We start from the raw sequence: 57,671 nt of genomic DNA on the forward strand, positions 1-57,671 counted from the left end.
ATCCGTCGTCACGAAGGAAAAAAGCCTGCTCAGCAGGTTGCTGAATTTAAAATAGTCTTTAAGAGACGGAAGAACTGGCGGATGTTCTGTTGAATGATAAGTTAGATATCCCTAGAGTACACGACTGGATAAATTGGGAAGGTAAAATCATGAAAACAATCCATATTTTGCTTTTTGTTAGCGCAGGTGGCAGAATATGGATTGTTTGTGGATGAATTCGAATTATTCCAGTGTCAGCGGTATTCCTTTATAGAAGTCCAGGATTTTGCTCCTGAACAGATAGTCATATTTGGATTGCACCATGTCTGATGTGGCTTTCATCCAATTGGTACGCATCTCATTATATTCTGTGGCAGTTGCTTTTCCATTGGCATATTTCTCGCTCATCAGTCGGAAAGAGGCTTCGGCTGATTCGGTTGCCGTGCGGCTACTTTTGAATTTGCTTTCGGCGGCTACGGCATTGTAATAGGCCTGCTGGATTTCTTTGAATAATAATTTCTTGCTTTCTTCCAGTTTCCATGACAGGGCAGTGCGCTGGATGCGTGCCATCTTTACTCGGTTGCGGGTCTCAAAGCGGTTGAACAACGGGATACTGAGTGAGAACTGGAAATATTTATTGAAGTTTTGGTGCCATTGACTGTTGAAAGAGACATTCTCTTCTCCGGCAATCTTATAGTAGCTGGTACCCAGTCCGGCTCCGAAACTTAATTGCGGATACCAGTTGCTTTGGGCAATGCGTATATTCTTGGATGCACCTTGCAAACGATATTGTGCAGCTTTTATCCCGGGTTTGGTGAGGACGGCATCGGCATAAATGTCTTCGGGCAGAGAAAGCGAATTGAAATTATCATCTACCTTGGGCGATACAATGCGGAAACCGTCCGGTGTGGGAAGTTCCAATAGTTGGCTTAAATCCAGAAGGGCTAACCGGTAATTGTTGTCGGCTTGTACGGCAGACATCTCGTCTTGCGCCACACGTGAGCGTGCCTCATATACTTCCGCTTCGGATGCTTTGCCATTTTCAAAAAAAGCGGTTTTCAGTTTTAATTGTTTACGGCTCAGTTCTACTTGGCTGTGTGCAATCTTTGCCAGTTCTTTATCAAAGAGCACTTGAAGATAAGAGGAAGTAACCTGTATGCTGATATCTTCCTTGGCTTTATTCAAGTCTTCAATGGCGGCTTTCAGGTTAAGCTTGCAGAGGGCTATGTTGTTGGGTATCTGCAAGCCGGTGAATAACGGTACATTGGTTCCCAATGAGAAATTGGTGTTTTGTGTATTGCGGTTTCCATAAGTGTTGTCTGCCTGTAGAGCGCGGCCGAAGTTGAATGATTGTCCCACATTTCCGTTCAGGTTTGGCAGACGGCTCCATCGGGCTGTATTCAGTTCCACTGTATTTTGGTCGCGTGTGGCTTCCTGTTGTTTAATGCTTAAATTGTGTTCGATAGCATAGTCAATGCATTTTCGTAAGTCCCATTCCTCTTGTGCGAAAGAGGGGAGGCAAGATGCGGTTGCCACTATCAGGGTTAATATTTTAGCTTTCATTCTTATTTGTCTTTTTTAGTTCCACGTACAATATCATTGGCCTGCAAGCCGTTTTTAATTTCTATTTTTATTCCGTCACTCATTCCGGCAGTCACCTGCTTGCGGATGAATGTTTGTTGCGGAACGCTGTCGGTCAGTACATACACGAACGTAGAGTCTCCACTGAATTCGATGGTACTTTCGGGTACCGCCAGAACTTTGTCGGCATGCTGTAATACGATTTCGGCATTGGCGCTATAGCCTGAACGGATGGTAACACTGTCGGGGACGGTGATAGCTGCTTTTATTTCAAACTGGTTGGCGCCGTTTTCCTCTACACCTTTGGGAGAAATATATTCCAGTTGTGCATCAAAAATCATATTCTGCAAGGCACCTAGCGTAATCTTGACAGGAATTCCTTCGCGTAGGCGACCTACTTCTGTTTCGTCTATATTCCCGCGGAAAATTAAGTCGTTCATGTTGGCGACGGTGGCAATTGTTGTACCGTCATTGAACGTATTACTCATGATAACAGAGTTTCCTGCTTTTACGGGTACATCCAGAATCAGTCCGTCGATGGTGGAACGGATGAGTGTGCTGCTGAATGAAGCACTGTTTTTAGTGATGCCTTCCTTGATGATTTCAAGATTATCTTTGGCCGTTTGAAGTTCTTCGCGCACTTGTTTGACTGCCACTTCGCTCTTTTCAAATTCTTCGCTGCTTATCAGCTTGTCAGCATATAGTTTCTGCATACGGGCAAAGTCTGTTTCTCCTTGTTTGGCATTAATTTCTGCCAGACGCACCCGGCTTTCGGCAGAGTTAAGTTGTCCCAGTTCGGGAATAACTTTTACTTTAGCTATCACTTCGCCTTTTTTTACTGTCTGTCCGGCTTCTTTATATACTTCGTCGATGATTCCCGAAATCTGTGGCTTAATCAAGATTTCATCTCTCGGTTCTATCTTGCCGGTGGCAACGGTAGTTCTTTTTAAGTCTGCTATTTCGGCTTTTTCTGTGTTGTACACCGTTTCTTTGGGCTGTGATTTCTGATAAAGGAAGACGAAAGTTCCCAAGAAAATGAGGGCTACGATGACTAGTAACGCAATCTTTACATACTTTTTCATATTTGTTTGTTTTATTGTTTTTACTTCATTGAATTGATTATGTGTCAAGTGGTCGGGAGGATTATTCGTCCCGGATAGCTTCTATCGGTTTGATGGCCATGGCGCGGTAGGCTGGGGCCAGTCCTGCCAGTGTGCCGAGAATCATCAATAGAATGCAGGCTCCGATGGCCATCCAGAAACTAATCTGAAAATGAGCCGGGGTATCCGAATGGGCGGTTCCTATTTCCATCATTTGCAAGATAAAAACAGAGAAACAGATGCCCGACATTCCGGCAATGATAGTCAGCACCATACTTTCGGAGAGAATTTGGTTCATAATGTCTCTGGGCTTGGCACCGATGGCACGCCGGATGCCTATTTCGGTGGTACGTTCTTTGACTGTCACCATCATAATATTGCTTACACCGATGGCGCCTGCCAGTAATGTTCCCAATCCGACCATCCAACTCAAAATCTTGATGCCTTTAAACAGGTTGTCTATCATGCTGAACATTGCTTCCGCATTTACAGTCACCAAAGCCTGCTTGTCGTCGGGATGGATGAGGTGTGCCTGTTTGATAACTTTGTCTACTTTCTTCTCTATCTCGGAAATGGAATATCCCGGTTTGGCCGTATAGCACAGTAATTGGATTTTCTGTCCGAAATTATAGTTCTGTTGTATGGTGGTGAAAGGAATGGTGATATTGGTAAGTGCATTGCCCTGCAGACTCATATTGCCGGCAGTGGTACTGATACCGATAATCTGATAGTAAATTCCGTTAATGCTCAGAAATTTGCCGCATGGGTTATCGCCATTCGGAAATAAAGTCTCGTGGATGCGTTTGCCGATGACACAAACTTTTCTACGCTCTTTCACGTCTACCATATTGATAAAACGTCCTTGCACGATGACCGGTTCCTCTATATTTGTATACTCAGGATATACGCCCTTGAGGGTACAATTAATCTTGTTTTCTTTGTAGAGGGCTGTCATGCCCCATTTGGCTATGGTAGGTGTCACCACTTCTATTTCGGGGATGGCTTGGCGAACACGTTCCACATCCTTATTCTCTAAATCCCACCAGCGTCCTTTTCGGAAGCCTTTGTAAGCTTTGCTGGTTTGATTGGTTCCCATAAAGCCGGAGTTGGTGGCGAATCCGTCGAACTGGGCTGCCAGCATGTCCTGCATACCTTGACTGCCGCCCATCAGGGCTACCAGCATAAAAATGCCCCAAAATACACCGAAGGCAGTCAGCAGGCTTCGTGTTTTGTTTCTTGTGATGGTAATGAGTATCTCCTCCCATCTGTCTATATCTATTCTTATCATATTAATCTGCTCTAAGTGCTTCAATAGGACGAATCATAACGGCTTTGCGGGCCGGGAAGAATCCTGCCAGTGTGCCGGCTATTATCAGGGTAAGGGTGGACTGGATGGCAATATTCAGACCTACGGTGGGGTTCAGGAATACGGTAGCCGAAGCTACACCGATATCCATCACCTGTTCTCCTGCTACTGCATTCATATATTCGGTAGCAGCGATGCCTGCCACCATACCTATATATCCAAAGAAAGTGGTGATGGCTACGCTTTCTGCAATAATCAACCAAAGAATAGAGATTGGTTTGGCTCCCAATGCTTTGCGTATGCCGAACTCGCGAGTACGTTCCTTGACCGTAATCAGCATGATATTACTTACGCCCACAATGCCGCTTAACAGGGTGAAGATGCCGATAACCCAAATGGCTGTGTGCAAAATGTCGTTACCCTTTTGTTGCTGTAAGTATTGAGTGAACCGGTTGGAAATCCATATCGCTCCACGGTCTGTCGGGTCGAAACGCTGATGGTTGCCGATGGCTTGTCGATATTGTTTCTCGAAATCTTCGTTGGCTTTTTCTGTAGATAGGTTTTGTGTAAGGAATACTAAAGTCTCTAATTTATCGCCTTTATTGTATATCAGTTGCAAAGTCGTGAACGGAATGTAGGCCGAGGGAGAGTAGTTGCCCATATCTGTATAGACTCCTACCACTTGGTAGGCCAGTCCGCTGGCATTTACATATTTTCCGATGACATTCGCGTCTTTCTTGCCGAATAGCATTTCTACGGTCTTTTCATGCAAAAGGATGACTTTCCGTTTTTCTTTGATATCGGGCTTGTTGATGAAGCGTCCTGTCTTTATCGAGATGGCGTCAATATGCAGATATTCGGGGGTAACCCCTTCCAGCATAAGAGAAACGTAATCTTCTCCGTAACTCAAATTGACGCTACTTTGCTCTATGGTAGCACCGACGGCAGTGACATTGTCTGTAAATCCACTTGTAATTTCCATATCCTTTTCCGTCAGTTTGATGCTTCTGCCTTCTTTCAGTCCGTCGAAAGGCTTGTTGGTCCATCCCGGATAGATTTTCATGGAGTTCAACGCCCGTCCTCCGGCATTGCTTTCAAAAGCATTGATTAGTCCATTGCCGGCTCCCAGAAGCACGATGAGCATAAAGATACCCCATGCCACAGCAAAACCGGTGAGGAATGTGCGCAATTTATTGCGTTTTATGGTTCCGTATATTTCCTGAATAAGGTCTATCATATCTGTTGCTGTTATTTCATGAAACCATTTTTTCCGAAAGGAGAAGAATCATGGTCGAGATTTTCTTCGATGCGTTCGATAAGACCGTCTTTGATATGGATAATCTTGTCGGTCTGGTTGGCAACGCCACTCTCGTGGGTGACTACTACGATGGTTAGGCCTTCTTTTTCATGCAAATCCTTTAATATCTGCATTACTTCTACCGATGTCTTGCTGTCTAGTGCCCCTGTGGGTTCGTCTGCCAGGATGATTTGCGGTTTCGAAATCAGCGCGCGGGCAATAGCTACACGCTGTTTTTGTCCTCCTGAAAGCTCGTTGGGCATGTGGTGTGCCCATTCTTTCAATCCGAGTTTTTCCAGATATTCCATAGCAAGCTGATTTCTTTTCTTTCGACTCACTCCTTGATAGAACAATGGGAGAGCTACGTTTTCCATTGCATTTTTAAAGGAGATGAGGTTGAAGGACTGGAAGATGAAACCAATCATGCGATTCCGGTATTCTGCGCTTTTTGTTTCACTGAGGTTCTTAATCAGTACATCATTCAGGTAATAATTGCCTGAATCATAGTTGTCCAGAATACCCAATATATTTAATAAGGTAGACTTACCGGAACCGGAGGCGCCCATAATAGACACAAACTCACCTCTTTTTATATTGAGGTTGATGCCTTTCAAAACGTGCAAAGGCGCTCCGTTGTGATAGGTTTTGTTGATATTCTCTAAATGTATCATAACCGATGAAATTTATTCGTGTTTGAATAGTTAGACGTGCCTGCTCTGTGAAAAGTTGCAGGGATACACGAAATAATTGAAAAAAAATTTGCTCTCTTTTTTCGCATTCAGTACATTTGTTCCCAATAACTAACCCTAAATTATAACATATCATGGTAACAGGCATGGAAAAACCCTACGTTGTAGGTATGGACATCGGCGGAACTAATACAGTTTTTGGTGTTGTAGATTCACGTGGTAACGTATTGGCTACCGATTCAGTTAAAACACAGTCATACTCCAAGATAGAAGATTATGTAGAAGCTGTATGCACAAAGTTACGCCCCTTAATCGAATCTTTTGGCGGAGTAGAGAAAATCAAAGGTATGGGTGTAGGTGCCCCTAATGGAAATTACTACAACGGTACTATTGAGTTTGCTCCCAACTTGCCTTGGAGGGGTGTGATACCTTTGGCTGCCTTATTTGAAGAAAAAATAGGTGTTCCCACAGCCCTGACCAATGATGCTAATGCCGCTGCTATCGGTGAAATGACTTATGGCGCTGCTCGTGGTATGAAAGATTTTATCATGATTACTTTGGGTACCGGTGTAGGTAGTGGTATTGTAGTAAATGGTCAGTTGGTGTATGGACATGATGGTTTTGCAGGCGAACTTGGACATGTTATCGTGCGTCGTGAAAATGGACGTCAGTGCGGTTGCGGTCGTAAAGGTTGTTTAGAAACTTATTGCTCGGCTACCGGGGTAGCACGCACAGCCCGTGAATTCTTGGTTGCACGTCCCGAGCCTTCTTTGTTAAGAGATATTCCGGCAGAGGAAATCGTATCGAAAGATGTATTTGATGCTGCTGTAAGAGGAGATAAATTAGCACAGGATATATTTGAGTATACCGGACGTATTTTGGGTGAGGCTTTGGCTGATTTCATTGCATTCTCCAGTCCTGAAGCAATTATTCTGTTTGGTGGTTTGGCTAAATCAGGTGATTATATCATGAAACCTATTCAAAAGGCAATTGATGACAACATCTTGAAGATTTATGCCGGAAAGACTAAACTGATGATTTCCGAATTGAAAGACGCCGATGCTGCTGTATTGGGAGCAAGTGCATTGGGTTGGGAAGTAAGAGATATCTGATGGAAAATAAAACGCAAGGATATAAAGTCCGTGAATATCACGGCCCGGTGAAGCGCTATTGTCAGATGTTGAGTCTGAAAGACGACCCGGCGCTGATTGCAGAATATCGGAAACGTCACTCTGAAGGAGAGGTGTGGCCGGAGACTTTGGCGGCAATTCGCGAAGTCGGTATTCTGGAAATGGAGATTTATATTCATGGCACTAATTTATTTATGATAGTGGAGACTCCGCTTGATTTTGATTGGGATACGGCCATGGCTAAAATGGCTACATTGCCTCGTCAGGAAGAATGGGAAAACTATATGTCTGTTTTTCAGCAAGCAGAGCCGGGAGCTTCTTCAGCTGAAAAATGGCAGTTGATGGACCGAATGTTCCATCTCTACATATAAGATTATATTCTAAGCGTGTGCTTTATGGAAAAGAGACTGTTCTGAATTCATATTCAGAACAGTCTCTTTTGTTTGTGCTTAATGGTTCGTCATTTATGCTTTATGATAGACTCTTGATAAAAAAAGAATGTTTCCCCGGAAATGAGGAAACATTCTTTTCGTTATTATAAATTATAAACTTGTGTTCTCAATGGTAAAGCCGTTAGGCATTGGCCTGTTGGCTCATTAACTTGTGAAGCTTGTATTGCAAAGACTGGCATGCAGCTCCCTTTCTCATTGCTTTGTATCTTTTCAACTGATACTGCAACATCTCGATTGTGTCATTTGTTCTTTTCATTTCCATAATTACATCTTTTTGTGTTCTCCCGTTTAGAGAACTGGTTAATCCTTAAAACCTTTTTCTTTTCTTTTATTGCTCTGCAAAGATAACACCAAATGAGTGAAATATGTTTTTCAACATGCTTTTTATGCCTTTGTTTTAACTTTTAATATTAAAAAGAGCGTTGGCTTAATATAAATTTGGAAATAAAACTGTAATATTGGCATCTGTTGTCTGACATAGAAATGTTCCTTAACAAAAATGACAGGACATATTAAAACGTGTTAGAAAACATACTTTTTTTCTTGTTTTATTTGCGTATTCCATTAAAGTCCGTACCTTTGCAGTGTGTTTTTCATAGTATTAGATTTAAGGTTAACAAAGGTTAGAGCAAGGCGTTGCTCCTTTTTTTATGCCTTGATGTTTCATGCACTGCTAAAGAGATTTAGTTATATGAAATAAAAAAGGAACGCTCCTGATGGAAACGTTCCTTTTTTATGTAGGGATAATAAGTCTTACGCGTTAACTCTTTTTTCTTGAATTCTAGCCTTCTTACCGGTAAGAGCACGTAAATAATACAATTTAGCGCGACGAACTTTACCAACTTTGTTAACAGTAATACTGTCAATAGCCGGAGATTCGATAGGGAAGATACGTTCAACACCTACAGTTCCAGACATTTTACGAACGGTGAAACGTTTTTTGTCACCATGTCCGGCAATTTTGATAACAACACCACGGTACAACTGTACACGTTCCTTGCTACCTTCAACGATACGGTATGCTACTGTAATAGTATCACCAGCTTTGAATGAAGGATGCTGTTTGCCAGTAGCAAATGCTTCTTCAGCAATTTTAATTAAATCCATTTTCTTTGATTTTAAATTGTTTATCGTTACAACGCAACATATCAAGTAACTCTTCTTTGACAGCGATTGCGCGAAAGCGGTGCAAAATTAGTGGTTTTCTATCACACAACCAAATATAATTTCATATATTTTCGTCTGATATAGTTGGCGGCTTTTCCTTTTTTGAGTACATTTGGGCAATAAACGCTTTAAAAGCGTGTGGAAAAAAGAAGGATTAAGCTGTAATAGAATGAAGAAAATCGTTTTACTATATATATTATGTGTATTCGGGCTTCCTTTGTATGCCCAACAGGTGCCTAACGTTTTGAAAAAAGGTGGGGCTGACAGTGCGGAATGTCGTGAATGGGTGGAGAAACAACTGTCTGAAATGAACTTGAAAGAGAAAATAGGACAATTATTCATACATACAGTCGCTCCTCTCAATACGCAGCCTAACCGGGCGAATATACACAATGCCGTTAAAGAATATAAGGTGGGAGGATTGTTGTTCTCAGGGGGGCAGGTGGAGAATCAGGCAGTATTGACGAACTATGCGCAAGAATTATCGAAAGTGCCCTTATTTATTACTTTTGACGGTGAATGGGGGCTGGCCATGAGGCTGAAGAATACTCCCCGTTTCCCCCGCAACAGGGTGTTGGGCTGTATTCAGGATAATCAATTGCTCTATGAATATGGCAAGGAGGTTGCCCGTCAATGCAAAGAGATAGGGGTGCAGATTAATTTTGCTCCTGTTGCCGATGTAGATATCAATCCGCGTAACCCTGTTATCAATACTCGCTCTTTTGGTGGCGATCCGAAGAATGTAGCCCAAAAAGTGGTTGCATATTCTCGCGGATTGGAGGATGGGGGAGTACTTTCCGTTGCCAAGCATTTTCCGGGACATGGCGATACGGAAGTGGATTCTCATAAAGCGTTGCCTGTGCTGAATTTTGACCGCACCCGTTTGGACAGTATTGAATTTTATCCGTTTAAGGAGGTGATTCATGCAGGATTGGGAGGAATTATGGTCGGCCATCTGGAAGTACCTGAATTGGGAAAGAATCCGGCTTCGTTGTCTGCTCATGTTATTGACAATCTGCTTTGTCGGGAGTTGGGCTTTCGGGGGTTGGTATTTACGGATGCACTCGAAATGAAAGGGGTTTCCCAAAATGAGAACTTGTGCGCCAAAGCGTTGAAGGCGGGCAATGATTTGTTGTTGGCTCCGCGCAATCTGAAACGAGAACTGAATGGAGTGTTGGAAGCGGTGAAGAATGGTCAGCTTTCTGAGGAGGAGATAACAGAGAAATGTCGCAAGGTGTTAACTTATAAGTATGCTTTAGGACTAAAGACGAAGCCTCATATTCAGGTGTCGGGACTTGATAAACGATTAAATCGTCCGGAAGCAAAAGAATTGATAAACCGTTTGCAGAAAGCGGCTATCACTGTTGTTGATAATGCCGGCGGTGTTTTGCCTTTGGATGCCAAATTGCGCGGCACCACCATACTGAATATCGGAAAACCTTCCTCCGGGCTTGAGTTTTACAATCGGTTGGGACAGTATTTACCTTTGAAGCGTATTGTGGCAACATCCGATTCGATGTCAGCCATCAGACAAGAGTTGATAAACAGTCAGCGTGTCATTGTGGTTATTAACTCTAATGATTATAATAGGTATAAGCCGATGCTGGAGAGCTTGCCCGGCAACTTGCCTGTTGTTTATGTGTATCTGATACCCTTGAAGTCTATGTCGGATATGGAGGCGTGTTGGAAAAAAGCGGCAGCGGTTGTGTTGGGGCATACGGATGAGCTTGATATTCAGCGTCAGGTGGCAGATATGATGGCGGGAAGAGCCGTGGCGGACGGACGTCTGTCTGTGGCCGTTGCCGGCTTGTTCAAACCGGGTGACGGAGTAACTATGACTCCTAAAACACCTCGCATTTACAAACCTGAAGATTATGGTATGAGTTCCGGCGTATTAAAGGAGATAGACGAGATAGCCCGTGAGGGAATCAAAGCGAAAGCTTATCCCGGCTGCCAGATTCTGATCTTGAAAGATGGCGCACCGGTATATGATAAATGCTTCGGAACCTTTACTTATGAAAAGTCTAAGGAAGTTGAGGCCGATAATTTGTATGATTTGGCTTCGCTGACCAAGACTACCGCTACTTTGCTGGCCGTTATGAAGCTGTATGATATCGGGAAATTCGGGCTGACTGACCGTATCTCAGATTATATTCCTATGCTGAAGGGGACGGATAAGGAACGCATCACTATTGAAGAACTGTTGATGCATCAGTCCGGATTGCCTGCCTTTTGGCCGTTCTATAAGAAAACGATAGATGAAGAAAGCTATACAGGAGCCTTTTATAAGGCAAGGCCGGATGCTAACCATCATAAGCAGATAGACACACGTTTGTTTGTGATTGATCATTTCGGGTATAAAAAAGAACTGGTGTCGAAAGTTTTTTCATCAGATTATCCTTTATTGGTGTCGGACAGCATGTATGTGCACCGTTCTTTCCGTGATTCGGTGTTACAACAAATAGCCAAGGTTCCTTTGAAAGACAGGCGGTATCGTTACAGTGATTTGAACTTCATGCTATTGAGAGAGATGGTGGAGAATATAACAAAGATACCGATGAATATTTTCCTTCAAAAAGAATTTTATAAACCGATGAAGATGGAGCATACCTTATTTCTGCCTTTGCGACGTTTCGATAAAGATGAAATAGTGCCTACCGTGAAAGCTGATTATCTGCGTAAGGGAGGTATGCTGCAGGGGTATGTGCACGATGAGTCGGCTGCATTCTTGGGTGGGGTGTCGGGCAATGCCGGACTGTTCTCTACGGCAGGTGATGTGGCTAAGGTGTATCAGATGTTGATAGATGGTGGAGTATATGAAGGAGTGCGTTATCTGAGTAAGGAGACTTGTGACTTGTTCCTTACCCACACCTCTAAGATAAGTCGCAGGGGACTTGGATTTGATAAGCCGGACAAGAAAAATGAGGCAAAAAGTCCTTGTGCTGCCGAAGCTCCGGCAGAAGTAGTAGGACATACCGGCTTTACGGGCACATGTGCATGGGCTGATCCGAAGAATAAATTAATCTTTGTTTTTCTGAGTAATCGTATTTATCCTCGTCCTTTTGATCATAAACAGTTGATGAGGTTAAATATTCGTCCGCGCATCCAACAAGTTATGTATCAGGCAATGACAAAGTAAACGTATTTAGATTAAATACAAATTAGTGTAATATTGTAATGCCGATATGACAACTAATGGATAAAAGCTGTATATTTGTTCCATCAATTAGTACTAATAATTTAATAATTAAAGAAAATGGCTTACGTAATTAGTGACGATTGTATCGCTTGCGGTACTTGTATCGATGAATGCCCGGTAGGAGCAATCTCTGAAGGTGATAAGTATTCTATCAATCCTGACATGTGTACAGAATGCGGAACTTGCGCTGATGTATGCCCTTCAGAAGCTATTAGCCAGGGATAATACAATCCGTCAGGTTTAAAAAGAAAAAATGGCTGTCCTCATTGAGAACAGCCATTTTATGTTGATGGGGGATATGAACGATTATTTTAGTTCTGCCAACGCTTCTTTGATGCGGCGCATTGCTTCGACAATATTTTCATCGGAAGTTGCATAGCTCATACGGATACATTCGGGAGCACCGAATGAAGTACCGCCTACACAAGCCACATGGCCCACTTCGAGCAAATACATGGCTAAATCATCTGAATTGTTGATTTTGCGGTCGCCTGCTGCTTTTCCAAAGAATGAATCGCATTTGGGGAACAGGTAGAAAGCACCTTGAGGATTGTTTACTTCAAATCCCGGCACTTCTTTTGCCAATTTTACAATCAGGTCACGACGACGCTCGAATGCTTTACGCATTTCCTCTACCGGAGCTTGTGTTCCTGTATATGCTGCTTCTGCCGCTTTCTGCGACACAGAGCAAGGGCCTGATGTATATTGTCCTTGCAGTTTGTTCACTGCTTTAACCAACCATTCCGGACCGGCAATGAAACCAATTCTCCATCCGGTCATTGCGTATGCTTTTGATACACCGTTCACAATAACCACGCGGTCATGGATTTCAGGGAATTGGGCAATGCTTTCGTGTTTGCCGATATAGTTGATGTGTTCGTAGATTTCATCTGCTATCACATATACCTGAGGATGCTTTGCCAATACTGCTGCCAGGCCAGCCAGTTCTTCTTTGCTGTAAACAGAACCTGTCGGATTAGACGGTGAACAAAGAATGATAGCTTTGGTCTTCGGAGTAATAGCTGCCTCGAGTTGAGCCGGAGTAATTTTAAAGTCTTGTTCAATGCCGGCGGTTACAATCACAGGAGTACCGTCTGCCAGTTTTACCATTTCAGGATAACTTACCCAATAAGGAGCCGGAACGATGACCTCGTCACCGCTGTTGACTAGAGCCATGATGGTGTTGCAAACCGATTGCTTGGCTCCGTTGGCACAAGAAATCTGCGTTGCAGTGTAGTCCAATCCGTTTTCGTTTTTCAACTTGGCCACAATAGCATTACGAAGTGCAGGATATCCCGGTACGGGAGAGTATCTTGAAAAGTTATCATCTACTGCTTTCTTCGCTGCTTCTTTGATATGGTCGGGGGTATTGAAATCCGGTTCACCCACGCTCAGGTTAATTACATCAACTCCTTGAGCTTTTAACTCACTACTTTTTTGTGACATTGCCAACGTTGCTGATGGAGACAAACGATTCAGGCGGTCTGATAATTGGTTCATTGCTATTGTTTTTTATGTGTTTAAGTTTACGTGCTGCAAAATAAGTTATTATATCTCAATTATGAAAGTGAATCGGGCGAAATCATATTAAAAAAGATATGATTTTGCCCGATATGCAGAAATATTATTTGCTAAAGTGTAAAGTATGTCCCATTCTGTCTTTCTTTGTCTTCAGGTAACGCTCATTGTATTCATTGGGCGTCGTTTCGATAGGGATGTTTTCTACGACGGATAAACCGTAAGACTCTAACCCGACTCGTTTTACAGGATTATTGGTGAGAAGGCGCATTTTGGTGATGCCGATACTGCGCAGAATTTCAGCTCCTACACCATAATCGCGTTCGTCGGCCTGGTGTCCGAGGCAGATATTGGCATCCACGGTGTCCATCCCGTCTTCTTGCAGTTTATAGGCTTTCATCTTTTCCATCAGTCCGATGCCTCTTCCTTCCTGGTTCAGATATACTATAGCTCCTTTACCTTCTTTGTCAATCATCTGAAGGGCTTTATGCAACTGCTCGCCACAATCGCAGCGCATGGAACCGAAAATGTCGCCGGTGGCGCATGAAGAGTGTACGCGTACCAATACCGGTTCGCCTTCTTTTATGTCGCCTTTAATAATGGCGATATGTTCCAAACCGTTGCTTTTCTGACGGAAAGGAATCAGACGGAAGTGGCCGTATTCGGTAGGCATGTCTACTTCTACACCTTTTTCTACAAGTGATTCGCTTTTCAAACGATAAGCAATGAGGTCACGGATGGCGATGATTTTCAGGTCAAACTTTTTGGCTTTTTCAATCAGTTGGGGCATACGTGCCATTGAGCCGTCTTCGTTCATGATTTCGATAAGGGCTGCAGCCGGCTGAAGTCCTGCCAAGCGTGCCATGTCGACAGCCGCTTCGGTGTGTCCCGCACGTCTCAACACACCTTTGTTTTGTGCATACAAAGGGTTGATATGTCCCGGGCGTCCGAAGGTGGCGGAAGTTGAACTGGGGTCTGCCAATGCTTGAATGGTAGCAGCACGGTCATGGGCCGATACACCTGTTGTACAGCCTTCCAGTTTGTCGATGGTCACTGTAAAGGGAGTTCCTAATATAGAGGTATTGTTACTAACTTGTTTATCAAGTTCCAACTCGGCGCAACGCTCCAACGTGATAGGGGCGCATAACACGCCACGACCTTCTTTCAGCATGAAGTTCACTTTTTCGGGAGTTATCTTTTCGGCAGCAATAATGAAGTCGCCTTCGTTTTCACGGTCTTCATCGTCTACTACAATGATAAATTTACCTTCACGGAAGTCAGCTATTGCTTCTTCAATGGTATTCAGTTTGAAATCTTCCATAGTCAAATTATAAATGATTCATTTTTTATTCTATCTTGAATTTCTCGGCTGGTCTTAATGATATTCTTCAAATCTTTGTCCAGTCTCAGGCTGAAACGCCAGATACGGAAATAGAAGAATATGCCTATCGGGAAAATAAGACCTGCCAGCAAGTTCAGCCATCGGCTGTCGAACGGACTCTTATGGGCCTTGGTAGACAGGATGGGGTATTTATTCATAAGGTTCAGCAATGTGCCGTCTTTACTGTTCGAAAGTTCCTCTATGAGATGCTCCATTTTTTCACTGATTCTGGCAATCTTGTCATCGTGTCCGCTATTGGTGAATATACGATAATAGTTGGGAGCACCTGAAAGTTTATGCTCAGTGTCATATATCCGGCATTCATTACACAAGTCGTCGAGTCGGCTCAGGATACTCGGGTAATCCGGGTCTTCTATGATAACTTCTTTCTTGAATACATGGCGTGACGGACGTAAGCCCAACAGCATACGGAAGAAGTTGATGTACACTTCGGCATTGAACACCACAGAGTCGTTATTGGACTTGTAGGTGAAGAAAGCACCTAATGGAGCCAAAACCAGCGTACTCATCCATACCCCCAATACCATATTCATCTCGCCACTTTTTGCTACACGCGTAGCACCGGAGTCAATGATGTAATAGATAACAAAAATCAATACAGAAATCACCACCGGCATACCCAATCCGCCTTTTCGGATAATAGCCCCTAACGGTGCGCCGATAAAGAAGAAAATCATGCAACTGAGTGAAAGGGTGATTTTCTTGTGCCAGTCTGCCTCGTGTTTGCGGATATTGTTGTCCACATCTGTGGTGGAGTAACTTTTCATGTTCCATTCCGAAGCAAGAGATTCGGCTCTTTCGGCAGCATTGCCCAGCGTCTTGTCCTTTTCGGATAAAGTATATGAATTGAATAAACTGTCTGCATTGATAATGGTCATGTGGTTTTCTACCATTTTAATAGAGTCCTTTTGAGTCAAATCAATGTCTCGGTAAGCAGACGATTTAATTTCCGAATAGAGGCTTCGCCCGATACTGTCTCCCCGAAAGGTCAGAGAGTCGATGGAATGACTGATTTCTGCCATATTCTTGCTGTCTGAACGGTCGCTAAGAAAACTTCCGTCAATCATGTTAAAGCCTCCGTCGAATTCAATGATAGTATGTTTTTCCCTGAAAGTTTCGCGTCGGTAGGGAACATTATTCGAAGAAATGCTTTGCGATTTCAGGTTCTCAAACTGTTCACCATTATATAAATGGAGATAAAGATGCTGTTTGTCGGCAGTCATCTCCATCTTGCCTTCTGAAGCCCAAATGATATGTGCATTCTCAAATCCGTCGGAAAAGTTGTAGATGAGCACATCTTTCAACATCCCTGTTTTGCGGTCTTTCTGCTTTACATATATATTATATCCTTCAATTTCATCATAAAAGACTCCTTCCGGAATATCGAGTTCAGGCGAAGTCTGTTTCATAGATACCAATAGTGTCCACAACTTCATCTGTGCTTTTGGTGCAACTACATTCTGAAAGTAGAAAGAGATACAACTGAGAAACAGACAGAAAAATACGAGGGGGCGGATAATTCGCAGCAGAGGGATGCCTGCTGCTTTCATGGATAACAATTCATATCGTTCTCCGAAGTTACCGAAGGTCATCAGTGCCGCCAACAAGATGGCCAAAGGCAATGACAAAGGTATCAATGTAAGGGCCGAGTAAAAAAAGAACTGAGCCAATACACTCATCTCCAAACCTTTTCCCACCAATTCATCTACATATCGCCACAAGAACTGCATCATGAAGATGAAGAGGCAAATGAAAAAAGTTCCAATAAAGAGCATTAAAAAGCTCTTAAGGATAAATATATCTAATTTTTTTATGCGTAGCATTATTTCATTTTGTGCAACTATCAAGGTACAAAATTAGCATAAAAAATGGAGAGCAGAGTTATGTTTTGAATATTTTTAAAGAATTACAGTCCACTAACTCGTTTCAGTTTCTCTATTTCAGAGTCCCACAGCTCCTTAACATCCTCTTTTTCATCAGGTTCCACCCAATCTGTAATTTCCAGCATATAGTCTCCGGTCAGTTCGTTATATACCATTTTCAGTTCGAAGTAAGCTTTCGGTTCTTCATCGTCCAACCAGTGAAACCGTATGAAACTGTTTGCCCTGAAGTTTATCACTTCCGCTTCACGGCTTTCTGTTTTACCCCATTTAAAGGTGAAGACTTTATCTTTGAATGTTACTTTGTCTGCAAACCAAGTTTCTAGGCCTGATGGGGTGCTTATTATGGACCAGACGACATTGCCGGAGCCGGCTTTTAACATATACTCTAAACGAATCTTTTCTTTTCCCATAGGTGTTAGCTTATTTAAAGTTTCTGCAGGCAAAATAAACCAAATTTTCTATATTCACATAATAAATGCATTGTTTTTTTGCTTTGTAGTTGTCAGAAACGTAGTATTTATTGAGATAAAAAACATTATTATGAAGAAAAAGTTTAGAATAGGCTTGTGAAATTCAAAATTAAGCTCTATCTTTGCACCCGCAAATCAGAAATGATGGCGGGATAGCTCAGCTGGTTAGAGCGCATGATTCATAATCATGAGGTCCCCGGTTCAATCCCGGGTCCCGCTACAAAGTAAAGATTTAGACTGTTGAGAGGCTTCCACTCTTGGCGGTCTTTTTTAAAGAAAATGATGGCGGGATAGCTCAGCTGGTTAGAGCGCATGATTCATAATCATGAGGTCCCCGGTTCAATCCCGGGTCCCGCTACAAAGAAGTTACCATTAAGTATTGATTACTTAATGGTATTTTTTTTGTTCCCCCGGGCACTCACTCCTTTTGGGAATCAAGCTCCACGATTTATGCATATACTTTTGCTAATCTGAAAAGGAAGAATTTCGTATCTATTACTTTCCGAAACGATGCCCTGAACGCGTGGTTCTGTTATTGTTCTTGGGGACTTAACCTATCATATCACTAACAAAGGGAAGAGTAAGCTGTTTCATAGGGTCAGCTAAGGCCTTTTGAACGGAAGATTACTACAGACTCCGGCAGTGGACTGTACGGTCCACTATAGCAGACTGTACGGTCCACTGCAACGGACTATACAGTCCGCTGCCGGAGACTGTAGTAATTCGACTTACGGACAGGCATAATCGAAAGGACGAAAACGCTTAGTCCGGCTAATGAAAGGGCTTAGGGAGTTTAAAACGTATGTAGAGTCTGAAAAACGGAGGAGACAACATCCGCTGACAGGTCTGTGGAGTTTGATAGAAGCTCCCCTCCCTTAAGGAGTAAGGACAAACTCTCCATTTAGCCGTATGTCGTTGGAAGCTGCGCCAATCATCACTTTAAACTCACCCGGTTCTACGACTTGTTTCATCTCCATATTATAAAGCGACAGTTCTTCTTTTCCTAAAACAAAGGTGACTTGTTTGCTTTCTCCTTTTTTTAAAAAAATGCGTTGGAATCCTTTCAGCAAGATAGGGGCTTGCGATACGGAAGCTACTTTGTCACAGATGTAGAGCTGAACTACCTCTTCACCATCTCTGTTGCCGGTATTGGTTATCGTGCAACTTGCTTTTTGCAAGACGTCCGGAGTATTCCCTTTTTCCAGTTTTAAGTGACTGTAATCAAATTGAGTATAGCTCAAGCCGTAACCGAATGCATAGAGTGGGCTCCCTGCTTCTTCCACATAGGCTCGTTGTTCTCCTTGTGAATAAAACAGAGGCAGTTGTCCTTCGCTACGGGGAATGGATACAGGCAAGCGTCCGGCAGGATTATAGTCTCCAAACAAAATATCGGCTATGGCTGCGCCTCCTTGTTCACCGGGATACCAAGCGGTTAATAAGGCTTGTGCTTTTTCTGCTGCCAGATTCATATTGAGCGGACGTCCTTGGATATAAATTACTACCACCGGCTTTCCTGTGGAGGTTATCGCTTCAATGAGTTTTTCCTGATGTCCCAATAGTTTCAATGTGCTGCGGTCATAACCTTCTCCACATTCCATATCGGATAATTGTTGGTCCTTTTCTTGAGCGACTGTGGCTGCTCCGGTTTCAATATATTTGGTTTTAAAGTCACGGGCGCTCGAACCTCCTACCACCATTATGACGGCATCTGCTTTTTGTGCGGTTTCTACAGCATCGGGAATATGATGGACTGTGACATCACGGATGGCACATCCTTTTATGTAAGTCACTTGTGTGGAAGAGGAGACTGCATTTCGTATACCGTCTAAAACGGTGGTGATTTCCTTACGTTCCTGAGGTGCCGTGTAATCTCCCAGCTGATTATACATATTGTCAGCGTTCGGACCGATAACTGCAATGTTTTTCAGTTGCTTGCTTAAAGGCAATATGCCTTCGTTCTTCAGTAATACCACTCCTTCGCGCGCTACTTGGCGTGCCAATTTCTTATGTGTCTGTGAACGTACTGTCCGGCCGGCCTTTTCTGGAGACACATATGGGTTTTCGAATAGTCCCATACGGAATTTAAGGCGGAGTACATTGGCAACGGCCCTGTCTATATCCTGCATGCCGATAAGTCCTTCTTTCAATGCTTGCCGAAGGTTTTTCCCATAAGCATTTCCTCCCAAGTCCATATCTACCCCGGCTTTTAAAGCCAATGCTGAGGCTTCTTTATGATTTCGTGCTACCCGGGCGCCGGTAATGCCTTCGATACTTGACAAATCGGAATATACGAAGCCGTTGAATCCCCACTCTTTACGCAGTATGTCACTTAGTAAGTATTTATTGGCCGTGCAGGGAATGCCGTCAATGGAATTGTAGGAAGTCATGATAGTTCCTACTCCGGCTTCTACAGCTTTCTTGAAAGGAGGCAGGTAGTCGGAAAATAATTGTCGCATACCGATATTGGCGCGCGCGCCGTTGTGTCCGGATTCGGGTATGCCGTAAGCGGCAAAATGTTTGAGGGTGGAGAAAAGGTGCTTTCCGTCATTTTGCGCTTCTCCCTGCATGCCCTTCATAAAAGCGACGCCTAGAGTAGAGGTCAGTACCGGATCTTCACCAAAGGTTTCCTCCATGCGCGACCATCGTGGCTCACGTGCAATGTCCAACACCGGACCGTATCCGATATTGGCTCCTTGTAAGCGTGCTTCCAATGCTATTGTTTCACCCATCGTGTACATTAACTCTTCATTCCAGGTGCTGGCTTGTGCCAATGAAGTAGGGAAGACAGTGGTGCCGATAGCCATATGGCCATGTGGACATTCTTCAGCAAAGAGAATGGGAATGCCCAAACGGGTGCTGTCGATGGCATATTTTTGTAATGCATTCAGCGCCTTTGCACCGGATTGGGGATTTAGCCCGGTTTCCAAAGTCTTTTGTGTCCATGGATCAGCGCGCAGCACTGCCCAGAAAGAACCGATGGGTGTAGTCCTCATCCGTTCTTTATATAGTTCGGAAGGTACTACACCCTTGGATGTCTTGGTATACATTTCCCATCCTAACGGGCAGCATAACTGGCCAATCTTTTCGTTTACAGTCATACGTCCCAGCAGATCTTTCACTCGGCTTTCGACGGATGCGGCGGGTTGTTTGTATAAAGGGGTTTGTGCCGGCACATGGACGGCACAAATCATAAAACAAGTTGTTAATACAGTCTTTATATTCATTGATTTAATAATTGTTTGATGGCAGCATTACTTTCTGTTCCTTTTTTATTTTTGGCAGGAAGTTCGAACAAGGCGTCCAATTGATACATTTTCAACTCTTGAGCGGGAGTAAATGCCTCTGATGCTACATAGTTTTTCACGGAATGGATTAATTGTCTCATCGCAGGACGTTTCTCTATGTCTTTATCCGGGTCGGCACATAAGACAAATAAGCTGCCTTTGCCTATGCGTGCTTCAAAGGCAATACCCAGTTTCTGGTTGTATTCATAAGTGTCGATACTTTGTATGACGGGAGTGATATCGGTCAGTTGGTTAAGTTCCATGGCTGTGGCATAGTTTAAGATATCCCACCATTGCCAGTCGGCATAAGAGGCGGTTGGGAATTCTCCAAAGGCCGGATGGACGCTGTCTATGAGTGTACCGACAATCATAGGATTCCAGTTGAACATAATCGGATTCCAGAAGTGGCTTGCAAATTTAGCTTTGCGTCCTTTTACATTTTCGGGGATAAGTAGTACTTTCTTTCCTTGTTGCAAAGCAGTCTTTACTTTTTCGTCATACGTGCGTGCATATACATATCCATCGGCTATTGTTGTTGGTTGGCCGGGATATACCCAAATGTCCCATTCGTTATGGTAGGTATCATTTAGAGTGGTGTGTAAGGTCAATTTCTCGGCACGGCCCACATTGTTGAGGCTTATATTTACTTTACCTAAAGAGTCGACAGTGGCACAGGGTATAGCCGGAGTTGATATACTTCCTTTTTTTACACTGTTACCTTTGCTGTCCCTCAGTTCCCAGTTCAGTTTTCCACGTTTTAACGGATGTTCTCCATAATGATAAACTTCCAGTTTGGCTGTGAAAGTTTCATTGTTCATGTAAGTACGTTTCGGCATACGTGCCAAAAGAACGGTAGGTGCACAGGATTCGCGGTATTTTTCAGGGCTGACTAATCCCTTGCTTTCCCAAAAGGCGTCAAGAATACCGACAAAAGCACTTCCTTGTCCCGGAAAATCTGCAAGTCCTAATAGTTGGAAACCACCTGAATTTGCGGTGCGGAGTAATGATTCGTTTACTTCTTTGTATTGTAAAACCGTATGAGCGCCGGTTGCGTGGAAGAAGTCGTCTGCTTGGTGTAACATTCCATTACGCGCCAATCTTTCTCTGAATACTTCAAAGTTGCGGGGAGATACGACTCCGGTATATTTTTCCATTTCTGCAAAGTTGGGATACATACAGCGTTGTCCGGTTTCATGTGCGATAACAGGGCAGTCAATATCCGATTCTTTTTTACGATCCCAGTCTGTAGACGGCTTTCCTTCGTATACGGTTATCCATCCTTTTTCAGTCACGTGTGATACATAATATTGGTCGGATGGAGTATGTGTACGGGCGGTAGATGCGGAGTATAGCCGGCGATTGTCATGCTTTTGAGCTTTCTTTACCAAGTCTTCCAAGACATCAAAGTTGCCTTCATTTTCATTTCCGTTGCACATTAAAATAAAGGAAGGATGATTTCCATATTCTTCCAATATGGCGTACATCTCTTTTTCAAAAAAATCACGTCGTGCGGGGTACTGACCGACATCTTTAATCCACATAGGCAATTCTGCCTGCAGGTATATTCCTACCTCGTCGGCAGCATAGAAAGCAGCTTCGGGTGGACACCATGAATGGAAACGGATATGGTTCATGCCATAATCTTTCACAGTCAAGAAGATGCGTTTCCAGTCTTCGATATTTGTTGACGGATATCCGGTCAAAGGAAAGACACAGCAATCCAATGCTCCTCTTAAGTGCACATTACGTCCGTTTACCTGAATATGATGTTTACCTTGCGTAACTTTGCGCATACCGAAAGTTATGTTTCTGCAGTCTCGTCGGTTGTCAGTGGTAAGCATTGCTTTTACTTCGTATAAATTAGGGGTAAACTCATTCCAGAGTTTTATATTTTTGCCTATGCTGATTTCTTTAACCAGCCGGTTTTCTCCTTTCTCTAAACGAATGGGAATGGATTGTTCACTGACGGTTTTACCACCTTTTTCATTGATAGTCAGTTGTAATGCTCCCTCGGCCGGTTGTCCGGTGGTATTATTTACAGTGATATCTAATGTTACGGTTTGTGCTTCTATATTGGGGTATGCTTTTAAGGCATATATGTTTGTTTTTTCGTATGCGGTTAATTCTATCTTTCCTACTATACCATTCCAATTGGTTTGTGTGTATTCTGTCGTTCCATGATTCCATTGATCCATTGGATATTTCAAGCGATTGTCTACACAAATCGTAAGAATGTGCATGCCCGGAGTCATTTCTTTGCTCAGCAAAAAGCGGTTGGGAGTACTAAGATGCTCTTTAGAACCAATTTCTTTTCCATCTACATAAACTGTTGTCTCCCAATGGCATCTTTCCAGATTGAGCATGATTTCTTTATCTTTCCACTCTTTGGGGATAACGACTTCACGCTGATACCACGCTTGTCCGCAATATTCAAATTTACGGGTAAGGCGATCTACATATCGGGCGGTTGTCAACATACCTTTTCCGCCCTCATCAGTACTGCCCGGCAACAGGATAGATTCGGTGAGTTTTGCTTGATAGAGTTCTGACCCCGGTGTCTTTCCGAATCCCATAGGGTCAGTTTGAAAACGCCATGTTCCCGATAAATCGATTCTTTCTTGTTGTGCAGACAGCAGTTGCGCACAGCACAGCATCACGGCGAGTAAGAAACTTTTTTTCATGATATAGTCTTTATTAAAAGAATTGGATTAAGATGTCATTGTGAATGCAAAGAAACATTTTTTTCCTTGATTAAAAGATAGATTAAATAAATAAGTGAATGGATTATTTTACGGCAGAGACAAGGTTTAGTTATTCCCATTATACACTTGTTCTATTTCACCTTTCAGCTTACGAGCTAATTGGGGATATGCAAATATTAAGTTGTGTAATTCCGAAGGATCATTCTCCAGATTATAAAGTTCGGCACTTTTGTTCTTTCTTTGCGGTAGAAACTTCCATTTTCCTTTTCGTATTGCTATTTCTCCTCCGTTGTTTTGAGTCATGATATATTCACGATATAAAGGAGCTTGGGCGCGCATGAATAAAGATGCTCCACTACGGCTGTCTTTTAGTTCTTCTTCTGTAATAGGAAGATTCAACATGTCAGCAAAAGTGGCAAGCATATCCAAGTAGATAAATGGTTGGGCTTGAATAAAAGGTTTCTTTATTTTTTGAGGCCAAGAAAATATAAATGGAACTTTGTTTCCTCCTTCATGCAAAGAATATTTTTCTCCTCTTAAGTTGCCATAGGGGTTATGTCCATTTATATTTTCCAAAGCACCGTCTTGATAACCTTCTTTTATCATTGGTGCATTATCACTTGACAGAACAATAATTGTATTTTCGTAAATACCTGTTTCTTTTAAAGTTTGGATGATTTTGTTTACATAATGATCGAATTCTTCAATCACATCCCCATAAATCCCTGCTTCTGATTTGCCTCTAAAGGCAGTGGATGGGACACGCGGTTCATGAGCATTATGCGGGGCATAATATAAAAAGAAAGGGGAATCGGCATGTTCTTTTATGTAAGAAATGGTTTTGTCCAACAGATGCTCTCCCATTTTATCGTCTTGCCATCGTGCTGAATTTCCACCGCTCATCCACCCAATGCGACTGATACCGTTTATAATTGTCCCATCGTGTCCCAAATGTGGTTTCATAATTAGTTTATCAGGATTTTCCTTACCTGTAGCATCACTTCCTATCTTTTGTTTATAAGATACATTTATGGGATCGTTAGGAGTGAGTCCATCTACTTTTTCATTGTCGATATAGATGCAAGGTACGCGGTCGTTTGTTGCCGGAAAATAGTAAGCATAGTCGAAGCCTATTGCCAATGGTCCTTCTTTGATTTCTTTATTGAAGTCTACTGGTCTGTTTTTTGTCCCCAATCCTAAATGCCATTTACCGACGATAGCAGTTTGATATCCGTTTTTTCGGAATATCTTTGGCAGTGTTGTGATGGTAGGACTAATTGTCAATGGAGCATCTGCAGGCAATATTCCTACATTTTTTCTCCATGCATATTCTCCGGTAAGAAGTGCATATCGAGAGGGAGAGGAGGTGGAAGCCGGTGCATAGGCATTAGTGAATATAATGCTTTGCCGGGCTAGTTGGTCGATAGCTGGAGTTTTGATTTTTTGTGCTCCAAAACATCCTAAGTCCGTGTAACCTATGTCGTCAGCTAATATAATAATGACGTTAGGATGTTGTTCTATCCTTTGAGCATGACTGGGAGGTATAGATAAAGCTGCTAATGTTCCTGTAAAAGCAATAATTTTAGTATTCATATAAGTAAAAGATAATTGGTTATTGTAATTAGAAAAGGGGGCTTTGTGATTTGGCTATTTCGCGGGGAGAGAGTCCTATCTGCTGCTTAAAAATACGTGAAAAATACTGTGGCGACTGAAAACCGCAAAGAAAGCAAACTTCTTTGACGGACTTTTCAGTATTCTTTAGCAGTTCAATCGATTTATTGATTCTAATCTGGTTCAGATAATCTAAGGGAGAAAGATTTAAGTTTTGAGAAAATAATTTCCTTAAATAACGTTCACTGATACTTGCATGTCCAGCTATATCATTGACGTTGATGTCCGTTTGATAGTTGTGTTGAATATAGCAAATTGCTTTCCTTAGCAAGTCATTTGTACAAATAGACAGATAGGTTTCATGCATATATCTGTAGAGAAAGATTAATAATTCTGCATAATACATTACTACTAAGTATTGATAATGTGACCCTTTATGCTCTAACTCGTTTATAATACACTGTACTGTTCGTATTACATTTATATTATTTACTATTTTAATCAATCTGTTTTCTTTGGAAAATAAAAAAGAAGGTGTGGGCATGGCTTCTGTATCAATTCTGATATTTGAATGAAGGTGGGAAAATATTTCGGGTAGGAATTCCAATTGCATCAATATCGTACCGTTTACTCCAGCCTCAAATAGATGTTCTACATTAGGAGAGATAATCATGATATCACCTTCATGGAAATTTATACTTTCTTTATCTATATGTAATATACAATTTCCTTTCTTTACATAATTAATTTCTATACGCATATGCTTATGGGGACCATAAGTTTCGGAAGGATAGAAAGAAGTAAAACGGAAGACATCTGCCAATCGTTTACTCTTTAGGCTTGACTTAATTTGTTCTAGCACTTCCCAAAGGGAATATTCCGTTATTTTATTCATAGTATTTAAATTTTGTGTAAAACAGAGTTTGCATGGACACTAGAGTCTGCCGGTTTTATTCGGTAGAATGCTAGTGTCCTATGCCCCAATAGTCGGGCCCTTATTTTAACTAAACCTATTAATAGACAGATTGGGGAGTCTCTTTCTTATCAGTTTTTGTATTTGGTGTCACTAATGAGCAAAGATCTTCAAATGAAATGGATTTGACAGGAACAAAAGCATCAGACTTCATATAGCTGATTAAACTATATAATAACTGTTTTTTTTCGGGAAATATATCCTGACGGTTTAGTAAATCCATGCTGCATACTATTAATTTTCCATTCAGACAATTGGTTTCAAAAAGAGTTGTTAATCGGCGGTTATTGGCAAAGTTATCAATACACTCCACCAATGGGGTGACGTGTTGATATATGCTGTCAATTACTAAAGTACGCGACTGGGTTGTTAGGCTCCACCATTGCCAGTTGGTATGTCCCTCTGTAGGGAAATGGGTGAAAGCTTGATGATCAGGATCTAACAGCAACCCCATTGTACCCGCTTGTTTGGGAAAGTGGACAGGACTCCAAAAAACCGGAATAAATTTACCTTGTAAGCCTGCACACATTTGATAAGGCGGATTGAATAATACAGTCTTACCGGCTGCAAGAGCTTTTTGTGTTTCGGTAAGTTTGTCTGTTACTATAATATCTTCTTTTTCTATTGTCAGAGTGGCCGGATATACCCAGATATTCCAAGTGTTTTTATAATTGGAGCCATCAATGGAAGCCGTTAATTTTAATTGCTCGGCTTTGGTCACTTCTGATAAGGAACAAGAAATCTCACCTATTATATTCCCCCCTCCGATCTTTATGTTTGCCAGAGGGAAAATACCCTCTTTTAAAGATTGACCGGATTGGCCAGTCAATGTCCATTTGATATTCTTGTTGTTGATTTCTTCGGAACTGTAATTAGCAACTTCAATGCTGGCTGTAAACAGTTCGTTGTTTTTGTATACAGCTTTTGGGAAGCGGGCTAATGGGACAACCGGAGCAGAGAATTGACGAAAGTCTGTAGCATTGGTTACGCCTTTACTTTCCCAAAAAGCATTTAGTAAACCGACTAATGCTGTTCCCTGACCGGGAAAATCATGTAAGTCTAAGAGTTGAAAACCACTGATGCCGCGAGTCTTCATAGCACGTTCTATTTCTTCTTTATATAAAATGGCAGCCAAACGACCGGATGCCGACAAGTAATCATCTGCTTTCTCTAGTAGATTTTTGTTTTCCAGTTCTTGTTTGATTCCTTTGAAATTGAGAGGTTCCAATACGCCTGTGTATTTTGCTATTTCTTTTAAATCGGGATATACGGCATACTGCCCTATCTCATGCGTGATGACCGGGACAGGCATACTATCTACAGAAGCAGAATAATCTTTATTGAAGTTTGGCATTTCTACATCAAAAACTCCTTGTCCGCGCACCCATCCTTTTTTAGTCCATTGAGTGATAAAGAAATCATCGTTCGGCTCAGGCCAATTGCCATGTCCTCTTTCGAAAGTAAAAGAAGTTGTTGTATACAAATGTCTGGAATCAAGGGATTTAACCGTATCCAATAAACCTCCCAAAAAAACAAAGTCCGGTTGCAATTCATTGCCAAGGCTCAAAAAGCAGAAAGAGGGATGGTTGCCATATTCCGATAAAATTCGTTTTGCCTCATCATACAAGAATTGGTTCATTGCAGGATTTTTGCCTACGTTCAAAGACCAAAGTGGTAATTCTACTTGCAGATAAAAACCGAGTGAATCCGCTACTTCAAATGCAGCTTTAGGAGGACACCAAGAGTGAAACCGAAGGTGGTTCAATCCCCATTCTTTAGCAGAACGAAAGACTTTTGACCATCCTTCTTTAGTGGTTGGGGGGTAACCTGTCAATGGGAAAATACAGCATTCTAATGTACCACGGAGGAACACTTTTTTACCATTGACTAATAAATCGGCTCCATTACGACCAATTTGGCGCATTCCGAATTCAATTTTCTCTTGCGCCAGACTCTCTTTGGTTTTCATCTTTATTTCCAGCTCATACATTATCGGAGTAAATTCACTCCAAAGCCGTACGTTCTCGCCCATGGGACAAACAAAGTCCAGCATTGTTTCGCCTGCCGAAAGGTCCATTTGCTGTTCTATTTCCGTAACAGATTTGCCTGTGTTTTTCTCTTTTACATGAACTGTCAATGTCCCCGAAGCTTTATTCCCTGTGTTTTGTAGTTTCCCTTTCACATGGATTTCCCGGGTTTGAATATCGGGATATATCTGTATATCTTTCATAAAGACAGCATCTTTCGCCCGCAAAGAGATTTCTCCCAAAATACCATTCCACATGATTTGTGTTTCATTGGTATATGCATGTGCCATATCACCAGCAGTGATGTCGTATTTTTTTCTGTTATCTACTCGAATGGCTATCCGATGTTTCCCCGGTGACAGATATTCTGTTAGGTCAAAGCAGTGAGGGCTTATCAAGCTTTCTTGCTCTCCATTCACTTCTTTACCGTCTATCCATACATTTGTTTGCCAAATTACACGCTCCAACTTCAGTTCTATGTTCTTTTCCTTCCAATCTGAAGGAATAGATATTTCGCGTATGTACCAAGCCGGACCTATATAGCTGTGTTTACGGGTGAGATGCAATATTTGTGGTTTACTTACTGAGGGTAACAGCTGATTTGGGGTACCGTATCCTGCATCATCCATAGTCCCGGGTAATTTTATTTTGTCAGGAAAAGATTGGGAATACCAGTGTTTTGCAATTCCTATATCCGTGCTGTCTATGGCAAATTCCCATTCTCCTGCCAAAGAAAGGACAGATGTACTTTCTCTGCATCCTGCTAAAAATATTGTCCCCAGTAGAGCAAGCAATAATTGATTCAATCGTTTCATATTGTATTCGTTTTATGCCATTATATCCAAACCTGGAAATTAGGATTCATTTCTTTTATATAGTTGAAGCATTTGGCAGCTTTTTCTTTATTGCCTAATCCTAAATGTCCCAACCCCATGAGATAGTGGCAGTGGATTTGATTTTTCTTGTTCATGTCATCTTCCCAAATCTGTAAGTCGGGTAAAGACACAGCAAAATAATCCATCACAAAAGTATCGTACAAATGTTTTTCACCATAAGAAATCAGACAATTGAATTTTCCGCGTGCTTCTGTCTCTTTTCCCAATTTTCGTAAGGCTAGGCCTTGATAATAGATTTTATCGGGCTTTTGGTCATTATAATACATGGCAGCTGTGGGTTGTCCATTGCCCGAAGCAGCTTTTATAAACAATAAATGTGCTTCGTCATGATTACCCATTGCTTCCAAAATGCATCCCTTATAATAAAAGAAATCATTTTCTTGTGCACCATATAGTTTTCCTTCTCCTAGATGATGAGGGTAGACAAAACAGTCTTCAATCAAGGCAAGTGCATGCTCGTATTCTCCTGCTTTTAAAGATTTCTTTGCCAATTGCATACGTGCATATTGATATTGGGCAGGTACTTTGCCTTCTCCTCCTTCCCAAGGATGGAATTGACGTCGGTCAATGAGTTGCATCGCTTGTTCGTATTTACCGGTCAGATTGAGTAACGTAGCGTATTCCAAATAGAGGTCATCACGAGTAACTACTATTTCTTTATGACTGTCTAATAAAAGCAAACGTTCTTTCGGAGAATAATCCATCCGTTTATATAATTGGTCTAATTCCATTAAGATACGTGCGTCTGTTCTGTCAAGCTGAAATGCCTGTTCCAGTAATTGCACTGCTTCTTTTTTCTTTCCGAGTTTGTTGAAATAAGCTAATGAGAGATTACGCAATACAGTAGGGAAGGAATGGTCCATTTCTTTAGAGCGTTCCCATGCGTTGACAGCTTCCTGATATTGACGCTTGTCATACCATATATTACCTAATAGATAAAAAGCTTTTGGTGCATGTACCGGTAAATTGGTTACGCACTGAAGAGCTAAAATGGCTTCCAGACTATTTGGGAAATATTCGTCTAACGGACTCTTCTCAGCTAGGGTCACTACACGGATAGCTTCATCCTGTTGGTTCATCTGACATAAGAACCATGCTTTATAATATAATAGCATTGTTGAAGGAACGGATATGTTGGCTAGTGCTGTATTTACCACAGTCAATGCATCTTTCCAGTTGCCGGCTTGGGCATAGTCTGTTGCTAATTCTTCATAATTGCGTGATTCATTGCGCATTAATATTCTTAAACTAGGTGACATTTCTTTTTCACCGGACTGAAGCCATGCTTCAAAACCACATCCGAAATTGAATTTATCTATATTAAGTGACTCTTCAATCAGTTTTATGGCTTCCTCCTCTCGTCCTAATTTGCGAAGTATCATTGCTTTTAAATGGCGTCCGCGATGATTATGCCAGTTACGTACCAATGACTGATTTATTTCGTTCAGTGCATCATCCCACTCTTCACGTGCAGCCGACAATTGGGCCAAAGAATAATAGCCTGAATCTTGCCAAGCAGCATTCCAGCATGCTTTATAGAATGCATCGTATGCCTCAACGGTCTTACCTTGATATTTCAATACAAGACCTAAATTATAATAAGGTTCTCCATCATAGGGATTCGGATTACGCTCGGTCAGGGTTTTAATAGCTTTACGTAAATAAGCTTCGGCTTTCTTGAATTGTCCTTTACGGAATAACCACAACCCCATAGCGTTGTTATTGCGTATGTCGCTATTGTCTCTATGTAAGGCTTCCAAATAATAATCAGTCGGATTGTAGGTAGCGTGCCTATATTGTTCCAAATGTAATCCAGTCAGGTAAAGTTGTTCTGTAGAGCGGACTTCTGAAGGAGGTAATGCAGGCTTTGCAGGTTCGGGAACCGGTTTGATTTCATTCGGTTCTGCTTCCCATGAAAGCAGTAGTTTGCCGGTTGAACGATAAATATAAATCTCCGCTTCATCAAGCGATATATTCTTAATGGTATGAGTAAATACTGCTTCAGGAGCCAGATTTGTAACATTTTCCCAAATAATCTCTCCTTGGCGTTTAACTACAATTCGCAAGCCCTTCTGTACGGATGTAGCAAAGAGCTTCAGCACTGCGTCCATAGTACCTTCCGGTTCTATGTTCATTAGCAAATCCGAACAGGCATTCTTTACCACTCCTAATTCACGGTAAGGAATAAAATACTGGGTAAAAATCTTCTCTTCATAAGGTTGCAACCAAGTAAAGTCAGGCTGATTATCGGTATAAACTCCGGTCATTAATTCGATATAGGGCCCATCTGTGTCTGTCAGATTACGATCCCATGCTTGTCCGAAATCCCCGTTTCCCCAAGTCCATTGTTTTTTCCCAGGAGAGATGTGATGGTTGGCTACATGTAACACTCCCGCTTGAGTATCGTTTTCATAGCCACCCACAAAGTTATATTTTGAACGGATAGCCATATATGAAGTGGGTACCGGTATATTCTTATAACGTGAGATATCTACACCGGCCGAATAATCCATTTTATAATAGACGCCGGTAGCAATAGGATATTTTGACACATCTCGCTTACCATGATCGAATACGGCATTGACATCAGCCGGAAAAACCGATTGATAGGCTTCATTGACTGCAACAGCCGGATTAGCCCACCATAAAAAGGTTTGCGGAACAGGAGTCGGGTTATATAGTTTTCCTTGAATTTCGAGTACAGCTTTGCCGGGACGCAGAGTGAAACCTGCCATTCCTTTCTGATGGAACATACGTTCTCGTTCGCTCACCCATACAGTGGCACTTCCATCTGCACTTTCTTCAATTGTAAAATCTATGGGTAGATAAGTGCTGGGACGGTGATGCTGAGGCCAATTGAATTCAATACCGCCGGAAATCCACGGTCCCGTCAGTCCCACCAAAGCAGGTTTTACTACATGATTATAATAAATGAAATGACGTTGTTTTATTTTATCATAAGCCATTTGTACACGCCCGCCTAATTCAGGAAGAATCATAATCTTAACATACTCATTCTCCAGATAAACAGCATGATACGTTTGATTTTGACAAGTATCTGAGATTTTTTCTATAACAGGATAAGGATAAACCACCCCGCTACTTCCTTGATAAACTCTATTTTCAAAAAACATCGGATTCTTTTCCGGTTTGCCAATACCATAGGTAGGAAGCTGAATGTCTTCTTCCCAAACTTTTACTTTGATGTCCATATCAGTTTTATTTTTTTGTTATTTCTTTTTCTATATCTTCCAGACTTTTTCCTTTTGTTTCCGGTAGTCGGGCACGAATAAAGAAGAATCCCGCTAAGCAAATACCTCCATACAGCCAAAACGTTCCGGCAGCCTGTAATGATTCATTCAAGAGAGGAAAACTATAAGTGAGGATGAAGCTGGCTATCCATAAGAAGAGGGTAGAGATAGCCATAGCTGTTCCACGGATTTGTTGTGGAAATATTTCGGATAACACAACCCATACAATGGGAGCTAATGACATGGCATAACAAGCAATTGCCATCATTACCAGTACCAGCATTATCCAACCGCTCATCCCTAGAAAGTAACAACATCCCATCAGCAGATAGATAGCGGCAAGTCCTGCCGAGCCTACTAACATCAATGATCTTCTTCCCCAACGGTCAACAGTGTAAATGGCAACAAAAGTAAAAATTACATTCGTTACTCCTGTTATCACGATATTCATCAAGACATCCGATACTTCATAACCGGCAGCCGAAAAGACTTCGTGAGCATAATTGAATATAACATTGATACCACACCACTGTTGGAAAACAGCCAAAACGATTCCTAATATTAATACCCGACACACGCCCGGTTGTGACAAAGCCCGCCAATCATATTTTTCTTTCACCTCTTTGGTGGCTAACCAACGTGGACTTTCAGGGATAATGAAAGCCAATGTGAAAAATAAGGCAGCCGGTAATGCTTCCGCCCATAACATCCATCGCCATGCCTGTTCTATTCCTTCTGCAGAGAGTTGTGAACTCCCTTCTGTAAATATGTTTGCTATCATCCAGTTGACCAGTTGCGCAGACAATATGCCTAATACAATGGTCAGTTGGTTTAAAGATACCAGTTTTCCGCGTATTTCAGTCGGTGATACTTCAGCTATATATATAGGTGAAACATTTGAAGCGATTCCAATACCCAATCCACCTACAATACGATAAAAAATGAACCAGGAAAAATTATCGACAGCTCCTGTACCGACAGCAGACACTAAAAATAGCAAAGCGGATAATATTAACAGCCTTTTGCGACCATATTTATCACTCCAACTGCCGGAGAATCCTGCTCCGACCAAACAGCCTAACAAGGCACTACTCATTGCCCAACCACGCAACGTTGCTGAATCTTCGATAATGAAGAATGGTTCATAAAAAATTTTGGCTCCGCCAATGACTACCCAGTCATAACCAAACAAGTAGCCGCCCATTGCAGAAATAAAGCAGATAAATAGTAAATTCTTTGAATTAATGTTTTTCATTGTGTATTGTTATATAAATCATATCGCAAAGGAATTGTATTTTTCTTGAATAGGGAATAGATAAACTTTTGAATTGGATGGATAATCTTATGATAATAACTTTGCTGTCTGCATGAAAGCCATTATCTTTGCTACCGTTAACTGTAACTTCTGCAACGATGATTAAACGCAAAGATGGATTTTCGGGTGAAAGAGCTTTGGTACTTCCTGCATCAATCATACATGCGATGGAAAATAATCCTTTGGCCAATGCGTTGCATATTACGGATATAGGATATTATCCACGGGCAGAACATCATTTCAGAAAACGTGAAACTCCCATTTCACAATATGTGTTTATTTATTGCGTGGAGGGGAGAGGATGGTTTGACGTGAATAATGAGCGTTATGAAATAAAAAGTAATCAATGCTTTATTTTGCCTGCTAATGTATCCCATAGTTATGGAGCCGATGATACAGATCCATGGACAATCTATTGGATACATTTCAAAGGAGACTTATCAGAGTATTACGCTTCACGTCTATTGACTCCTATTGATATCAAACCTACCATTTATTCACGTATCAATGGACGGTTGAATTTATTTGAAGAAATATATCATACATTAGAATTGGGATACAGTAAAGAAAATCTGTTGTATGCTTGTTCGGCTTTCCATCATTTTCTTGGTACCATTTGTTATTTGCAAGAATATAGAAATGCTACAGTCAATGATATTTCAAATGATTTAGTAGATGCGGCTATTCACTTTATGAAAGAAAATATAGGAAAAAAACTCAGTATCTCTGAAATAGCCGGGCATACGGGATATTCTGTCTCTCATTTTTCTACCATTTTTAATAACCGTACAGGACACTCACCTGTCAATTACTTCAATTTGTTGAAGATACAGCATGCCTGCTATCTGATAGACTGTACAGATATCAAGATAAATCAGGTTTGCCATAAAATAGGAATAGAGGACTGCTATTATTTTTCCCGTTTGTTTTCCAAGATAATGGGAATGTCTCCCAGCGAGTATAGAAAACATAAGAAAGGATGAAACAAGATGTTATTTTGTGAATATTTACTTCATAATACTTCCTGCAAATAGGCTTTTACTTTGTCGATTGAATACTTTTACTGTATAAAAGCCATCGGGTAATGATGCTAGAGACAGTTTATTGACATAATCGGTTTTCCATACTTCTTCGTTGGTGACATTATAGATAATGATAGTTTGCGCATCCTCTATTTCTGGCAGGTAGAGCATATCTCCTTTATTTAATAATGGTATATCCATATCCGAAACAGTATTCAGAGCCAATGGAGCACTTTCATTACCGAAACGGTCGGCTGCGGTGACGGCAAAGTATTGTTTTTGCAACCAAGGGAAAATGGCTGCGTATTCATATTCATTGGCAATAAGATGTGTAGCCACTAAATTTTGGGATTGGTTAATGTCCACAGGGTATGTATTGGAACCATATAAATGGTAAACAACAGCTTGGTTGCTATTGTCGGTTGATGCTTGCCAACTCATGCGAAGTTTACCATTGGGCAGTTGTTGTACCGAAGGAGTAGACGGAACAGAAGGTGGAATACTGTCTGCCCATCTCATAGGAGGTATCAGTGCAGGAGTCGTATAAAAGTTTTCTTTTAGTTCATCCAGTACTCCTTTGGTGTTATCAAGTAAAAAGCGATTGCGGAAATAAGCTTGTCCGTTTAGCTTTATCTGACGGGTGAAATGAATTTGGCGAACTATTTCGTCCAATGGCCAATCTTGTTCACGAGGAGAGAGGAAATAGATTCCTAGTCCGGGAATAATCCAACGGTTGCCGTTATTTTCTTTCCAGTCTAATGCAAAAGGATAGAAATTGTTTCCTTGGAAATACATCATTGGGAACAAAGCATCATGAATTCCTTCTTTTAACCACTTTTGTGCATCTTGGTAGACTACATGATAAGCATTCCAACCGCGGGATGGGTAACGGTTTGTGTCACGGTATTTACCAATGGGTGAACTGCTTACCTTTACCCATGGCTTGATAGACTTGATATCAGTATAAAGGCGGCGTACAATGTCGGTAATGTTATCCCGACGCCATTGTCTCAACTCTTTTCCTTTTCCATATCTGCGGTAGCTATCTTTATCCGGAAAGTTATCAGCCTGTTCGGGATAACGGATATAGTCAAAATGGATGCCATCTATGTCATATTGTGAAGTGATTTCTTTCACAATGCGAGAGAGGTATTCTTGTGTTTCAGGATTGCCCGGATCCAGATACCAGTTACCTTTATATAGTTTGCATATTTTTCTATTCTTTTGTACGATGGAGTTTCGTCCCAACAGCTTCACTTGCCGAGTGTTTCCGGCCGGGATAGTCACTATCCAAGCGTGCAATTCCATGCCTCGTTTGTGACATTCTTCAATAGCAAAAGCCAATGGGTCATATCCCGGATTACGTCCGGTATATCCTGTCAGCGATTCGGCAAAAGTCTCGATGGAGGACGGATATATCATATCCCCACGCAGGCGGGTTTGCAATAATACAGTATTGAAATTCGCAGCTTTCAAACAGTCGAGTATATCACATAATTCTTTTTTCTGGCGTTGAATGCCTGTTGCGTTTCCTGCTTTGGTGCGCGGCCAATCCATTCCGCCCAAGGTCGTGAGCCAAGTAGCACGAATTTCGTATTTAGGTTGTGATATAACCGGTAAAGATGTTAGCATTACCAGTAATAAAGTAAGAAATAGTGTTCGCATTCGCTTTAATTTTGTTGCAAAGATAAGAAGTAATCATTTAAATCGTTATTTTTGCGATGACAAAACAATTAAATAGAGTATATGATAACCTTTATTATTGCATTATTGGTTCTTATAGGCGGATACTTTTTATATGGAAGCTATGTAGAGCGTCTTTTCGGCCCTGATAAGAATAGAAAAACACCGGCTCTGACTATGGAGGATGGCGTAGACTTTATTCCCCTTCCCACTTGGAAGATTTTCATGATTCAGTTTCTTAATATTGCAGGTCTAGGCCCTATCTTCGGAGCTATTATGGGAGCAAAATTCGGCACGGCCTCTTATCTATGGATTGTATTGGGAACTATTTTTGCCGGTGCTGTACACGATTATTTATCAGGAATGCTTTCTCTACGGCACAATGGTGAGAGTCTTCCCGAAATAATCGGCCGTTATCTGGGACTTCCTACCAAACAGTTGATGCGTGGCTTTACTGTTGTTCTGATGATACTTGTTGGAGCGGTGTTTGTTGCCGGGCCTGCCGGTTTATTGGCCAAGTTAACGCCTGATTATATGGATGTAACTTTTTGGATTATTATTGTTTTCGTTTATTATATGTTGGCTACCCTGCTGCCGGTGGATAAGATTATTGGCAAGATTTATCCATTGTTTGCCATTGCTTTGTTGTTCATGGCAGTCGGAATTTTAGCTATGTTGATATGGCATCATCCGGCTTTGCCCGAAATAACAGACGGCATACAAAATACTCATCCTGCCGGTTTGCCTATTTTCCCCATCATGTTTGTATCTATTGCTTGTGGTGCCATTAGTGGTTTCCATGCTACACAGTCTCCTTTGATGGCCCGTTGCATGAAGAACGAAAAATATGGTCGTCCGATTTTTTATGGAGCAATGGTAACAGAAGGTATTGTGGCATTGATATGGGCGGCTGCCGCTACTTACTTCTTCCATCGGAATGGTATGGAAGAAAGCAATGCTTCGATAATAGTGGATAGTATAACAAAAGAATGGTTGGGAACAGTTGGAGGGTTGCTGGCAATACTAGGGGTGATTGCAGCACCTATCACCAGTGGAGACACAGCATTGCGTTCGGCCCGGTTGATTGTTGCCGACTTTATGCATTTGGAACAAAAAAGTGTAACAAAACGTTTATTGATTTGCATTCCCATCTTTGCTGTGACTATTGGTATTTTGCTGTATAGCCAACGCGATGTGGCAGGATTTGATATGATTTGGCGTTACTTTGCATGGTGTAATCAAACATTGTCTGTCTTTACTTTATGGGCGATAACCGTATATTTGGTGCGTATGAAAAAGAATTATTATATTACGTTATTGCCGGCTCTGTTTATGACAGCGGTTTGTTCTACTTATATTTGTATTGCGCCCGAAGGATTGGCACTTTCCGGTCATATCTCGTATGTGTTGGGAGGAATATGTACGCTGATTGCAGCTATAGGATTTATAACTTGGTATAAAAAACAAAGTAGTATAGTATATGAGAAAATATAAGAAATCAACTAGGTTGCCCATGGCGTTATTTATTTACACCACAATAATGGCTATTTATTTTATTCCGCGGAATACAGAGATTGGTAATACGGAAAAATATGTAACGATAGGGGTATCCTATCTTATCATTGCCTTGCTTTGGATTGTTCTTCGTAAGCAGGAAAAGCGTAGAGAACAGGAAAGGCAGAACATGGAGAACAAGAAATAGAATATTTACTTAAACGACAACTTTATGAAGAAATTTTTAGTCAGCTTGGTGATGTTGGTAGTAACGACATTAGGTGCACATGCACAGTTTGAAAAGGATGTTTGGTATGTGAATGCTTCATTGACAGGGCTTGACCTCTCTCATAGCAAGTATGAGGGAACCAATTTTGGCTTTACGTTGGGAGGTGGTGCTTTTGTTGCCGACAACTTTGCGATACTGTTAAATTTCAAAGGACAGTATGTGGAACATGGAACAGATGAGACAAGTATTGGAGCACAAGGACGTTATTATTTATCTAGTTGTGGGATATATGGCGGACTTGGAATGGCTTACAAACATCTTTCTAATGGGGATTATAAGAAGAATCTTGTTTGCCTGACACCGGAAGTGGGTTATGCATTCTTTCTGGGACGAAATCTGACCGTAGAACCTGCTGTATATTATGATTTGAGTTTTAACCATACTTCTGAATACAGTAAATTGGGCTTCAAAATAGGGTTCGGACTTTATTTCTAGTTGATAACAAGTATAATAAGGTTAAAAAAAATACGAGGGTGTGTCGAAACTCTCATAAACTAAAAGTCACCCTCGCCACAGGTAGCTGTAGCGAGGGTGATTTCGATAAAAGGAGAGTTTTGACACATCTCCGCAAATGATAAATTGTCAGAGTCTTGTCTCTCCTTCTTTATTTAGTGGGCATATAAATGAGTAAACGGAATCTCCTTACCGTCGTTTCCACTAACTTTCATTTTCAGTTGACCACCGTTTTGGTCAAAGTAACGAATCTCAATCGGGTGATATCCTTTAGCTAAAGCTTTTTGGCCTACTACTTCGCGAGGACCATGAGGACCATCGTTGTCAATGATTTGTTCGCCATCAATCACTAACGTACTACCATCGTCTGACAGGAGGGCAAAAGTATAAATATCATCCTGAGGAGCATTAATGTATCCTTTGATAATTAGACCGATATTGCCTTTTACTTTCTTCGGAATCATTACATCTTCGATGGAATAACTTCCATTTACCGGTGATTTCTCTATTTCGGCACATTTATTTCCTTTGAATTCATGCCAAGTGGCTTTCAATCCGGGATTGGATGGAGCAGCAGTAACAGCCGGGGCATATTCGCTTTTGATAAAACGAGTGGTGGTGATATCTCCCGGTTTACCATTCGGACGGAAAGTGCGGAATGTGAAATCGGTTGTTTCGGTTACTTTTAACGGACCGTCATACTTAGGCGACTGTAAAGTGGGAACAGAACCGTCTGTGGTATAGTGTATCTCTGCACTTGGGTCAAGACAGGTGATATTGACAACACCTTCACCAATAAAGGCATTTGTCTTGTTAAAACCCTCCAAATCAGGAATACGGTAGTTGACATTCATAATGTTGAGGCGTTCAAATTGGTTGGCAAGACGTTGGGCAAATGCATTCCAGTCTTTTTGTGAAGGATTGCTCCAACCCAATTCGGCGATAGCCAACAGACGCGGAACAGCCATATACTGCATACGTTCACGTGAAGGAATCCATTCGCACCAAATATTACCTTGTACACCCAGTACCAACGGTTGCATTTCAGTACTCTGAATTTCGCTCATCGGATTATAATTATAAATATTGGCAACTGAATTCTTATCTTCCTGATAGTCTAGATAGAACTGTCCGTTAGGAGTGAAAATGATAGGATTGCCTTGCCCGGTCGTTTTAGAAGGAGCATTCTTAGCCCAACTGCGCCACCACATGACGGTTGCTGTTTTTGAAAGTCCCCCTTCAATAATTTCATCCCAGCCAATCATTTCTTTTCCTTTATCGTTAAAGAATCTCTCCATATCATGGATGAACCATGCTTGCAGTTCTTCTTCAGTTTTCAGATTATTATCACGCATACGCTTTTGGCAGTCGGGACATTTTTTCCAGTTGGCTTTCTCTACTTCATCGCCACCGATATGTACATATTTGTAAGGGAAGAGTTCAATAAGTTCACTATATACATTCTTGCAGAATTCTATAGCCGAATCTTTTCCGGGACAAACAGGAGAGGAGAAGGTCGTTCCCCAACCGGTTTCATCGAAACAAGATACACCTTCATAATTGCTTACGGCAGCCAGCATATGTCCCGGCATATCTATTTCGGGAACAATGTCGATACCACGCACTTTGGCGTATGCAATTACTTCTTTGATATCTTCCTGAGTATAATAGCCGCCATACAGTGTATCACCTTCTACAATGCGAATCTTATTTTCGGGAATAGCCATATCGGGATTGTTGTTCGCTTTTGATTGGCGGATACATTCTTTGTCATGAGAATTAAACTTGCGCCAAGCACCTTTCTCGGTCAGCAAAGGATATTTTTTTATTTCGATACGCCAGCCCTGGTCATCGGTGAGATGCCAGTGGAACTTATTCATCTTATAAAGTGACATCACATCCAATAGCTCTTTTACTTCATCTTTAGAATAGAAGTGGCGTGAAACATCCAGCATGATACCTCGCCAAGTAAAGCGGGGAGCATCATTGATTTCCACACTTGGAATAGCCCAGTCTACACCGTCCACTATTTGTTTGGATTCAATCTGGGGAGGGAATAATTGGCGTAAAGACTCTATGCCGGCAATAACCCCACCATAAGAGTTTCCTTTTATACTGATTTTCTTAGTGTCAGCCTTCAGTTGGTATGCACCTTCTTTGCCTTCAACTTCCCCCAATGAGAGGGTGATGGTTCCTTCTCCCTCTTGTACTTTTACATTATATCCGGTGGAAGGAGAAAGTATTCCTGCCAGATATTCGGCAGCCGGAGCCAGCTGGGAATCAGTGATACCGATGGTGCAACTTTTGGGGAGAACGAATGCGCTGCTGTCTTGTTGAACACTGTTCGGCAGCGGGACGATAGAAACGTCTCTGACAGAGGGAGGGGTAGAAGTACAAGCACCCAACAGCAATGAGCCTGTCACGGTACAAGCAGCAATCCATTTTTTATAAGTCTGCTTAATCATAAGGTAATTTTTTAGATTGTTAATATATTAGTATTGGAATGTCACTAAAACACCTTTATGGTCTGTCGGCCATACATTCTGCGGCTCGATGAATTTGTCTTTAGAGGTTTCCTGCACACGTTCTGAACGTACGATAGAACCTTTGGGACCAAAGATAGCTGCATCTTTTACGGTCAGCCCTTCTTCGGGATAGAACCAAATATAGTCGATGCGGTCGCGTTCGTCGGCTTTGGGAGCCCAAGTGATTTTTTCGGCAGGTTTAGCCGGGTTGTCAGAAGGATAGGTAAAACCGGGATAGTCGAGCACATTAGGATAGAAAGAACGGTAAGCATCAACGAAACCGGCTTCATCCAGCAAGACAGGTACTGTCCAAGGGATTACCAATCCGTGGTGGTCGTAAAGGTCTTTGGTCTCTTCTGTCCAATCTTGGTGCGAGGGTTCGTTGAAGTCGCCGCCCAGAATAATGGTATATCCAGCTTCGCGGTCTTTCTTTGCCTGCTCAATAAACATCTTGATGGCATCATCACGTTGTGATGCTACATTTCTTTCCAATACTTCTTCCACTGTAGTGGGGATAGGAATCTCTTCCCAGGTAGAACCGTCATATCCGCGTACATTATAATATGCATCATCCAGATAATCCAAATGAGAGGTATAAACGGCCATTTTCTTTCCGTTCATGTCGGCGGTCAAACGGTAGATGCTTCCGTGGTCACCGTTTTCGGGGAAGACAGTCAGTGAGTCGGTAATAGGATAGCGGCTAAGTAAACCGGTATCGTATGTGTAGAAGGAGTAATACGTTTCTCCTTTTTCTTTTAATGATTGGGTAAGGCGTGCAGTGAAATTGGTGTTATTATAATTGCGTACTTCACTAAGGGTTACGAAATCGGGGCGGAGGCGAATGATTTCATCAACAATAGCATCATAACCTCCGGGTATCATGGTTCCTTCTTGCCAAATATTCCACTGTAAGACGGTGAATTCTTTTTTTTCTTCTGTACATCCTGTGAGAACAAATAACAGGAGCATTGATAGATAAAGTAGTTTTTTCATTGTTTATTTATTTAAGATTATAAATATTTCTCTTTTAAAAACTGACCGGTATAAGATGCAGCACATTTTGCCACCTCTTCCGGTGTGCCGGCCACTACCAGATTGCCCCCCATCTTTCCACCTTCCGGTCCCAGGTCGATAACATAATCGGCACATTTTATCACATCCAGATTATGTTCGATAATAACAATCGTATGCCCCCGGCTGATAAGTGCGTCAAAAGCTTCCAATAATTTCTTGATATCATGGAAATGCAAACCGGTGGTGGGTTCGTCGAAGACAAAGATAGTAGGCTGAGTCTTTTCCACGCTCAAGAAATAAGCCAACTTCACACGTTGGTTCTCACCACCGGACAGCGTAGAAGAAGATTGTCCCAATTTAATATATCCCAATCCCACGTCTTGCAGCGGAGTGAGTTTCTTCACAATCTTTTTTTGTCCGTGTTCAGTAAAGAATTCTATGGCCTGATTCACGGTCATTTCCAATATATCATATATATTCTTATCTTGGAATTTCACTTCCAACGTATCGCTTTTGAAGCGTTTGCCGTGGCAAGACTCACATTCCAGCACCAAGTCGGCCATAAATTGCATTTCCACCGTAACCGTTCCGTCGCCTTTACATTCTTCGCAACGTCCTCCTTCGGTGTTGAAAGAAAAGTATCCGGCTGTGTAACCCATTTGTTTGGCCAAGGGTTGCTCTGCGTAAAGTTTACGGATTTCATCGTATGCTTTTACATAAGTCACCGGATTGCTGCGTGATGACTTCCCGATTGGATTTTGATCGACAAACTCAATGTCCTTAACCATTTGTATGTCGCCGCTGATAGAAACGAATTCACCCGGTCGTTCACTGCTTTCACTGTATTCCCGTTTTAGTGCTTTATAGAAAACATCACGCACCAATGTGCTCTTTCCCGAACCGCTGACACCTGTAACTACCGTCATTATATTTAGAGGAAAACGTACATCCACTCCTTTCAGGTTGTTCTCTCTGGCTCCTTTTATTTCAATATAATTATTCCAAGGACGGTGTGATTTGGGTATTTCGATGGTTTCTTCTCCAAGTAAATAACGAACCGTATGGCTGTTACTGTCCTTTTTCAAATCTTTCATGTCTCCCTGGTAGACGATTTCCCCTCCCAAGCGTCCGGCTTTGGGGCCGATATCTATAATGTAGTCGGCGGCACGGATGATTTCTTCATCATGCTCTACCACTACAACAGTATTCCCCAGCTCTTGTAACTGGCGTAATACTTTGATAAGGCGTTCAGTATCACGGCTGTGAAGTCCGATGCTAGGTTCATCCAATATATAGAGCGATCCCACCAGGCTGCTTCCCAAAGAAGTTGCCAGATTGATACGTTGGCTTTCACCACCTGACAGTGTATTGCTAAGACGGTTTAATGTGAGGTAGCCTAAACCGACATCCATCAGGAAGTTGATTCGGTTATTAATCTCCGTCAGTATACGTTTGGCTATAGCAGCATCGTGTGCGTCTAATTCTAATGTGCGGAAAAACTCCTTTAAATCATGAATCGGCAAATCCACTAGCTCGGATATAGAGCGTCCGCCTACTTTTACATATCCGGCTTCTTTTTTCAGTCTGGTTCCGTGACACACCGGACAAAGCGTCTTTCCCCGGTAGCGTGCCAACATCACGCGATACTGAATTTTATATTGATTCTCTTCCAGCATTTTAAAGAAAGAATCGATACAAGCTTTCTCCTTCGGGCCATGCCACAAGTAGTCTTTTTGCTCTTGCGTCAATTCATAATAAGGTGTGAAGATAGGGAAATCATATTTCGGAGCTTCATGGATAAACTCTTTCAACCATTCGCCCATCTTCTCGCCGCGCCAACAAATCACTGCTCCGTCATACACACTTAGAGCACGGTTGGGGATGACAAGGTGTTCGTCTATTCCGATTACCTTTCCAAAACCTTCGCAACTGGGACAGGCGCCGATGGGAGAGTTGAAAGAAAACATCTGGTCGTTGGGCTCCTCAAAGGTGATACCGTCTGCTTCAAACTTCGTGCTGAAGGAAAAAAGTTGTGTGCTGCCGTCCGGTGAATAGAAGCGAAGCATGCAAGCTCCGTCACCTTCATACATGGCAGTTTCGGCAGAATCAGTCAGTCGGCTGATGCTGTCTTTGCTGTCGTCGGCCATCATACGGTCTATTAAAAGGTAGATATTTTGTTTCTTTCCTTCGGCCGGCACTTGTTGCAGGAAGTCCTCGATACGCATAATCTCGCGGTTCACTTCCACACGTGTAAATCCCTGCTTCAAGTCAATGTCTAATTGTTCGGCAATGCTGCGTCCTTCGCGTGGCAATAGTGGAGCGAGTACGGTATATTTAGTCCCTTTGGGAAAAGAAAGCATACAATTCACGATGTCTTCCGCACTGTGTTTCTTCACCAATTGTCCGCTGATGGGGGAATATGTTTTCCCCACACGTGCGTAAAGCAATCGTAAATATTCATATATTTCGGTCGAAGTTCCTACTGTGGAACGCGGGTTGCGGCTGTTTACTTTCTGCTCGATGGCAATGGCCGGAGGAATACCTTTGATAAAATCACATTCCGGTTTACTCATTCTGCCCAAGAACTGGCGGGCGTAAGAAGATAAACTTTCCACATAGCGACGCTGGCCTTCGGCATATAACGTGTCAAAAGCCAATGATGATTTTCCGGAACCGGATAAGCCTGTAATAACCACCAGTTTATTACGGGGAATATCCACATCAATGTTTTTGAGGTTGTTGACCTTGGCTCCTTTGATAGATATATAGTTACTTTCGGACATTCTTTGTTGCATTTAGTTGAATATGCAAAGATAGTCAATCCTACTCGGATACGTTTCATTCCGTAAGGTGAAAAAATGTTTCTCAATGGAAATTCTTCTTTAAAATGATGCGGGATGAATCGTGTTTAGAGGAATATTTCTTGTGAAAAGATTGAGAATAAGCGGGAAATGTGTATCTTTGTTTTGATGTTATACAAAAGCGGAAGAGTATGAGTGATAAAATTTATCCTATTGGCATCCAGAACTTTGAGACACTCCGTAAAGACGGGTATTTCTATATTGATAAGACAGCTTGGATTTATCGTTTGGTTAAATCAGAGCGGCTATCTCACGATTAAGGGCTATGACAGTGAGTTTGGTATTTATCAGTTAGGCTTCCCCAATCGGGAAGTAGAGGAAGGGTTCATGCGTTTCCTGCTTCCATATTATGCGAAAGTAACGAAGGTGGAAACTCCGTTTGAAATTCTGAAGTTTGTCAATGAGGTGCGTAGCGGTGACTATGACTCCTTCTTCCGTCGTCTGCAAAGTTTCTTTGCGGACACTCCCTACGAAATCATTCGTGACCGGGAACTGCATTATCAGAATGTACTCTTTATCGTCTTCAAGTTGATGGGATTTTATGTAAAAGTGGAATACCATATGGGGGAGGGGCGCATCGATTTGGTTCTTCAGACTGATAAGTTTATTTATCTTATGGAGTTCAAGTTTAACGGTACGGCTGAAGAAGCCTTACGACAAATCAATGAGAAGCATTATGCGCGGCCTTTCCAGAGCGATGCGCGTAAATTATTCAAGATAGGGGTGAACTTCAGTGACCGGACCCGAAATATAGAGAAGTGGATAGTGGAGGAATAAGCGGCCGACGGATATTGAAATCCGTTGCCTTTTTGAATGACTGCTTCAGATTGAGCTGTGGAGAAGATGGGATAGGTTCTTTTCATTTAAGGGCCTCTTTGAATTTCTGTTGGAATCTGTTTTTTATGCCCTTTCAGGAAGTCCTTTGTCAAGACGACGGAGGTGCTTTACCAACATTCATAAGGGAATCAAAATAGAAAATACCGCTGAATGAATGCCGGAGGGAGATTATAAAGAAAGAGATTATTTATATTTGGTCTTTAAAACCTGAATTTGCTTGTCTAACATCTCATCCAGTTCATCAAACTCATACCAATTCAAGAAGCCGGGAACCATGATGACAAAGTTGACAAAATTATCATGTTTCAATAGAAAGGAAATTTCACCCCGAAAAGTACGGTTATCGTTTAAAATATCTTTTCTGCACGCAGACAGGGCAAGACTCATCAATACATTGGTTTTTGTTGCGTAATAATCACCGATATCTTTCTTTTTTCTTCCCAACTCAAAATAGGTTTGTAACACATCCTGCAATACACGTTTGTCGGAAATATACTGCATCAATGAAGAACCTTTCAGCACCTCCAAGGCATCGGTCCTGTAAATGAAGTCATCCATATTATTGAAAAGCTTGCCATATTTCCATAAAGTATCTCCAGGTATCTCGGATATATCCATAGCCTGATTCACCAATAATCGGCTCATGTGTATGTCAATGTCCAACAAGTTCTTTATTCTATGAAGTTCCCCCCTGTTATATTCCAATTCTTCCGCTACCAACAGCATCGTGGCACGCACTTCCTTCTGGCGGGTATGTTCGGTTATTAAGTCACTTCCCAAAAAGTTACAATGATTCCTGCAACCACGATACTGAATTGACGAATGTAATCTCCTACTCGCCAACTTTTGACAGTCGTTTTTACTTTAGTCCAAGTTGTTTCCTTCATATTCTCATTCTTATTCCTTCTTTGGCTATATCAGGTGCCGAAAATAGAGCGTAAAGTTATGGAATTTAAATTAAAAGCCAAGAATTATCGCTAATTTATTCGAAGATAGGGATGATGAAACCTTTTTTACCGGTCTGTTATCTCGCTGGTTCATATTTTCTTTCTATCTTTGTCCGCAAAACTATTAAAAAGCGAAGACTTAGAAATGAGAGCAAAAACGATTCTCCTTTTATTGATAGCACTACTTTTTACCTCGGGTGTCAGTGCTCAGACACGTTATCCGAAGCGTGAGTTCCGTGGTGCATGGATTCAGTGCGTGAACGGACAGTTTCAGGGAATGCCGGCAGAGAAGATGCAGCAGTTATTAATAAACCAGCTGAACAGTCTGCAAGGTGCAGGTATTAATGCGATAATTTTTCAGGTACGTGCGGAAGCCGATGCCTTGTATAAATCTTCTTACGAGCCGTGGAGCCGTTTCCTTACCGGAGTGCAGGGCAGGGTGCCCTCACCCTATTGGGACCCGATGCAGTTCATGATTGATGAATGCCACAAGCGGGGAATGGAGTTCCATGCCTGGATTAATCCTTACCGTGCCAAGACGAAAGGAACGGTCGCCTTGTCGCCCATTCATCCTTATAACAAGAATCCCGAACGTTTCGTGAATTATGCCGGACAACTTTATTTTGATCCTGCGTTGCCCGAGAATCGGAAATACATCTGTAAGATTGTGCGCGACATTGTAACTCGTTATGATGTGGATGCCATTCACATGGATGATTATTTTTATCCTTATCCTAATCCGGGAGAGGATTTTCCCGACAATATCAGTTTTGCACAGTATGGTCGCGGATACAGTAATAAAGCCGATTGGCGCCGTGACAACGTGAATGTGTTGATAAAGGAAATCCATGAGACGGTGCGCGAGTGCAAGCCGTGGGTGAAATTCGGTATCTCTCCTTTCGGAATTTATCGTAATGTAAAGAGTGACCCTAATGGCAGCAACACACGTGGTTTGCAAAATTATGATGACTTGTATGCTGATGTGCTGATGTGGGTGAACAACGGTTGGGTGGATTATAATATTCCCCAGATTTATTGGGAAATTGGTCATCCGGCCGCTGATTATGATACCTTGATTCGTTGGTGGGCAAAGAATGCTTCCGCCCGTCCTCTCTATATAGGTCAGGATGTGATGCGTACGGTGAATAAGCCCGACCTCCATAATCCGCTTATCAATCAGATGCCTGCCAAGATGAAACTTCAGCGTGCTTTGCCTACTGTGCAGGGAAGTTGCCAGTGGTATGCTTCGGCTGTGGTGGATAATGCAGGAAACTATCGCACTATGCTTGTAAAAGATTACCACCGTTATCCGGCTTTGCCGCCTACATCGCCATTTATGGATGACAAGGCTCCGGGTAAAGTAAAGAAAGTAAAAGATGTCTGGACACCGGATGGCTTGTTGCTTTTCTGGCAGGCACCGAAAGCAAAAACGGAAATGGATAAGGCTGTGCAATACGTGGTTTATCGCTTTGATAAAAAAGAAAAAGTGAATCTGGAGGATCCTTCTCACATTGTTGCTATCACACGTGACACATATTATAAGTTGCCTTACGAAAGTGGAAAGACAAAATATAACTATGTTGTAACAGCTCTTGACCGTCTGCATAATGAGTCTAAAGGGGCAAAGAAGAAAGTAAAACTGTAGACAAACAGCATAATAGTACTGAGATATTAGTAAGTAAGAACCACGTTTCACACGTGTCATGGGGTTAATGCGTTGTTTCACCGGTATTTAAGGTGAAAGGTTTAAGTCAAACCGCCGGGAGCAACGGATTACGTACATGACATGTATGATGCGTGGTTTTGTAATTTGGGGAATCGTTTGGACACTTAACATACCATATCACTAACGAAGGGAAGAATAAGCCGTTTCTTAGGGTTGGCTAAGGCCTTTTAAGCGGAAGATTATTACAGTCTCCGGCAGCGGACCGTACAGTCCGTTACGGTGGACCGTACAGTCCATTACGGTAGACTGTACAGTCCATTGCCGGAGTCTGTAGTAACCCGACTGACAGACAGGCATAATTGAAAAGACGAAAACGCTTAGTCCGACTAATGAAATGACTTAGGGAGTTTAAAACGTATGCAGAAGTTGAAAACCGGAAGAGACAACATCCGATTATTATTTTGTAACTGTTACAAATTAACAAGAAATTTATATGTTAATTCGTTTTTATTTCGTTACTTTGTATCCGGATAACAAAAAGGAACACGAATATGCGATATGTGTACATAACGGGCTATCTATTACTGGCTGCTATCATACAACTGCTAATGGGAAACTTCCCATTGTCGTTTATAGCATTTCCGCTAAATATTGTTTTTGCGGTTATTTGGCTGTTCTTGTTGTGGAAACTTTATAAAGAAAGTCGAAAATCAGCTTTTACACGCTTCCTTTCCTCCCCTAAAACAAGTATTTTATCCATTATCCTGCTCGTAGCAGGTAGTCTGGTTATTGGATTATTCCCCCAATTGTCTGATGTTGAAGCTGCTATGCGTACCAATATTGAGGCTTCGCTGGGCTTCTATAATTTTATGACTTCCTGGATATTTATTGCTATCTTATTTTTGTTGTTAAGTAATTTGGCAATGATTACTTTACATGCCTATTATCATAGGAAAACTGCCCGTTGGCGTTTTATGCTGAATCATGTAGGATTATGGTTGGCGCTTTTTGCCGGATTCTTTGGGAGCAGTGATACACAAACCTTACGTATTCCTCTTTATAAAGGAGAACCGGCACGTGAGGCTTTTGACATGAACGGTGCTTCTTATCATTTGGACTATGAGATGGAACTGCGTTCTTTTTCTGTGGAATATTATCCTAACGGACGTCCTTCTCGTTTTGCTGCCACAGTGCGTTTAGGTGACGATGAAGCATTGCTGGAGGTGAATCATCCATACAGTTATCGGTTAGGGGAAGATGTGTATCTCACGGGGTATGATATGGCAAGTGGCAATGAAAGTAGATATTGTGTTTTGCAAGTTGTGATGCAACCGTGGAAATATATAACGGTGACCGGTATTCTGATGATGCTGGCGGGAGCTGTTCTCTTGTTTATAAATGGTCCGGAAAGACGTGTAAATCCGAAAGAGGTATGATAAATTGGGATAATTTCTATGTATTTGCGGCGGTGTCCGTCGGTCTGTGGCTGGCAGGGGCAGTGTTTGCACTCCGTTCTTCAATGAGGAGCAGGATGGCTGTTGGCTTTACTGTTGCCGGAATTATGGTATTGGGCATTTTTATTGCCGGATTATGGGAATACCTGCAACGGCCGCCTTTGCGGACAATGGGGGAAACACGTCTGTGGTATTCATTTTTTATGGGAATAGCTGGACTCTTGACATATATGCGATGGAGATATCGATGGATATTGTCGTTTTCCACTTTGTTGTCTACTGTATTTGTCGTGATTAATTTGTTGAAACCGGAGATACATGACCAGTCATTAATGCCGGCTTTGCAGAGTGTGTGGTTTATTCCGCATGTCACTGTGTATATGTTTTCTTATTCGGTGTTGGGGTGTGCATTCATTGTGGCCGTCAGCGGATTGTTTCGTCATAAAGAGGAATATTTGCAGACGGCTGATAATCTGGTCTATGCAGGAGTCGCTTTCCTTTCTATCGGGATGTTGCTTGGTTCTCTTTGGGCAAAAGAGGCCTGGGGTAATTATTGGAGTTGGGATCCGAAGGAGACATGGGCAGTCATAACGTGGATGGGGTATTTAATGTATGTGCATCTTCGCCTGTTCGGGCGTATAGGCAGAAAACCATTGTATGTGTTGCTTATTCTTTCGTTTTTTGCGTTGCAAATGTGTTGGTATGGAGTGAATTACCTTCCGGCAGCGCAGCAAAGTGTACATTTATATAATCGTAATAACTAACTAAAACAATGTAACATGAAGAAAAGTACAAAACTAATTGTGGCACTGTTGGTTGTGGTGGCAGCATTAGCAGTTACTTACCGACTGATGAACCGTGTGCCGTCTGCCGATTTGGAAGCAAATGCGCAGATGCAGCAAATCATTACGGATGCCGGATGTTTGAGATGTCACACCTCAAATCCTGACTTGCCGTTCTATGCCGGTATGCCCGTGGCTGGGAAGATTGTGATGGAGGATGTGAGCAAGGCTTATCGTGTTTTTGACATGACTCAGATGGCGCAAGACCTGGAAGCTGGAAATCAGGTGGATCAGGTGACTTTGGCGAAAGTGGAAAAAGTTATTTTGGATGGCAAGATGCCTCAGGCTAAATACTATTTGGTGCATTGGGGAGCTTCTATCAGCGATGCGAAAAAGGAATTGGCCCTTAACTGGGTGAAGAATCATCGCATGGGGCTGATGACGGACACTAATGTGGCTCCTGAATTTGTTAATGAGCCTATTCGTCCGATTGCTGATTCTATTTCGGTTGATGTGCGCAAGGTGGTATTGGGTGATATGCTTTATCATGACACTCGTTTATCTGCCGACAATACGGTGTCTTGTGCTTCTTGTCATGGTTTGGATACAGGTGGTGTGGATAATAAGCAGTATTCGGAAGGAGTGGGTGGACAGTTTGGTGGAGTAAACGCTCCGACTGTTTACAATGCTGCTTACAACTTTGTGCAGTTTTGGGATGGTCGTGCCGGTACTTTGGCAGAACAGGCTGCGGGTCCTCCTTTGAATCCGGTTGAAATGGCTTGCGAATCTTTCGAACAGATTACTGCCAAGTTAGCTGAAGATAAAGACTTTGTAAAAGCATTTGTAGAAGTATATCCGGACGGACTGAATGAGAAGAATATCACTGATGCGATTCAAGAGTTTGAAAAGACATTGTTGACTCCCAATTCACGTTTCGACCTTTATCTGAAAGGTGATAAGAATGCCATCACAGCCGATGAGCTTGCCGGATATGAGCTTTTCAAAAAGTATGATTGTGCAACTTGCCATGTGGGTGAAATTCTGGGTGGACAGTCATACGAATTAATCGGTGTGCAGCATGATTATTTTGCAGACCGTGAGGCTGAAATGACGGAAGAAGACAATGGCCGGTTTAAGCAGACGAAAGCAGAGCGCGACCGTCATCGTTTTAAAGTGCCGGGACTGAGAAATGTGGAGCTCACTTATCCTTATTTTCACGACGGAAGCATGAAGACAATGGAGGATGCTGTACGTGCGATGGCCAAGTATCAGTTGGGCATCGACCTTCCGCAACAGGAAGTAGATAAGATTGTATCTTTCCTCCGTACTTTAACCGGACAGTATAAAGGACAGACGCTGACAAATAAAAAATGAGTATCTAGGAGGTCGGAGAATGCTCTGAAGGCTGAGGAGATGCTTGTAGGATAAGAATGTCTCAAAAGTAATCGGAATAGATACGACTACTTTTGAGACATTCTTGTTTACGGATTAATAAAGGAGGAATCCCGCTAGTCCGCAGAGTATAATCATTAATATAGGATTTATCTTGTACTTACGCGTTCCGAGGAAAGCTGTAAGGAAAATGAGGACGCTTATAATGAATTGATACCAATCTACTTTATAACTGCCGAAGTTTTCTTTGTTCATTAAAACGAGGGCTGCGGCAGCCAGTAAACCTACTACTGCCGGGCGCAATCCGCTGAATACAGCTTCAACAGCCGGGTGCTTTTGATATTTCAGGAAGAATTTGCTGATGGCAATCATTAATACAAAAGATGGAAAGACTACAGCAAATGTTGCTACAATGGAACCGATGACGGCGAAAGCTTCGCTATATCCCGCATTCAGTACGGCAGTATATCCTACATAGGTAGCGGAATTGATACCGATAGGGCCTGGAGTCATCTGACTGATGGCCACGATGTCGGTAAATTCACTGGCATTAATCCAGTGATAACGTGTTACTACTTCTCCTTGAATTAAGGAAAGCATGGCATAACCGCCTCCAAAACCAAAGAGGCCTATTTTAAAGAATGTATAGAATAAATAGAGGAATATCATTTTGATGTATGTTTATGTTTGTACTTGCCATAGAAAAAACCTCCTGCTCCGGCAATGATGATAATATAAACGGGGGATACCCCCAACAGCCAGATAAGAAGTGCCGATACTATAGGTATCCATATAGTATAGCGGCTTATCTTTGCCGATTTTGCCATTGAGAAAGTGGGAGCGGCAATTAATGCGACCACTGCCGGACGGATTCCTTTGAATATATTTTCTACTACTTCATAGTTCTTAAATTGTTGGAAAAATAGGGCAATGGCCAAAATAATGATGAAGGAGGGGAGTATTGTTCCGAGTGCCATGGCCAATGCTCCTCTGAATTTGCGCAACTTATATCCTATAAAGATAGCGATGTTTACGGCAAATACGCCTGGAACAGACTGAGTAAGTGCTAATAAATCGATAAAGTCGTCTTTGTCAATCCACTTTCTTTTATCCACTATTTCATCTTGTATGAGTGGAACCATCGCATAACCTCCTCCGATGGTAAACAGGCCAATCTTAAAAAAGATGGCGAATGATTTTAAATAGAAATTCATGTCTTAATTTTGTTTCATATAAACGCTTGGCGGTACGTCAAAGTACTTTTTAAAACTATCTGTAAAATATTTCGGGTCGCCAAAGCCCAACATATCCGAAACTTCGGATACTGTGTATTTCTTGCTTTTCAATAATATGGCAGCTTCATTCATGCGCACTTTACGGATAAACTCACTGGGCGAATAATTTGTCAATGCTTTTATCTTGTTATAAAAGCTGCTTCTACTCATGTTAAAGGCAGCGCATAAAGTGTCTACATTTAGTTCTTTGCTCAGATTACTTTTAATGGTTTCGGTTACTTTTATAATAAATTCCTGATCTAAGTCCAATGGCGGGTGAGGCATACTTTCTTCCTCTGTGGTGAATTGGAATTGGCTGTAACGTTTGCGTATTAGTTCTCTGATGGCAAGTACGTTGGCTATGTTGGCTTTTAATACACTGACATCAAACGGTTTAATGATGTATCTGTCTGCTTTGCTTTGTAATCCTTTGATAATACTTTCTTTATCATTCAATGCGGTTAGCAGAATGACAGGAATGTGGCTTGTCTCTACATCATTTTTCACAATGCGACACATTTGTTCTCCATTCAGTTCCGGCATCATGATGTCTGAAAGAATGAGGTCGGGCTGTTTGTTCTTGATAGAATTAATTACTTCTTGTCCGTTGCAGACACCTGTTACTTGATACTCGTCAGATAATATTTGTAATAAGAAAGTACGTAACTCCACATTGTCTTCGGCTACCAGAATATAGGGAGCTTTTTTGTCTCCCTGTTTAAGTGGGGAGATGGGGGGAGTAGTGACTTCCTCTTTGCTTTCTTCCCTCACGATTGGAAGCGGATCGATGACATCAGTTTTTGGGAAGAGTTTGTTGTTGTATTTACTGCTTTTTATGGGAAATGATAACTTAAAGGTAGTACCCACATTCTCTATACTGTTTATACTAATCTTTCCACAGTGGTTTTTGATGAGTTTGTAAGTAAGCATCATACCGATACCACTGCCGGTAATTTGTAAATTAGTGGCATTTTTTCCTCTGAACAGTTCTTTGAACATTTTCTTCTGGTCGTTGGACGAAATACCGATTCCGGTATCAGTGATAAGCAGAAACCAATGGCTCTTGCTTTTAGAAGTCTGGACTTTGATATTTCCTCCCTGTTGAGTGTATTTCAGCGCATTAGTCATCAGGTTTCTGATGATGGAATCCATTTTGTTTTTATCCAGCCATACCTCCTGAGAAGTAAAATTGGATTCAAAATGAATTTTGATTTGTTTTTTCTCAGCGTATAGGTTGAATTGCTTCAGATAAGACTTGATATATGAATTCAATTCATATCTGGATACATAAACGTTGGATGTATAAAGTTCTTCTTTTTCGAAATTAATCAGATTACTGGCCAACTCGGACAAGTTGTTTGTATTCTGAATGGCAAGGTTAACATTAATCTTACCCTGTTCTGTCAGTTGTTCATTCTTCAGGATTTCTCCCAACGGCGCTTTTATTAGAGTCAGCGGTGTACGTATGTCATGGGCGGTATTGATAAAGAATTGAATTTTCTCTTTAGAATTATTCCTGTCTTTTCTTAACCATAAGAAACGTAAAATGCTTACTGTTACCAATATAATGATAACGAGGTAAATAATGCCGGCCCAAAAAGTTGCCCAGAAAGGCGGCGTTATGGTTATTTTTATTGCTCTTTCTTCTAATACATGTTCATCATCCATCAGAATGGTTCTCACTCTCAGTTTGTAATTTCCGGGATTGATGTTGGTATAACGTATCAGATTGTCTGCCGTGGGCGTTGTCCATTCATCATAAAATCCTTCTAGCTTCCAAGTGTATAGAATATTAGACGGGTTGTCGTAATTAATGGAAGATACATTCAAAGAGAATATATTTTGGCTATAATCTAAAGTAATGTGCTCCGTATCGTCTATTCCTTGGGTTAAAGGAGAATCCTTTTCGCCGGGGAAAACCTTTTGATATAAGATGCTAAAGTCACTGAATATCATTTTAGACTTGAAACGATTTGGCAGGCTTACGGTGTCTGCAATTTCAATGGCTCCGTTCCCTGTGCCGAATATGAAATGTCCTGATTGGGTGTGTACACCTGCTGAAGGGTTGAAGTTCACAGTCATCAATCCTTGTTCTTTTGTCCAATTAGAGAATATTCTTTCCTTTACTTTGAAACGGGTGAGCTCATTTTCTGTACTGATAATCAGATCTGTTCCCAAAGCCGGTAGAATGCAATAGATATTGTTGGAAATCAATGCTGAGTTTTTCATGTGATAACGCACGACTTTGTCTGTGTTATTATTATATACCCACATGCCCGAACCATGAGTACCAATATAGGTAATATGAGCAACGGTATCTTGATAAAGCGTATTGATACATCCGATTCCTGAATCCAGATTGACTGGTTTCAGTGTTTGGTTTCGTTTGTTGAATTGGTATAATCCGTTGATGGTACCTATCCATAAGTTGTGTCGGTCTTTATTTTTGATACAGGTAACTGGGAAATCCATGCTGTAACACTGTATTTCTTTCGTTTGCATATTATAGCTCTTTAGGTTATAATAGCCGCCTGCCCAAATGATTCCATCATTGTCTTTGTAGATGCAACGTATGTATTTATCAGGACGAATAGTAGTCCATCCCAACGTGGAATGTTGAGAAAAATATTTGGGTACCATGTCTTTTTTATTGATTTGATACATTCCCGACATATATCCTCCTACCAATATGGTGCCAGGGACTGTTTCGCACATGGAGATAAAGACATGGTTCTGGTTTTGTGTGTCATTTTGATAAGTGGATAGTAGGCACTTCCACTGTTTGTTCTTAGAATTGTAGAAACAGATGCCATTACTTGTCGCATACCAAATATCGCCTTCTGAATCTTCCAGAATGGAGTTTACTTGATTATCTATTAGTGAGTTTGGATTATCATAAGAATGTTGTATCCATTTATATCCGGGATATTTATTCGAGAATAAAGTAATTCCGACAGGATAAATGGCCATCCATAATTTGTCATCTTTATCAATGAATATGTCATTCACGATATTCCCATTCATTTTATTTGAATGGTTGTGGTCGGCAATCAGAAAAGGGGATAATTCACGGGTGAACAAATTGAGTTTATAAACACCGGTTCCATTGGTCGCTATCAGGACTTCGTCTATTTTCTTAGGATTGGCTATGATTGTATTGACTGTAATGTCCAACAATTTTGTGGGGACATCCATTAATTGTTGAGTATTGATATTATATAGATATATACCGTCTCTCAGTGTTCCTATGATTAGAGTTTGAGTGTTTTTGTGGAAATACAGATAGGTGACAACCTGAAATTGTTCCAATTGGGGATGTCTTTGTATCTGTAGTTGGTGATTGTTAATTAGTTTAACGCAAAATACATTATGATTTGTTCCTAAAAAATATTGATTGTCTCCGGCTTCTGTGATGCAGGTGATTTCTTCCTGGATAGAACTGGTCAGATGGATCAGCTTTTCCTGGTTGATGTTAAAAATATATTGCTTCTCTTTGGTACAAAGCCAGATATTGTTTTTATTGTCCAAATAAGTGCTAGTGAGTGGAAGTCCACTGTTACTTTTATCTTTGCTGGCAAAATTGCAGGCTAGTTCGTATTTGTCTTGTAGCGAGTTGTATTTAAAAATATATCCATTCTTTCCTATTTCCCAAATGACACCTGTTGTATCTATTTCCAGAGTATTCAGGTTGGGAAAGGATTTCATGTTGGGGTGTCCGTCTACCGATAAGTCATAATGGACATATTGCTTGCCATTGTATCTGTCAATTCCTTCATGGGTGAGGAACCACATATATCCTTTGTTGTCTTTTTGTATGGACAGGACTCTACGACTGCTCAAACCATCGTTAGTATCTAGATACTGATAAAGTTGGGCAGAGACAGATGTTATAAAAGTAATCGCAAAATATATAAGTAAAAGAGTCCTTTTCATAATGGTATTTAGACGCGAAAACCTCACAAAGCTCGCAAATTTTCTTGTCATTTCAAAATCTATTATATGCAAAAAAAGCGGCAATCAGTATGATATACCGCTTTTTTAGTAAATATAACAAATTGTTTTATTATTTGTTCATTTCAACCCATTTTCTTGCATTGACAAATGCTTCAATCCATGGTGTTACTTGGTCATTATTTATTCTATCAGAAGGATAGTAAGCGTTCTGCCATGGGAAACAAGAACGTTCCAAATGCGGCATCATTGCCAAATGGCGTCCATCTGCACTTGCTAATCCGGCTACGCCATAGTCTGAACCGTTCGGATTACCGGGATATTCGTCGTATGAGTATTTCAATACCACATTGTATTTATCCTCTTCATAAGGTAATGAGAATTTGCCTTCTCCATGTGCTACCCAAATACCTAGCTTGCTGCCGCTTAATGAGCCGAACATAACACTTCTGTTCATCGGGACTGTTACACCAACAAACTTAGATTCAAATTTATGTGATTCATTGTGCAGCATTTTGGCTTTTTTGTTATGCTCAGGATTAATTAATCCTAATTCAATCATTAACTGGCAACCGTTACATACGCCCAGTGACAAGGTATCTTTGCGTGCATAGAAATTATCCAATGCTGCTTTGGCTTTCGGGTTGAATAGGAATGCACCTGCCCATCCTTTTGCAGAACCCAAAACGTCAGAGTTGGAGAATCCTCCACAGAATACAATCATATTGATATCTTCCAGTGTTTCGCGTCCGCTTACCAAGTCGGTCATTGTGACATCTTTCACGTCGAATCCTG

Annotated in this window: 41 protein-coding genes, 2 tRNA genes and 1 pseudogene (1 of these 44 running past the window's edge); 16 read left to right on the forward strand and 28 right to left on the reverse strand. The window is 41.6% G+C overall.

Features of this window, described 5'->3' with window-relative positions; all coding sequences use genetic code 11:
- Positions 1-222: 222 nt before the first annotated feature.
- The 5 genes from QYT14_RS07880 to QYT14_RS07900 all read right to left on the reverse strand — a co-directional run bounded on the left by QYT14_RS07880 (position 223) and on the right by QYT14_RS07900 (position 5,934).
- The gene (locus tag QYT14_RS07880) at positions 223-1,542 is read right to left on the reverse strand and encodes a TolC family protein (protein WP_288324897.1); all 1,320 of its coding nucleotides are present in this window, start codon (positions 1,540-1,542) and stop codon (positions 223-225) included.
- A 2-nt stretch (positions 1,543-1,544) separates the two neighbouring features.
- A complete protein-coding gene (locus QYT14_RS07885; protein WP_237039807.1) occupies positions 1,545-2,642 on the reverse strand; it encodes an efflux RND transporter periplasmic adaptor subunit in 1,098 nt (365 codons plus the stop codon).
- 61 nt (positions 2,643-2,703) lie between these two features.
- A complete protein-coding gene (locus QYT14_RS07890) occupies positions 2,704-3,945 on the reverse strand; it encodes an ABC transporter permease (protein WP_288324983.1) in 1,242 nt (413 codons plus the stop codon).
- Between the two features lie 4 nt (positions 3,946-3,949).
- Complete coding sequence (locus tag QYT14_RS07895; RefSeq protein WP_288324898.1) at positions 3,950-5,203, reverse strand: ABC transporter permease; 1,254 nt, start codon at positions 5,201-5,203, stop codon at positions 3,950-3,952.
- An 11-nt stretch (positions 5,204-5,214) separates the two neighbouring features.
- The gene (locus tag QYT14_RS07900) at positions 5,215-5,934 is read right to left on the reverse strand and encodes an ABC transporter ATP-binding protein (RefSeq protein ID WP_237039805.1); all 720 of its coding nucleotides are present in this window, start codon (positions 5,932-5,934) and stop codon (positions 5,215-5,217) included.
- A 152-nt stretch (positions 5,935-6,086) separates the two neighbouring features.
- Here QYT14_RS07900 and QYT14_RS07905 point away from each other — a divergent pair, with 152 nt between their 5' ends.
- Positions 6,087-7,064 carry an ROK family protein gene (locus tag QYT14_RS07905; RefSeq protein ID WP_237039804.1) on the forward strand — a complete coding sequence of 326 codons (978 nt, stop codon included), beginning with the start codon at positions 6,087-6,089 and terminating at the stop codon, positions 7,062-7,064.
- Positions 7,064-7,453 carry an L-rhamnose mutarotase gene (locus QYT14_RS07910; RefSeq protein WP_237039803.1) on the forward strand — a complete coding sequence of 130 codons (390 nt, stop codon included), beginning with the start codon at positions 7,064-7,066 and terminating at the stop codon, positions 7,451-7,453. The genes QYT14_RS07905 and QYT14_RS07910 overlap by 1 nt, the downstream gene beginning before the upstream one ends.
- A gap of 202 nt (positions 7,454-7,655) precedes the next feature.
- Here the strand turns inward: QYT14_RS07910 and QYT14_RS07915 are convergent, their stop codons facing one another.
- Positions 7,656-7,796 (reverse strand): hypothetical protein, encoded by a 141-nt coding sequence (locus QYT14_RS07915; protein WP_154653392.1) that lies wholly within the window; start codon positions 7,794-7,796, stop codon positions 7,656-7,658.
- A gap of 491 nt (positions 7,797-8,287) precedes the next feature.
- Entirely contained in the window at positions 8,288-8,641 is a 354-nt protein-coding gene (gene rplS / locus QYT14_RS07920; protein ID WP_005935875.1) for a 50S ribosomal protein L19, read from the reverse strand.
- Between the two features lie 229 nt (positions 8,642-8,870).
- Here rplS and QYT14_RS07925 point away from each other — a divergent pair, with 229 nt between their 5' ends.
- A complete protein-coding gene (locus QYT14_RS07925; RefSeq protein WP_288324899.1) occupies positions 8,871-11,840 on the forward strand; it encodes a glycoside hydrolase family 3 N-terminal domain-containing protein in 2,970 nt (989 codons plus the stop codon).
- A gap of 117 nt (positions 11,841-11,957) precedes the next feature.
- Complete coding sequence (locus QYT14_RS07930; protein ID WP_005935882.1) at positions 11,958-12,125, forward strand: 4Fe-4S binding protein; 168 nt, start codon at positions 11,958-11,960, stop codon at positions 12,123-12,125.
- 81 nt (positions 12,126-12,206) lie between these two features.
- Here the strand turns inward: QYT14_RS07930 and QYT14_RS07935 are convergent, their stop codons facing one another.
- The 4 genes from QYT14_RS07935 to QYT14_RS07950 all read right to left on the reverse strand — a co-directional run bounded on the left by QYT14_RS07935 (position 12,207) and on the right by QYT14_RS07950 (position 17,113).
- Positions 12,207-13,400 carry a pyridoxal phosphate-dependent aminotransferase gene (locus QYT14_RS07935; RefSeq protein WP_237039801.1) on the reverse strand — a complete coding sequence of 398 codons (1,194 nt, stop codon included), beginning with the start codon at positions 13,398-13,400 and terminating at the stop codon, positions 12,207-12,209.
- Between the two features lie 124 nt (positions 13,401-13,524).
- Positions 13,525-14,739, reverse strand: a complete 1,215-nt coding sequence (locus QYT14_RS07940; RefSeq protein ID WP_288324900.1) for a bifunctional 3,4-dihydroxy-2-butanone-4-phosphate synthase/GTP cyclohydrolase II — start codon at positions 14,737-14,739, stop codon at positions 13,525-13,527.
- Between the two features lie 2 nt (positions 14,740-14,741).
- Positions 14,742-16,643: an LptF/LptG family permease gene (locus QYT14_RS07945; protein ID WP_288324901.1), complete on the reverse strand. Its 1,902-nt coding sequence runs from the start codon at positions 16,641-16,643 to the stop codon at positions 14,742-14,744.
- Between the two features lie 83 nt (positions 16,644-16,726).
- A complete protein-coding gene (locus tag QYT14_RS07950; protein ID WP_288324902.1) occupies positions 16,727-17,113 on the reverse strand; it encodes an START-like domain-containing protein in 387 nt (128 codons plus the stop codon).
- A 206-nt stretch (positions 17,114-17,319) separates the two neighbouring features.
- Between QYT14_RS07950 and QYT14_RS07955 the strand changes: the two genes are divergently transcribed.
- Together QYT14_RS07955 and QYT14_RS07960 are read left to right on the forward strand one after the other, a co-directional pair.
- A tRNA-Met gene (locus QYT14_RS07955) sits at positions 17,320-17,393 on the forward strand.
- A gap of 64 nt (positions 17,394-17,457) precedes the next feature.
- Positions 17,458-17,531 (forward strand) — tRNA-Met (locus QYT14_RS07960).
- Positions 17,532-18,048: 517 nt separating this feature from the next.
- On the opposite strand, the gene QYT14_RS07965 is transcribed toward QYT14_RS07960, so the two are convergent.
- From QYT14_RS07965 to QYT14_RS07995, 7 genes are all read right to left on the reverse strand, one after another.
- Entirely contained in the window at positions 18,049-20,397 is a 2,349-nt protein-coding gene (locus tag QYT14_RS07965) for a glycoside hydrolase family 3 N-terminal domain-containing protein (protein ID WP_288324903.1), read from the reverse strand.
- The gene (locus QYT14_RS07970) at positions 20,394-23,138 is read right to left on the reverse strand and encodes a sugar-binding domain-containing protein (protein WP_288324904.1); all 2,745 of its coding nucleotides are present in this window, start codon (positions 23,136-23,138) and stop codon (positions 20,394-20,396) included. Before QYT14_RS07970 ends, QYT14_RS07965 begins: the two co-directional genes overlap by 4 nt.
- Positions 23,139-23,264: 126 nt before the next feature.
- A complete protein-coding gene (locus tag QYT14_RS07975; protein WP_288324905.1) occupies positions 23,265-24,752 on the reverse strand; it encodes a sulfatase-like hydrolase/transferase in 1,488 nt (495 codons plus the stop codon).
- 28 nt (positions 24,753-24,780) lie between these two features.
- Positions 24,781-25,665 (reverse strand): AraC family transcriptional regulator, encoded by an 885-nt coding sequence (locus QYT14_RS07980; protein ID WP_288324906.1) that lies wholly within the window; start codon positions 25,663-25,665, stop codon positions 24,781-24,783.
- Between the two features lie 118 nt (positions 25,666-25,783).
- The gene (locus tag QYT14_RS07985; RefSeq protein WP_288324907.1) at positions 25,784-28,585 is read right to left on the reverse strand and encodes a sugar-binding domain-containing protein; all 2,802 of its coding nucleotides are present in this window, start codon (positions 28,583-28,585) and stop codon (positions 25,784-25,786) included.
- Between the two features lie 20 nt (positions 28,586-28,605).
- A complete protein-coding gene (locus QYT14_RS07990) occupies positions 28,606-31,878 on the reverse strand; it encodes a DUF5107 domain-containing protein (RefSeq protein ID WP_288324909.1) in 3,273 nt (1,090 codons plus the stop codon).
- A gap of 7 nt (positions 31,879-31,885) precedes the next feature.
- Positions 31,886-33,172, reverse strand: a complete 1,287-nt coding sequence (locus tag QYT14_RS07995) for a sugar porter family MFS transporter (RefSeq protein ID WP_288324910.1) — start codon at positions 33,170-33,172, stop codon at positions 31,886-31,888.
- 158 nt (positions 33,173-33,330) lie between these two features.
- Between QYT14_RS07995 and QYT14_RS08000 the strand changes: the two genes are divergently transcribed.
- Positions 33,331-34,215, forward strand: coding sequence for an AraC family transcriptional regulator (locus tag QYT14_RS08000; protein ID WP_237039791.1), 885 nt, complete (start codon positions 33,331-33,333; stop codon positions 34,213-34,215).
- A gap of 24 nt (positions 34,216-34,239) precedes the next feature.
- Here QYT14_RS08000 and QYT14_RS08005 read toward each other — a convergent pair whose 3' ends face one another.
- Entirely contained in the window at positions 34,240-35,919 is a 1,680-nt protein-coding gene (locus QYT14_RS08005) for a family 10 glycosylhydrolase (RefSeq protein WP_288324911.1), read from the reverse strand.
- An 81-nt stretch (positions 35,920-36,000) separates the two neighbouring features.
- Here QYT14_RS08005 and QYT14_RS08010 point away from each other — a divergent pair, with 81 nt between their 5' ends.
- Genes QYT14_RS08010 through QYT14_RS08020 form a run of 3 tightly spaced genes read left to right on the forward strand, consistent with a single transcriptional unit; the run spans position 36,001 to position 38,155 of the window.
- Positions 36,001-37,431: a carbon starvation protein A gene (locus QYT14_RS08010; RefSeq protein ID WP_288324913.1), complete on the forward strand. Its 1,431-nt coding sequence runs from the start codon at positions 36,001-36,003 to the stop codon at positions 37,429-37,431.
- Positions 37,418-37,639 carry a hypothetical protein gene (locus QYT14_RS08015; RefSeq protein ID WP_237039788.1) on the forward strand — a complete coding sequence of 74 codons (222 nt, stop codon included), beginning with the start codon at positions 37,418-37,420 and terminating at the stop codon, positions 37,637-37,639. The genes QYT14_RS08010 and QYT14_RS08015 overlap by 14 nt, the downstream gene beginning before the upstream one ends.
- A gap of 24 nt (positions 37,640-37,663) precedes the next feature.
- Positions 37,664-38,155, forward strand: coding sequence for a hypothetical protein (locus QYT14_RS08020; protein ID WP_237039787.1), 492 nt, complete (start codon positions 37,664-37,666; stop codon positions 38,153-38,155).
- Positions 38,156-38,328: 173 nt separating this feature from the next.
- Here the strand turns inward: QYT14_RS08020 and QYT14_RS08025 are convergent, their stop codons facing one another.
- The 3 genes from QYT14_RS08025 to uvrA are packed head-to-tail and all read right to left on the reverse strand — an operon-like array spanning position 38,329 to position 44,495.
- On the reverse strand, positions 38,329-40,638 hold the full coding sequence (locus QYT14_RS08025; RefSeq protein WP_288324914.1) for a family 20 glycosylhydrolase: 2,310 nt from the start codon (positions 40,636-40,638) through the stop codon (positions 38,329-38,331).
- A gap of 27 nt (positions 40,639-40,665) precedes the next feature.
- Positions 40,666-41,691 carry an endonuclease/exonuclease/phosphatase family protein gene (locus QYT14_RS08030; RefSeq protein WP_288324915.1) on the reverse strand — a complete coding sequence of 342 codons (1,026 nt, stop codon included), beginning with the start codon at positions 41,689-41,691 and terminating at the stop codon, positions 40,666-40,668.
- Positions 41,692-41,708: 17 nt separating this feature from the next.
- Positions 41,709-44,495: an excinuclease ABC subunit UvrA gene (gene uvrA / locus QYT14_RS08035; protein ID WP_288324916.1), complete on the reverse strand. Its 2,787-nt coding sequence runs from the start codon at positions 44,493-44,495 to the stop codon at positions 41,709-41,711.
- A 209-nt stretch (positions 44,496-44,704) separates the two neighbouring features.
- Here uvrA and QYT14_RS08040 point away from each other — a divergent pair, with 209 nt between their 5' ends.
- Positions 44,705-44,833 carry an AAA family ATPase gene (locus tag QYT14_RS08040; RefSeq protein ID WP_288324917.1) on the forward strand — a complete coding sequence of 43 codons (129 nt, stop codon included), beginning with the start codon at positions 44,705-44,707 and terminating at the stop codon, positions 44,831-44,833.
- Positions 44,811-45,350, forward strand: a pseudogene (locus QYT14_RS08045) (PD-(D/E)XK nuclease domain-containing protein); the annotation flags it as partial. The gene QYT14_RS08040 and the pseudogene QYT14_RS08045, both read left to right, overlap by 23 nt.
- Before the next feature lie 243 nt (positions 45,351-45,593).
- Here the strand turns inward: QYT14_RS08045 and QYT14_RS08050 are convergent.
- Complete coding sequence (locus QYT14_RS08050; protein ID WP_288324918.1) at positions 45,594-46,190, reverse strand: hypothetical protein; 597 nt, start codon at positions 46,188-46,190, stop codon at positions 45,594-45,596.
- The gene (locus QYT14_RS08055; protein WP_288324919.1) at positions 46,175-46,297 is read right to left on the reverse strand and encodes a hypothetical protein; all 123 of its coding nucleotides are present in this window, start codon (positions 46,295-46,297) and stop codon (positions 46,175-46,177) included. Before QYT14_RS08055 ends, QYT14_RS08050 begins: the two co-directional genes overlap by 16 nt.
- Positions 46,298-46,502: 205 nt before the next feature.
- On the opposite strand from QYT14_RS08055, the gene QYT14_RS08060 reads away from it, so the two are divergent.
- The 4 genes from QYT14_RS08060 (at position 46,503) to QYT14_RS08075 (ending at position 51,633) form a co-directional block, all read left to right on the forward strand.
- Positions 46,503-48,002 (forward strand): family 10 glycosylhydrolase, encoded by a 1,500-nt coding sequence (locus QYT14_RS08060; RefSeq protein WP_288324921.1) that lies wholly within the window; start codon positions 46,503-46,505, stop codon positions 48,000-48,002.
- A gap of 572 nt (positions 48,003-48,574) precedes the next feature.
- On the forward strand, positions 48,575-49,459 hold the full coding sequence (locus QYT14_RS08065; RefSeq protein WP_288324922.1) for a cytochrome c biogenesis protein ResB: 885 nt from the start codon (positions 48,575-48,577) through the stop codon (positions 49,457-49,459).
- Entirely contained in the window at positions 49,456-50,241 is a 786-nt protein-coding gene (ccsA, locus tag QYT14_RS08070) for a cytochrome c biogenesis protein CcsA (protein ID WP_237039779.1), read from the forward strand. Before QYT14_RS08065 ends, ccsA begins: the two co-directional genes overlap by 4 nt.
- 15 nt (positions 50,242-50,256) lie before the next feature.
- Positions 50,257-51,633, forward strand: a complete 1,377-nt coding sequence (locus tag QYT14_RS08075; protein ID WP_288324923.1) for a cytochrome c peroxidase — start codon at positions 50,257-50,259, stop codon at positions 51,631-51,633.
- 114 nt (positions 51,634-51,747) lie between these two features.
- Here the strand turns inward: QYT14_RS08075 and QYT14_RS08080 are convergent, their stop codons facing one another.
- The 4 genes from QYT14_RS08080 to purL form a co-directional block, all read right to left on the reverse strand.
- Positions 51,748-52,320: a chromate transporter gene (locus tag QYT14_RS08080; protein WP_288324924.1), complete on the reverse strand. Its 573-nt coding sequence runs from the start codon at positions 52,318-52,320 to the stop codon at positions 51,748-51,750.
- The gene (locus QYT14_RS08085) at positions 52,317-52,865 is read right to left on the reverse strand and encodes a chromate transporter (protein WP_237039776.1); all 549 of its coding nucleotides are present in this window, start codon (positions 52,863-52,865) and stop codon (positions 52,317-52,319) included. The genes QYT14_RS08080 and QYT14_RS08085 overlap by 4 nt, the downstream gene beginning before the upstream one ends.
- A gap of 3 nt (positions 52,866-52,868) precedes the next feature.
- Positions 52,869-56,909: a hybrid sensor histidine kinase/response regulator transcription factor gene (locus QYT14_RS08090; RefSeq protein ID WP_288324925.1), complete on the reverse strand. Its 4,041-nt coding sequence runs from the start codon at positions 56,907-56,909 to the stop codon at positions 52,869-52,871.
- Between the two features lie 79 nt (positions 56,910-56,988).
- Positions 56,989-57,671, reverse strand: the 3' end of a protein-coding gene (gene purL, locus QYT14_RS08095) for a phosphoribosylformylglycinamidine synthase (RefSeq protein WP_288324926.1). The gene runs 3,019 nt beyond the window's last position; the window shows 683 of its 3,702 coding nt (coding positions 3,020-3,702); its start codon lies beyond the right edge, outside the window — the gene reads right to left on this strand; it ends in the stop codon at positions 56,989-56,991.

The organism is uncultured Phocaeicola sp., assembly GCF_948499155.1.
GTDB lineage: Bacteria > Bacteroidota > Bacteroidia > Bacteroidales > Bacteroidaceae > Phocaeicola > Phocaeicola faecalis.

Coding starts and splice junctions, on each gene's coding strand:
- QYT14_RS07970 (WP_288324904.1), bottom strand. CDS start 23,138: ATGAAAAAAAGTTTCTTACTCGCCGTGATGCTGTGCTGTGCGCAACTG.
- QYT14_RS07910 (WP_237039803.1), top strand. CDS start 7,064: ATGGAAAATAAAACGCAAGGATATAAAGTCCGTGAATATCACGGCCCG.
- QYT14_RS07900 (WP_237039805.1), bottom strand. CDS start 5,934: ATGATACATTTAGAGAATATCAACAAAACCTATCACAACGGAGCGCCT.
- QYT14_RS08030 (WP_288324915.1), bottom strand. CDS start 41,691: ATGAAAAAACTACTTTATCTATCAATGCTCCTGTTATTTGTTCTCACA.
- QYT14_RS07965 (WP_288324903.1), bottom strand. CDS start 20,397: ATGAATATAAAGACTGTATTAACAACTTGTTTTATGATTTGTGCCGTC.
- QYT14_RS07985 (WP_288324907.1), bottom strand. CDS start 28,585: ATGAAACGATTGAATCAATTATTGCTTGCTCTACTGGGGACAATATTT.
- QYT14_RS08005 (WP_288324911.1), bottom strand. CDS start 35,919: ATGCGAACACTATTTCTTACTTTATTACTGGTAATGCTAACATCTTTA.
- QYT14_RS07975 (WP_288324905.1), bottom strand. CDS start 24,752: ATGAATACTAAAATTATTGCTTTTACAGGAACATTAGCAGCTTTATCT.
- QYT14_RS07915 (WP_154653392.1), bottom strand. CDS start 7,796: ATGGAAATGAAAAGAACAAATGACACAATCGAGATGTTGCAGTATCAG.
- QYT14_RS08080 (WP_288324924.1), bottom strand. CDS start 52,320: ATGATATTCCTCTATTTATTCTATACATTCTTTAAAATAGGCCTCTTT.
- QYT14_RS08040 (WP_288324917.1), top strand. CDS start 44,705: ATGAGTGATAAAATTTATCCTATTGGCATCCAGAACTTTGAGACACTC.
- QYT14_RS07950 (WP_288324902.1), bottom strand. CDS start 17,113: ATGGGAAAAGAAAAGATTCGTTTAGAGTATATGTTAAAAGCCGGCTCC.
- QYT14_RS07980 (WP_288324906.1), bottom strand. CDS start 25,665: ATGAATAAAATAACGGAATATTCCCTTTGGGAAGTGCTAGAACAAATT.
- QYT14_RS08020 (WP_237039787.1), top strand. CDS start 37,664: ATGAAGAAATTTTTAGTCAGCTTGGTGATGTTGGTAGTAACGACATTA.
- QYT14_RS08085 (WP_237039776.1), bottom strand. CDS start 52,865: ATGAATTTCTATTTAAAATCATTCGCCATCTTTTTTAAGATTGGCCTG.
- QYT14_RS07995 (WP_288324910.1), bottom strand. CDS start 33,172: ATGAAAAACATTAATTCAAAGAATTTACTATTTATCTGCTTTATTTCT.
- QYT14_RS07905 (WP_237039804.1), top strand. CDS start 6,087: ATGGTAACAGGCATGGAAAAACCCTACGTTGTAGGTATGGACATCGGC.
- QYT14_RS08010 (WP_288324913.1), top strand. CDS start 36,001: ATGATAACCTTTATTATTGCATTATTGGTTCTTATAGGCGGATACTTT.
- rplS (WP_005935875.1), bottom strand. CDS start 8,641: ATGGATTTAATTAAAATTGCTGAAGAAGCATTTGCTACTGGCAAACAG.
- QYT14_RS07930 (WP_005935882.1), top strand. CDS start 11,958: ATGGCTTACGTAATTAGTGACGATTGTATCGCTTGCGGTACTTGTATC.
- QYT14_RS08065 (WP_288324922.1), top strand. CDS start 48,575: ATGCGATATGTGTACATAACGGGCTATCTATTACTGGCTGCTATCATA.
- QYT14_RS07880 (WP_288324897.1), bottom strand. CDS start 1,542: ATGAAAGCTAAAATATTAACCCTGATAGTGGCAACCGCATCTTGCCTC.
- QYT14_RS08015 (WP_237039788.1), top strand. CDS start 37,418: ATGAGAAAATATAAGAAATCAACTAGGTTGCCCATGGCGTTATTTATT.
- QYT14_RS07895 (WP_288324898.1), bottom strand. CDS start 5,203: ATGATAGACCTTATTCAGGAAATATACGGAACCATAAAACGCAATAAA.
- QYT14_RS07935 (WP_237039801.1), bottom strand. CDS start 13,400: ATGAACCAATTATCAGACCGCCTGAATCGTTTGTCTCCATCAGCAACG.
- QYT14_RS08025 (WP_288324914.1), bottom strand. CDS start 40,638: ATGATTAAGCAGACTTATAAAAAATGGATTGCTGCTTGTACCGTGACA.
- uvrA (WP_288324916.1), bottom strand. CDS start 44,495: ATGTCCGAAAGTAACTATATATCTATCAAAGGAGCCAAGGTCAACAAC.
- QYT14_RS07945 (WP_288324901.1), bottom strand. CDS start 16,643: ATGCTACGCATAAAAAAATTAGATATATTTATCCTTAAGAGCTTTTTA.
- QYT14_RS08075 (WP_288324923.1), top strand. CDS start 50,257: ATGAAGAAAAGTACAAAACTAATTGTGGCACTGTTGGTTGTGGTGGCA.
- QYT14_RS08090 (WP_288324925.1), bottom strand. CDS start 56,909: ATGACAAGAAAATTTGCGAGCTTTGTGAGGTTTTCGCGTCTAAATACC.
- QYT14_RS08000 (WP_237039791.1), top strand. CDS start 33,331: ATGATTAAACGCAAAGATGGATTTTCGGGTGAAAGAGCTTTGGTACTT.
- QYT14_RS07940 (WP_288324900.1), bottom strand. CDS start 14,739: ATGGAAGATTTCAAACTGAATACCATTGAAGAAGCAATAGCTGACTTC.
- QYT14_RS07925 (WP_288324899.1), top strand. CDS start 8,871: ATGAAGAAAATCGTTTTACTATATATATTATGTGTATTCGGGCTTCCT.
- QYT14_RS07990 (WP_288324909.1), bottom strand. CDS start 31,878: ATGGACATCAAAGTAAAAGTTTGGGAAGAAGACATTCAGCTTCCTACC.
- QYT14_RS08055 (WP_288324919.1), bottom strand. CDS start 46,297: ATGAAGGAAACAACTTGGACTAAAGTAAAAACGACTGTCAAAAGTTGG.
- QYT14_RS07885 (WP_237039807.1), bottom strand. CDS start 2,642: ATGAAAAAGTATGTAAAGATTGCGTTACTAGTCATCGTAGCCCTCATT.
- ccsA (WP_237039779.1), top strand. CDS start 49,456: ATGATAAATTGGGATAATTTCTATGTATTTGCGGCGGTGTCCGTCGGT.
- QYT14_RS08060 (WP_288324921.1), top strand. CDS start 46,503: ATGAGAGCAAAAACGATTCTCCTTTTATTGATAGCACTACTTTTTACC.